Here is a 53,271-nt window from a genome sequence, read left to right on the forward strand (position 1 = left end):
AGAGCCGGCCGCTGGCCGGCTGCGCAGGATCGCGATGGATTGATCGGGGTGCCGGCCAGCGGCCGGCACTACCGAAGGGGCGGCGGCACCGTTGCGGCGCCGCCGCGATACCTCACTTGCGTGCGAATGCCAGCAGATCGGCGTTGAACTGGTCGGCGTGGGTGATGGTCAGGCCATGCGGCGCACCGGGGTACACGTTCAGTTCGGCATCCTTGATGATCTGCGAGGACAGCTTGGCCGAGGCATCGAACGGCACGATCTGGTCGTCATCGCCGTGCACGACCAGCGCCGGCACGTCGATCTTCTTCAGGTCCTCGGTGTAGTCCACTTCCGAGAATTCGTGCACGCAGTCGTACTGGCCCTTGACGCCACCGAGCATGCCCTGCAGCCAGAACGCATCGCGCATGCCCTGGGTAACGTTGTTGCCATCCCGGTTGGCGCCGAAGAACGGGGTGGTCAGGTCCTTGAAGAACTGCGAACGGTCGCCGCCGGTACCCTTGCGGATACCGTCGAAGACCTCCAGCGGGGTGCCGGCGGGGTTGCCAGCGGTCTTCAGCATCAGCGGCGGCACGGCGCCGACCAGCACCACCTTGGCCACGCGCGCGCTGCCGTGGCGGCCGATGTAATGGGCCACTTCACCGCCGCCGGTGGAATGGCCGACCAGGATCGCGTCCTTCAGGTCCAGCGCTTCGATCACCGCGGCCAGGTCATCGGCATAGGTGTCCATGTTGTTGCCATCCCAGGTCTGGCTGGAGCGTCCGTGGCTGCGGCGATCGTGGGCGACCACGCGGAAGCCGTTCTGGCCCATGAACAGCATCTGCGGATCCCAGGCATCGGAAGACAGCGGCCAACCGTGGGCGAACACGATCGGCTGGCCGGTGCCCCAATCCTTGTAGAAGATGCGGGCGCCATCGGCGACGGTGACGAAGTTGCTCATTGCAGGTTCCTTGGCGGAAGGGAGGGAAGGCTTCGGCAGGATGCCGGTGCCTTCGGCAGTACAGCGCAGGCGCAGGCGACCGACTTGCACGGCTGTGCTGGATTGCATCGGATGTGACGCGTATCGCTCTGGCAGGACGGGAGCCGTGTGCCGAGGATGAGCGCAGCCCGCCACAGGAACGCACGGATGCCCGCCATGCGATGGTCGCTGATGCTGTGCCTGCTGCTGCCCATGGCAGCGCCGGCACAGACCCATGTCTACAAGTGCGTGGATGGACCGCACCCGGTCTACCAGCAGACACCCTGCCAGGGGCGTGCCGCATGGCGCTGGGACGTGCCCGCGGAGCAGTCATTGTCCCGCGGCGCTGTGGCGCCAGCGGCCTCGACACCGAAGCCATCGCCCCGGCCACGGCGTGCGGCGCGGGCGCACGGTGCGCTGATCACGATCAGCACGGATGCGGCGGCCTGCGAGCGTGCCCGGCGTGATCGCGAGCAGGCGTTGCTCAAGCGTCGGCGCCTGGACTTCGTGCAGCGCCGGCAGCTGGATGACGCGATCTACGGCGCCTGCCAGTGACGCGGGGGCGCTGAAGTGCCGAAAACGACAACGGCGCCATAGGGCCGCCGTCGCGTGGAGTACCGTGAGTGCAGCTCTCAGCGACCGTCGCTGGCGGCGGCCGGTGCGGGCACGCTGTCCGGCTTGGGCAGGCTCAACTCCGGGTTGCCCTGTTCGGCCTGCAGGATCTGGATGCGGCGCTGCAGGGCGTCCAGCTGGCTGTTGGTGCTCTGCACGTCGGTGCTGAGGCTCACGGCCTGCTGCTGGGCCTGCTGCAGGGCGGCGCTGACCTGGGCCGACTGCGCCTGCTGTTGTTCCATTTCCTGCTGCAGGGTACGCAGGCGTTCCTCGTTGTAGGCCACCAGGCGCTCGGTGTAGCGCTTGCCGGCTTCAAGGCGGGTGGTGTCGATGTAGACCTGGGCCAGCTGCTCGGACTGCTGCGCGAAGGTGCGGTAGACGCGCTCGGCGTTGTCCACCGCATCGGTCTTGATCACCCGCCAGAAGTTCTTCTCCTGGAACAGGGCGACGTAGTAGGTCAGGGTGTTGGCATTGAACAGCAGGCTGGCGCCGTAGTTGCCGTTGTAGGTGGTGCGCAGCTCGGTCAGCTGGCGCGAGTCCATCAACTGCTTGAGTTCGTCCACGGTATTGCGCACCACCGGCGCGCTGCGCGCCGGTTCGGCTGCCGCCTCACGGTCGCCACGTGCAGCCATCGCTGCCGGTGCCACCAGCATCATGACCACGGCCAGCACTGCCGCGCTGCGCGCGTGCCGGGCAAAGACCGCGCCCCCTGAAGTTTCTCGCATGTCTAGACCATCCACGGATGAGTGTGGGTTGATATGAAGGTGGTTCCCCGCCGGGAGTCTAGCATGGGTGTGGGCGCCGCCAAGGGCGCCCGTCACGGGTCAGTAGACCAGCTGTGCGGCGCTGCACTGGATCGACTGCACGTTGACGTCGGTCCGGCCCAGTTCAAGGCCCAGCACGCTGGCCAGCAGGTTGGTCAGCAGGGTGCCGACACTGTTGAGCACCGGCCGCAGTGCGGCCAGGATCGGCTTCAGCACGGTGCACAGCAGGCCGCTGCAGCTGACGCTGCCATCGGGGTTGGTGACACCCGTTCCCCCGGCACCATCGAGAAAGCCGGCCGGTGCGGTCTGGATGTACGACGCCAGATTGTTGCGCACGCAGCCGTTGTAATCGATCAGGTTGCCGAGCAGGCTGTCGCAGCGGTTGATCAGCAGGCCGCCGACCAGCGAGCCAAGCAGGCCATCGAGCAGGCCCAGGCCCTGGCCGGTGACGGTCGTCCTGTAACCGGTCCACACCGAACCGTCTTCCCAGCAGGTGGTCAGGCCCAGCAGGCAAGGCTTGGGGACGCCATTCTTCACCGTCCAGTTGCCCAGCGGGGCGAGATTGCGTGCCGGATCGCCATCGCGCAGCAGCGGGATGACCTGGTCGACGTTGTAGCGTCCGCCAGTCGGAAAGGCCGCCTGCAGGTAGCGATCGGCCAGCGCCTTGGCGGTGTCGTTGGCGTTCATGCCCTGCTTGGGCGAATTGAGCATGCCCGACAGCACCCGTAGCAGTTCGTTCACCAGGCTCGACACTGCGTCACCGATCGCGAGCGGGTTGAACCGGGTCGAGCCGGTCTCACCGGCGGCCAGGGTCAGGGTCTGCGTGCTGGTCAGGGCAGGCAGGGTAATCCTGTCGTTGATCAATGGTTGGCCCAGCAGCTTCAGCAGCTGTTCGTCCTGCAGCGTGGCGTCGCAGACATTGGCCTTGGAGAAGCGCTGTGCAGGGTCGACATTGCCGACGCAGGCGCGCAGCACCGACGAGTCCACCTGGATCGTGGCCTTGGGTGGATTGCCGCCGCACTGGATGCCGGTCAGCGTGCCCATGCCGTTGGCCACGTCGACGTGCAGCGGCAGGTGCAGGCGCGTGCCAAGCAGGTTCAGCAGCGGCCCCAGCGCGAACAGGTTGTTGCTGTCCACGTCCGCCATCAGCCGCACCTGCGCGTTGTAGGCACGGCTGCCGACACCGCCGATGGCGATCGATGGCGGCTCGACCACGCCTGCCTGGATGCTGATGCCCAGCAGGTCCAGTCCCTTGACCGCCACACCGTTGCCATTGTTGGCGATGGAGATCGCGGTGCTGATCAGGTTGAGCACGTTGATCTGTGACTCCAGTGCGCTGCCGACCGTGCCGTCGGGCGAGACAACTTCGGCAAACAGGCCACCGCCGCCGGACTGGCTGCCAAGCACGATGTTGAGCTTGTTGATGTCCAGCTGGGTGGCAACCAGATCGGACAGGGCGCGCAGCTGCACCCCCGCTGCGGAGTCACGGCCGACCACGGTGGCGGTAGCATCGACCAGCTGTGCCAGCGAAATCTTGTTGACCGACAGCAGGCGATTGAAGTCGGCCACGCTGAGGTTGGCGCTTACCGGTATGTTGAGCGCTTTCAGCAGGCCGGACGGAGTCACGTTGGCCTGCGCCAGGCCGTCATAGGACAGCACCGTGGCATTGGTGACGTCCAGGCCAACCAGGCGCAGGGTGGACAGCAGCACTGAATCGCCATTGGTCCTTAGCAGCTGCGAGCCGACCGCAAACACCGCGGTGGGTTCGGCACGGCGCGCCACGGCCTGCACGCTCACGGTGGGCAGGCTGGAAGTCTGCCCGAAGAAGGGCAGCACGCTGCGCTCGGCGATTACCTGAACGGCATTGCGGGGATTGCTGGCATCGACGCTGGTGACGAAGCGGGTGCCGGTGCCACGGCTGGCGCTCCAGTTGCCGCAGCGGATCTGCAGGGTGCCTGCGAACCCGTTCTGGGCCACCGCATTCTGCCGGGCAGCGCTGTTGTCGCTGTTGTCCGGGCTGCACAGCTCCAGCCGCTGTGCGCCGGCCAGTGCGGCAAGGTCGGCCACCTTCTGCGCATCACGCTTGGCCCAGAACAGATAGCCGATCTCGATCAGGCCCAGCATGGCCAACAGCGCCAGCATGACCAGCATCATCGTGACCGACATGCCGCCGCGTGCGCGGCTGAAACTGAACTGGCGTGGGCGTTTCATGGCCGACCTCAGCGTCCGGAGGAGGAGGCGTCCTTGGACCGGGAGACATCGGTCTCAAAGAAGTCCGGGATCTCGTGTTCAAAGCTCTTCAGGTAACGCGCATAGCTCAGCGTGGCCTGGTCACCCAGGATCGGCAGCCGCTGGCCGGCCTGCTGCCCGGAGGCCTGCAGGCGGAACAGATTGCGGGTCGCCTCGCCGCTGGGCAGGCGTGCACGCGGTGCGGCGGGCGGTGCTGAAAGAGGTGCGACGTCGGTTGCGATGGTCGACGCTTGCGCCCCAGTCACCTCGGCGGATGCGGCCGGTGCGGCCAACTCCACGGTGGGAAGCGGCTCGGCCTGCATCGGCGCCGTGCCCGCTGGCGACGGCGAGGGGCCACCGAGCATCTGTCCGGTCAATGGCTGTTGCTGCGCCTGCACGGCACCGGCAACAAGCAGGCAGCACAGCACGGGCAACAGGCGTCGGATCTGGCGCATCGTGGTCATGGTGTGCTTCCGGTCGGGTGATCGGTGGCGCTGAAGCGTTCCAGCATCGAGGGTGGCAGGCGCTGCGGATCGCGTTGGTCGCGCGGGTCGCGGTGGGGTTCGCCCGCCAGCCGTGCGCCGCCCGATGCACGAGCGCCACTCTCGACGCTGGCCGTATGTGCAGGTGTGGCTGCGTTGGCGGCAGCAGCGGCCTGTCGTTGCTGCAGGCGCGTCCGGATCTGCTGGGCCTGCTGCTGGATGCTTCGGCGCGTCTCCTCGTTGAGGCTGGCCTGTGCCGATAGCCGCTCCGCCGTGGCCTGGTCGCCGCGCAGTACCGCCCAGAGTGCAAGGTTGGCCGTTGCCTTGGCGTTGCCCGGTGAAAGTTCCAGGGCCTTGGCCAGCGGCTCGCGGGCCTGATCGAACTGGCCGGCACGCAGCCGTGCATAGCCCAGGTCGCCCAGGTAGTCGATGTTCAAGGGCTGCAGCTGCGTGGCGCGCGCCAGCGCCTGTTCGCTGCCGGCGTCGTCGTCGCGGCGTGCAGCGATCAGGCCCAGGCCATGGGCGGCCGCCGCGGCCTGCGGCCCGCTGGACAGCGCGCGATACAGCGCGACCGCCGCGTCGGTCTGGCCGGTCTCACGCAGTGCGTCGGCCTGCAGCAGGCGCAGGGCAGGACGATCACCATAGCGCTGGCGGAAGGCCTCCACATGGGCCAGCGAGGCATACCAGGCGCCCTGCTGCTGCATGCGTTCGATCAGCTCCAGATAGGCGTTGCGGCTGTCCTGCGGATCGGGTTCCGGCGGCGCAAGGCTGGGCGCCCGCACATACTTCGGCGTGGTCGAGGCGCAGCCACTGGCCAGGGCGGCGAGGGTGACGGCAAGCAGCAGGCAGGAGGTGTGCAGGGGAGGCATCAGGGAGATCCCATCTTGGACAGGGTGGTGGCCAGCGCGACCAGCGCCGGGCCGGCAAGCACCAGCATCAGTGCCGGCAACAGGGTCAGCATCATCACCACGGTCATCTTCACCGAGAGCTTGCCGACCTTTTCCTTCAACGCGTTGCGGCGCTGTTCGCGCAGGCGGAGGCTGAACTGGCGCAACGGCTCCTGCACTGCGCCGCCGTGCGCATGCACCTGCAGGATCAACTGCATCAGGCTGGCCAGGTCATCATCGGCGTAGACCTCGCTCAGCCGCCGCAATGACTGCGCGCGCGTGCGGCCATGGGTATAGGCCACATTGGCTTCCTGCAGTTCGCCGCCGAGTACCGGCAATGCATCGCGCAGCTTGTCGCCCAGCGTCTGCAGGCTCTGGTCCATGCTGAAGCCCACGCCCTGCAGCAGGCGCAGCAGGTCGATCAGCAGGGGCAGCTCGTTCTCGACCGCACGGCGGCGGCGCTTGACCCACGACGACAGCACGAACTTCGGCAGCAGCAGCCCGGCCGCCAGCGCACCGATCACCACCATCACCTTGGCAAGCCCGTGCGCGCTGCTGAACGCCAGCGCCAGCGCCAGCACCAACAGGGCAAGCAGCAGGCGCAGGCCGAGATAGATCGCGGTGCCGCGGCGCGTGTTCCAGCCAGCCAGGTCCAACAGCAGCTTGTCTTCGCTGGCAAGCAGCGCGGCCTCCAGGCGGCCGCCACTGAGCGAGCGCCCGAAGCGCTCGATCCAGCCCAGCGAGTCGCGGCGCGTGGCCTCGGTGTCGCGGCCTTCTTCACGCGGCTGCAGGGCGGTTTTCAGTGTGGCTGAGGTGCGGTGCTCGCGATGGCTGCGTACCCAGCCGGCGATACCGAGCAGGGCGACGCCGGCTGCCAGCACCAGCAGCGAAAGGGCGAACCAGGCGCTGGCGCTCATCGGGCACCTCCGGGGCGGCTGCGGGCGGTCATAGCGATTTGGCCAGGCGGTACAGCAGGAACGCCCCGAGCAGTTCCAGGCCCAGTGCGATCAGCAGGATCCTGTGACCGAGCGGGTCGTGCAGCACCGGCTGGAAGAACGCCGGGCTGGAGATCGCCATCAGCACCGCACTGGCGGGTGGCAGCAGCCCCAGCACCCAGGCCGACATCCGTGTTTCCGAGGTGGTGGCCGCCAGTTCCTGCTGGGCCTGTTCCAGGTCGCGCATGAAATCGCCCATGCGTTGCAGGATCTGGTCGGCGCGCCCACCAATGCGCACGCTCACTCCGATCACCACTGCCAGCACCTTCAGTACGTCCATCCGGTACGGCTGCGCGGCCAGGCTCAATGCACGATCCAGGTCCATGCCGCTGCGTGCATAGCGCACCGTGGTGTCGAGCAGGCCGCGCAGTGGCGCGCTGGTCTGCATCGAAGACACCTGGAACGCGGCCTGCAGGCTGTTGCCCAGCGCGGTGAGGCGGACCAGGTTGTCGAGAAAGTCCGGCATCTGGTGCAGCAGCTGCGCGCGCAGCTTCGTGATCCGGCGCGTCACCCACAGCCAGCAGCCCAGCAGGTACAGCAGCAGGGTCAGCGGAAACATCCAGGCCGTGCCCAGCCGCATCGCCGCCACGACCGCAAGCACCAGTCCCGGCACCAGCAGCATCAGTGGCAGCTTCCAGCCCGGCTGAAGGCCGGCGCGCTGCAGGACACCGTCCCACGGCAGTACGCGGGTCCCAGTGCTGGCCGGGCGGGTCGAATCGTTGGCCGCCGCAACGGCAGGCCCGGCCGGTACTGCGCCGGCCGCGCTGCCGCGCGCCAGTTGTTGCTCGGCATGCTGCAGCGAGGCCTGGCGCTGCTCACGGCTGGCGGCGGTGCCCCACAGCCAGACGGCCAGCGCCAGCAGCACCGAGATGATGCTCAACACGCCCAGCAGCAGGCCGGTGCCCATGCTCAGAAGTCCCCGTAGAGCGATTCACGCAGTTGCTGGCGGAACGGCTCCAGCTTGTGCGAGTGCGGATGGAAGCCCAGGCCGATCCAGCGGTCGGTCTCGCGGCCGGCGGCGTCGATCTGCACCTCGTGGCGGAACATTTCCTGGGTGGTGATCAGGTTGTCACTGACCCCGGTGATCTCGGTGATCGAGACCAGCACCCGGCGCCCGCTGCCCAGCCGCGAGATCTGCACGATGAAGTCGATGGCGCTGGCAATCTGCCGGCGCAGGCTGTCCTCGCTGCCCTGGAAGCCGGCAAAGCCTGCCAGCATCTCGATGCGGTACAGGCAGTCGCGCGGCGTGTTGGCGTGGATGGTGGCCATCGATCCGTCATGGCCGGTGTTCATCGCCTGCAGCATTTCCAGCACTTCCGCGCCACGCACCTCGCCGACCACGATGCGGTCCGGGCGCATGCGCAGACTGTTGCGCACCAGGTCGCGGATGCTGACCGCGCCCTGGCCCTCGGCGCCACCGATGCGGCTTTCCAGGCGCACCACGTGCGGATGGTTCAGCGAAAGCTCGGCGGTGTCCTCCACGGTGATGACGCGCTCGCTGGGTGGCACGTAGCTGGCCAGTGCGTTCAGCAGCGAGGTCTTGCCGGAGCTGGTGCCGCCGGAGACCAGGATGTTGCATCGGCCCAGCACCATTGCCTTCAGCAGGGCCTGCATCGGTGCGTCGAAGGTGCCCTTGGCGAGCAGTTCGTCGGGGGTGAACGGGTCCTTGCGGAACTTGCGGATGGACACCATCGGCCCGTCCACCGCCAGTGGCGAGATGATCGCGTTGAGGCGGCCGCCGTTGGGCAGGCGCGCATCGACCATCGGATTGGAATCATCCAGCCGGCGGCCCAGCGGCGCGAGGATGCGGCGCAGGATGCGCAGCAGGTGGGTGTCATCGGTGAAGCGCTGGGTGGCACGCCGGAGCTGGCCACCCTGCGAAACGTGCACGTCCTTGAAACCGTTGATCAGGATGTCTTCGATGGAGGGGTCGTGGAGCAGGTCGTCCAGCGGGCCGAAACCGGTCAGCTCCTTGACCAGGCCCTCGGCAACCACCTGCATCTCTTCTTCGTTGATCGGGATGCGCCATTCCTGGATGAAGCCCACGGTCTGTACCTGCACCCAGCGGGCGATGGTATCCGGGGCCCAGGAATCGATGTCGATGCGCTCGTCCTCGATGCTGTTGAGCAGGTGCTCATGCGCGGCCGACAGCACCTTCTGGTACTGCTCGGTCTGTGCGAACGGCAGGTGGCCCGGGCTTTCGTGCAGCAGCGGGCGGGCAACGGCATGCGGGAACGGGGTTACCTTGTCTTCCATTGCGATCCACCCAGGGCAAGGGAGAGTCTTTCCCGCAGGCCATGCGGCTGGACCGGGCAGGCAGCCGGGTCCAGCCGTGACACGAGCGGGGCGAGGGCACGCAGGTAGGGATCGCGCGGCGCATCCTGCAGCAGCAGGCGGCCCTGGCTGGCGGCAAGGCGCACGCGCGGTCGTTCAGGCAATGTCGCCAGCAACGGCACTTCGAAGCGGCGTGCGATCTGTTCCGGGCTCATGCCGCTGCTGTCGTCGTGGCGGTTGATCACCAGCTGCAGGCGCTTCTCGCGCTCGCGCTGGCCTGCAAGATGCTTCAGCGCCTGGTCCAGCGAGACCAGCGTGGCGATCGACGCATCGGTGACCAGCCAGATTTCGTCTGCCTGGTCCAGCAACAGAGGCGGCAGCTGCCGCAGCGGGCAGCCGCCGGCATCACACAGCACGCTGGCGAACACCCCGCGCAGGCGCTGCAGCAGCGCGCCAGGGTCGGACGGGGGCACGGCATCACTGCCGCCGGCACGGTCCAGCAGCACCAGCCCGGAGTCATGGCGCGCCATCGCGGTGCGTGCGAGGGTGGCGTCGATGCGGCTGGCGTTGCGCAGCGCATCCTCGTAGTGGAAGCGGCTGTCGAGATTGAGGTACAGCGCAAGGTCACCGGACGGCTGTGCCAGTTCCATCAGCAGGCCGTCCTGCTGCACTGCATCGCCCTGGGCAAGGGCCCGCGTCTGTTGCGCCAGCACCGAAAGATGTGCGGCCAGGGTACTGGTGCCGACGCCTGCGCGCACGCCCAGCAGCACGATCAGGCGCGCCTTGTGCGCGTGCTGCGCCACCGCGGCCGGGCGCGGTGACAGCGCACGCCGCAGGGCCGCCTCGATGCCGGCGTTGTCGCTGTCCAGGTCCAGCACATCGCGCAGGCCGGCACGCAGCGCGATCACCACGCCTTCGACCTGGCCGGCGCTGGTGGCGCCGACCGCGACCAGCGCCAAGTCCGGTTGGGTCTGCTGCAGCTGCTGTGCCAGCACGCTCGAGGCAGCCGCGTGCTCGGGCCGGAAGTCAAGCAGCACCAGGCTCTGCGGGCCGCGTTGCAGGTCCTGCGCAGACGTCGGCGCACTGCTGTCCTGCCAGTGCAGGGTGGTGGTCGGCGGCAGCTTGGCGGCCAGCCGGGGCAGCAGTTCGCGGTCAATGCCGTACAGGACCAGGTTCATCGGCGGTCCTTGCGGATGCAGCGGCTGGGCGGTGGCGTAGGGCATGGGCGTGGTTCCGCAGGCGTCATGGAAGTCAGCGCGAGAAGCCGGGCACCGGGTCCTGGCTGACCGGCCCCAGCAACCACGACCCCCATTCGGGAAGATGCGGCTTGGCTTCGCGCTCGCCAGGCAGCGGCAGTTCGGCGTTGCGTGCCAGCGGCTGCACCAGACGCGGGGTGACGATGATCACCAGCTCCTTGTCCTGGCGCTTGTAGTCGAAGTTGCGGAAGAATGATCCAATGATCGGCAGGTCGCCCAACAGTGGAATCTTGTTGACGTTGGAGACGATGTTGGAGCTGACCAGGCCACCAATGACGAAGCTCTCGCCATCACCCAGCTCGACCGTGGTATCGGCGCGACGGGTGGTGATCGAGGGAATCTGCACGTTGTTGAGCACGATCGCGTTGCTGTAGTCCAGGTCGCTCGCCTCCGGCGCCACCTTCAGCGCAATCCGGTTCGGCGCCAGTACCGTTGGGGTCACGGTCAGGCCGATGCCGAAGGGCTTGTAGGTGATGGTGGTGGTGCCAAGCCCCTGCGGCTCCAGGATCGGCAGCTCGCCGCCGGCCAGGAAGCTGGCGCTCTGGCCGGACAGTGCCACCAGCGTCGGCTCGGCCAGCACGCGCGCCATGCCATTGCTCTGCAGCAGTTCGACATCGGCGTTCCACAGTCCCTTGGTCGAGCCGAACACCAGCCGGAACGCCGAGGAAATCGGCGACACGGCCTCGTTGCTGCTGTTGCCCTCCTTCATGCCGGGCAGCAGGCCGGTATTGCCGGGCAGGCCAGTGCCGGGCCGCGCGAAGCCATAGGCGAAGCCGCCGTTGCGGTTCTGGAAGTTGATGCCGATCTGCTTCATCGCGGTCTTGTTGAACTCGACCACCTTGACCTCGACCTGGACCACGCCCCCACTGTTGATGGTGGACGCATCGGCAAGCATGCCGTCCTTGCCCAGCGCCATGGCCGCAGTGCGCTGTTCCTGCATGTGCGTGAGCATGCTGTCGGTGCTTCCCTGCAGGAGGCCCTGCTGGTCCTGCTGGGTGAACACCAGCCCGGTACCGCCGGTGCTGGCGGCGCCCTGTACGGCGCTCTGCACCCGTACCGTCAACCGCTGTGGCTCGGCCTGTCTGCGGTGCCACAGCAGCAGGGTGGTGGTGCCAGGCGTCTTGCCGACCAGCAGCGCCTGGCGCTGCCCGCGCAGCATCACGATGTCGGCTACACCCGGGTCGGCAATGGCCACCCGCTCCAGGTCGGCCGGCAGGTTCCAGGGACGCTGCTCGCGCGCCTGCAGCACCAGGTCATCGGCGGCCACGCTCGTTGCCGGCGCCAGCAGCACCAGCAGCAGGGCCAGCCAGCGCTGGCGGAGGGAGAGGCGTGGACGGCGGCGACGTTCGGTCATGGATGCACTCGATGCAGGTCAAAGGGAGGCACGGGATGCGGAACTGTCGCCGCGGATGATCTCGATCCCCGACGCGCGCGGTGCACTGCGACGTGACGCCGGCGCGCGCGCCGGTGCATCCGGGGTGCTGCGTGGCGGTGCACTGCCACGTCCGGCCAGCGCGTCGCTGTCGATACCCGCAAAGGCGTGGTTCTCCGGCCGCTGCAGGGCGAGCTGCTGTTCGGCGTCGAGCCCACGCAGCGGGTCGATCACTCCGCGCGATTGCGGGAACAACGCCAGGTCGGGCAGGCCGGTATCGGCGGGATTGCGCAGGGCCAGGAAAAGTTTGCCCTGCTGCGCACCCAGCAGCAGCCGGTTGGCGTCGGCCACCGGTACCGCAAGCACCGCGCTGCGTGCGGGTTGCGGCGCTTCATTGCTGCTGCTCTGCGTGCTGCCACTTCCGGTGATGTCGGCAGCGCGCGGGTCGTTGCGGGTGTCGGCCTCGCTGTCGGAAGTAGTCTCTGTGGCCAGCGGCACGATGTCCTGCTGGCCGTAGCTCAGGACGCGCAGGCGCGACAGCAGCAGGCGCGTCTGCGCCGCTTCGCCAGGGCTGTTGATGTTGGGCTGGGCGTTGCGCAGGTTGAGGAAGACGTCGACGAAATCACCGGGAAGGATGCGGTTGCCGGCACCGACCAGTTCGTCCACGGGGACGGCCAGGGCACGCTCGCCCGGCCGCAGCTGCAGCGAGAAGCCCTGAGCCAATGCGCTGCCGTTGATCACACTGCCTTCGGCAATGTCCTGCACCGGCACCTTGCCGGTCACGGCGGCAATGCTGGTAGCGGCGCCGGGGACGGGTGCGGTGCGCTGGGCCAGGCGCAGGCCGTTGGCGCTGATCGGCTCGCCCGCAGGCAGGCGTGCCACGGCTTCGACCACGGTGATCGCCTGGGTCTCGTTGTGAGCGACCGGCGCGACCGTTGCAGGTGCGGCGGGTTTGCGCCCGATCATGAAGGCGATCAGCGCCAGCAGCACGGCCAGGCCGATCAGGGCGACGGCAGCGATGCGGGTCAACTTGAGCATGGAACCATCTCCAAAGTACCGATCATCAATTGCCGCTGCCGAGATCGAGCTGCGCGACCGCGACGCTGCGGATGGGGGCCTGCATCACCCACTTGTAGAGCGTGGCGGTGCCGGGCAGGAAGGGATGGCTGGCGTAGTCGTAGCTGACCGTCACGGTCATGCACTGGGCCGTGGCCAGACCGGCGCAGGGTGCCTGTGCCGACACCACGATGGCGTTGCTGCCCCCCGCGCTGCAGTCCACGTTCTGCTTGGAAAACTGCAGCAACCATTGCATCGAGGTGCGTGCGGCGACGCAGGCGGCGGTGCGTCGTTCGCTGGCGGTGCCGTAGCGCAGCGAGGCACGCGCGCCTTCGGCCGATGCGGTGGCCAGGGTCTGTTGCGCCGCCATGATCATCACTCCGGAGAAGGTGAACAGCAGCAGCGGCAACAGGCCGAGCATCAGCATCAGGGCGAACTCGATGCTGGCGACACCGCGTTGCAGGCGTGGGCTGCGGATGTTCATGGTGCACCTCCGTAGATGCTGGCCAGCACCCAGCCGATGGCGGCCAGTGCCAGGTAGGCTGCATAGGGAATGCCACGTCGTCCCTGGCGGGCGGCCTGCATGTCACGCAGCACCGGATGCGCTTGCCACTGCGTGCTGGTGCGATTGACCTGCATCTGCAGGTGACCGGGCAGCAGCACGCCCAGGCGGCGACCGGCCAGCACCAGTACGGCATGCAACCCAGCCGCGAGGCTTGCCACCAGCCAGACCGGCAGCAGCGCCTGCCAGCCCAGCATCAGGCCCAGCACGGCGAAGAACTTCACGTCCCCGGCGCCCATCCAGCGCAGGGCATGGAACGGCAACAGCGCCAACAGGCCGACCGCCGCGCCGGCAAGGTGGGGCAGCCACGGCTGGCGCGGCGTACTGAACTGGCCGACCACGATTACCGCAGTGGCGATCACGCATGCGGCGACCAGCCAGGTGTTGGGCACCCGACGGGCATACAGATCACTGATCGCGATCCGCAGGCACACGCCGATGGCCAACAATCCCAGCACTGTCATCGCACACTCCATCGTCCGTCACTGGACGGTCTTCGCCTGGTTCCATGCGCCCCGCCGTCGCGGCCCTGCCGGCCGCGCGCGGTCGCCGTTCAGGTCGTCGAGCCCGACGCCTTGGTGGCCAGTGCGGAGAGGTTCTTGAACAGCGTTTCGAAGAACCCCTTGATCTGGTCGTTGCCGACCGCAATCAGGACGCCAGCTATCACGGCAGCCAGCAGCCCGTACTCGAGCGCGGTGACGCCGTCTTCTTCCTTCAGGAATTTGCGGATCGATGCGTTCATGACCAATGTCTCCCTCTACCTGTCTGCGGATGCAGTACACCTGCGTTGGGCGGTGGCCCGGCTCCGCCGGGATCGTCCGTGGGCCTCCGCGCGTCCTGGCGGAGGAGGCACGGCGGGACAGGCCCGCTGTGCTCAAGCAGGGTGATCGTTTCCAGGCGGGACATTGGCCGCACGGTCGCGACCGGACGGCCCGGGGCCGGTGGTCGAGGCATCCAATGATGCGTGCGTGGTCATGCTGTCCCCCTGGGTGCGGCCAGATCAGATGGCTCGATCACCGTAATGTCGACTTTGCCTGAACGGCGGTTGGCTGCAACCGGAACCTATATGCAAATTCGGCAGAAACCCCGGAAGCCTGAAAATTCCAGATGGTTTTTGTGACGAAAATCCGTTCGCAGGCAAAACGATTCATTGTCGTGTAGATAATGTGATTCGCCTTGTGGTTCCATGCGAAAACCGTGCCACCTGCTCAGACATTTTCTTCACTTGTGTATCCCGTTTCATCATTCAGCGCCGCGGGTTTACCTTTGCCGATTATTGGGCATACTCGCATTCAAGCTCTTGCATTGAGATTTGTACGATCGCATCGACGCCGGCGCCGCCGGCGTGGCAACGGAAATGGATTCTGGATCGTTGCGCGCCCTGTCAGGCAGTGGGGGCCGCAGCGGATGGCGGATCAACGGGGGGACAACACTGTCATGGTCGATGGTGGGGTAGAGGACAGCGACGACAGTGGCCTTCGGTCGATAGACCTGGCCACGCTGAGCGGCGTGCTTCGCGTCTGCGATGTCGAACTGCTGCTGCTGGATGGCAACGGGCCACGGGCGGCCTTCGCTTCGCGCGTGCACGAGGAAGCCCTGTTCTGCAGCATCAGCTGCGGCTTCCATTGCCGTGGCCGTTTCATGCTGCCGCCGGACTGGGCGATGCTGGGGTACCTGCACGCAACCGATGAAACGATGAGCTGGTGCCACGGCGTGCCGCTCTCGCCGGGCATGGCGCTGACGATCATGCCGGAGGGCATCAGTGAGTTCACCCTGAGCCCGGGCACGCACATGACCCTGATGCTGGTGCCGGTGGCCCGCGTCCAGCGCAAGCTGACCGAACTGAGCCTGCGCAGCACGCCACCTGCTGGCCAGGCACTTTCGCTGTTCAACCTGGCCAGCGACGCCGCGCCGCTGGCGCGCCATTACCAGCAGCTGCACCTGCAGCTGGGGCAGGGTGCAGGCCTGCAGCCGGATGAGACCGAGAACCTGCTGCATGAGCATGTGCAGGCCCTGCTGGGCGCCGGTGCGGCGGATCGCCCGGGCTGCACCCGTGCGCGGCGCACGCATTATCTGATCGCGCAGCGTGCAGAGAACTTCATGCGGCTCAACCTGCGTCGCAATATCTACATGAACGAGATCTGCGATGCCGCCGGCGTCAGCGAGCGCGGCCTGCGCTATGCGTTCGAGGACCTGTTTGGAACCTCGCCGAACCGCTACCTCTCCATGCTGCGCCTGTGCGCGGCCTGCCGCAGCCTGTCGATGGCAGACTCCAGCCGTCGCTCGGTGAAGGCGATCGCCCTGAGCTGCGGGCTGTGGGACCTGTCGCGCTTCGCCGACAATTACCGCAAGGTATTCGGCGAACTGCCGCGCGACACCCTGATGCGCGCACCCGCGCAGATCGGCCAACCGGCCTGATCCAGGCCCGGCAAGGGTTTTTGCGGTGTTTATGCCGGAATTGCGTATCCGCTTGCCGATCGTGTTGCCGCTTATGCATAGCCGGCTGCCGATTCCGGCCGTGGATTTGCCGGAATGCGCGATTGCCGTGCCGGATTGAAGTGCACCGCCCTTGTTGCAACCGCTGAAATGTCAGTCACCTGCCTAGCGGCAAGTCCACTGACATTCCAGTTGTTCGCCTACGGGGGAAATGCTCATGAACCGCATCTACCGGCGTGTATGGAACCGCCAGCTCAATGCTCTGGTTGTGGCCTCGGAACTGGCCACCGGCGACAGCGGCGGCAGCGCCGCACGCGATCCGCGCGCCTTCCTGCTGATGCCCACGGCCCTGGCCCTGGCACTGCTGTGTGCGCTGGCCAGCGGTCACGCAGGGGCCTCGGAAACCAATCAATCGCTGCGTGACCTGCAAGCACTCGCGGCAAAGTATGCGCAGCCGATGCCGGTCAAGGTTGACGCGGAAGTGGCCCTGGCTGCCGCCGCGCGGCAGGCGCAGAACAGCCCCGCAATCAGTGCGGATGCTCGTCTGGGCCTGCAGTTGAACACCACGTCGCTGCCGGTGGTACGTGACGTGTTGCCGGCCACCGTGCAGGTGAAGCTGGCAGCGAACACCGTGCCGAAACAGGTGGCCGTGCCGGCACTGGCGGCTGATGTCCGCGCCAATGTTGGCGTGGGCAACGCTGCGGCCAGGGCGGCACAGGTGGATGCATCGCTGGCTGCGCACGTTGCGCCCGGCGCGCAGGCGCCGCTGGGCGTTGCTGCCGATGCGCGCGCCAGGGCCAAGGTCGGCATCGCTGGCCGCCAGGTCGCTGCGATCAATACGGGTGCCCAGGCGGCCGCCGGCCTCAGCGGTGCAGCCGCCGGATCACTGCCTGGGCTGAAAGCCACCGTCGACGGCAAGGCCGACACGCATCTGGCGGTCGCTGGCCATCACATCGAGGGGCAGGGCCAGGCCCGGGCGACGGCGGCAGTCACGCTGCCGGCCAAGGAAGAACTGCCGGGTGAAACCCATGATCGTGTCATCAGTGCCGCGTTCGATGCCGGCGTCGCCGGCAAGGTGCGCGTGCAGGCGCCAGACGGCCAGGAGGTAGTGGCCGATCGCAATCTGAAGCTGGCCGGACAGGGGACGGTGGCCGCACAGCACAGCGCGCTGGGCGTCGGCAACCTGGTCGGTGGTGCGGTGGGTGCTGTCGGCGGGACGCTTCACGGTGCCGCGGGCGCAGTTGGTAGCGCGGTGGGTGGCGCGCTGAACGGCACTGTCGGCCAGGTCGGCAGCGCAGTGGGTGGCACACTCAACAACACGGTGGGCGCAGTTGGCGGCGCAGTTGGCGGTGCACTGAACGGCACAGTCGGCACGGTTGGCGGCGCAGTCGGTGGCGCGCTGAACGGTACTGTCGGTACCGTTGGCGGTGCACTGAACGGCACCGTCGGCCAGGTCGGCAGCGCAGTGGGCGGTACGCTCAACAACACGGTAGGCGCAGTCGGTGGCGCAGTTGGCGGTGCTCTGAACGGCACTGTCGGTACCGTTGGAAGTGCAGTGGGCGGCGCACTGAACGGCACCGTCGGCCAGGTCGGCAGCGCAGTGGGCGGCACGCTCAATAACACGGTAGGCGCAGTCGGTGGCGCAGTTGGCGGTGCTCTGAACGGCACCGTCGGCCAGGTCGGCAGCGCAGTGGGCGGTGCTCTGAACGGCACCGTCGGCCAGGTCGGCAGCGCAGTGGGCGGTACGCTCAACAACACGGTGGGCGCAGTCGGTGGCGCAGTTGGCGGTGTTCTGAACGGCACTGTCGGTACCGTTGGAAGTGCAGTGGGCGGCGCACTGAACGGCACTGTCGGCCAGGTCGGCAGCGCAGTGGGCGGCACGCTCAACAACACGGTAGGCGCAGTCGGTGGCGCAGTTGGCGGTGCTCTGAACGGCACTGTCGGTACCGTTGGAAGTGCAGTGGGCGGCGCACTGAACGGCACTGTGGGCCAGGTCGGCAGCGCAGTGGGCGGCTCGCTCAACAACACCGTCGGTGCAGTCGGTGGCGCGCTGAACGGTACTGTCGGTACTGTCGGCAGTGCGGTGGGTGGTGCTCTGAACGGCACTGTCGGTACCGTTGGAAGTGCAGTGGGCGGCGCACTGAACGGCACCGTCGGCCAGATCGGCAGCGCAGTGGGCGGCACGCTCAACAACACGGTCGGCACGGTTGGCGGCGCCGTGGGCGGCATTCTCAACGGCACTACCGGCAGCCCCACCGGCGACCTGGGCGGCGTGCTGGGCAGCACGCTGGGCAGTGTCGGAAGCGCGGTGGGCAACCTGCTCAACGGCAATCTCAATGGCACCGTCGGCAACCTGGGCAGCGCCGTGGGGGGCCTGGTGGGAGGCACGCTGGGCAGCCTCGGCCTGACCCAACCCTCGGCGATTCCACCGACCAGCCCGAAGGCGCCGGCTCCGGCGGATCCGAATGCGGGCCTGATCATCGGCACCGGCGGTCTGGTCGGCAACGTCGGCCAGCTGATCGGGCCGACCACCACCAGCCTGTTCGGCGGCAACGGCTACCTGAGCAACGGCAATCTCAAGCTCAGCAACGCCAACGTCATGCAGACCTATTCGACGGTCAATGTGCTGGGCCTGCCGGTGGTGAACCTGTCGCCGGTCGGCAGCACGCTCAATGGCCTGGGCGGTGCGGTCACCGGCGGCAGCTCGCACCTGACGCTGATCGGTGGCGTCACCTCCGACAGTTACATCTACAACATCAACAACGGCAACCCGGGTGGCCTGCTCGGCCTGCTGCTGCCGAAGGATTCGCCGGCGTGGGCGGCCAAGTGCCTGGACATCGCCCTGGCCGACATTTCCTGCTGGGCGGTCAACGCCGCGCAGGACTACCAGGTGCTGATGGGCGACGGCGCCTTCGCCAACGGTTCGAAGGAAGTGGTGATCGGTGCCAATGCACGCCATGAACTGCCGAAGGTCGATGCCAATGTCGCCTTCCCCGGCGATGGCGTGAACGATCCCAGCAATCCGACCGGCGTGCCGACGGCCGACTATGCCGCCCGCATGGGCCACTCGGTTGTCGTCGGTGACAGTGCCGTGGGCACCGCCAACGGACAGACCCTGCTGGGTGCCGAAGCCACTTCAAACCAGGCCAACTCGGTCGCGCTGGGTTACCGCTCCGCTGCACTGCGCGGCGCGCAGGCCAGCTACAGCGCCTACGGCCTCACCGCACCCCAGGTCTCGGCCGGCGAAGTGTCGGTGGGCACGGCCGGTGGTGGCGAGCGCCAGATCACCAATCTTGCCGCGGGCAGCGCCAATACCGATGCTGTCAACGTGGCCCAGCTGAAGGGCGCCATCAGTCTGATCGACGATGTAGCCTCCGCAGCGGTCACCTATGACCTGGATGGCTCGGGCAACCCGGACTATCGCCGGGTCACGCTCGGCGCAGGCACCGGCACCACCACCATCGGCAATCTTGCCGCTGGCGCGGTCACCGCCGGCAGCCTGGAGGCGGTCAACGGCGGCCAGCTGGCGGCGACCAACAGTGCCATCGCCAGTTTCTTCGGTGGTCGTGCGGCTTTCGATCCGGCCAGCGGCATCTTTACTGCACCGTTGTTCGAGATCAGCACGATCTCCACTGGCGGTGCCATCGCCAAGGGCCTGTATGAGAATGCCACCGATGCCTTCGCCGCAGTCGATGGCTCGCTGGTCAACCTCAACACGCAGATCACCGACATCCGCAACGGTGGCACCAAGTACCTGCGGGTGAACTCGACCGGCACTGAGGCGGTGGCCAGTGGCGCCGATTCGATCGCGGTGGGTACCAATGCCCGCGCCACTGCCGCCAACAGCATCGCGGTGGGTGCCGGCAGCCTGGCCGATCGTGCCAACTCGGTGTCGATCGGCGCTGCCGGTGCCGAGCGCCAGGTCACCAACATGGCCGCCGGCACGGCGGCGACCGATGCGGTCAACGTGGGCCAGCTGCAGGCCTCGGAGCAGGGCGCGCTGCGCTATGACCTCAACGGCGACGGCAGCGTCAACTACGCCAGCGCCACGTTGGGCCAGACCGGCACCGCCACCACGCTGCGCAACCTTGGCCCGGGCCAGGTCAGTGCCACCAGCAGTGAGGCCATCAACGGTGCCCAGCTGTTTGCCGCCAACCAGGCGGTGGCCACCCATCTGGGCGGTGGTGCCACGGTCGATGCCAACGGCGTACTGACCGCACCGACCTACTCGATCAACAACGTCGCCGCCAACGGCACGATCACCAAGGGCAACTACAACGACGTCGGTACCGCCTTCGATGCGGTCAGCAACTCGCTGGCCAACGTCGCGGACCAGACCGGCGAGATCGACAAGCTGGCCGTGAAGTACGACGTCGATGGCAGTGGCAACGTGCTCAACAGCGTGACGCTGACGGGTACCGGCACCGGCGCGGTGAAGATCACCAACGTCGCCGCCGGCAGCATCCTGGCCGGCAGCAGTGATGCCATTACCGGCGACCAGCTGTTCAGCACGAACAGCACCATCGCCACCTACTTCGGTGGCACCACCGACTACAACGGCACCACCAACGTGTGGACCGCGCCGACGTTCAGCATCTCCAGCATCGCCACCGATGGCACCTTCACCAGCGGCGATTACAACAACGTCACCGCTGCCTTCACCGCTGTCGACGGCTCGCTGAAGGTCCTCAACCAGCGCATCACCAATGGCGGTGGTGGCAGCGCATACCTGGCGGTCAACTCAACGGCGGCCGCAGCCACTGCAGCCGGTGCGGAAGCCGTGGCGGTCGGTCCGCAGGCCAGTGCAGCCGGTGCCAACAGCGTGGCGGTCGGCAACGGTGCCAGCAGCAGTGCCGGCAACAGCGTGGCGCTGGGCGCCGGTTCGGTCGCCAGCGTCGGTGCACAGAGCGGCTACACCGGCGCCTACGGGCAGACCGGTGCCAGCAACTCGGCCGGTGAAGTCTCGGTCGGCAGCACCGGCAGCGAACGCAAGATCACCCACGTAGCCGATGGCTCGGACACCTACGACGCGACCAATGTCGGCCAACTGAAGAACGGCGTGAACTACGCCATCGACGAGTCGAAGAAGTACACCGACCAGAAGATCCAGAACATCACCAACGTGGCGGGCAGCTTCCGCGCCAACAACACCAACAACCTGGCCGATCCGTCCGCCAGCGGCGCCAACTCGGCCGCCGGTGGTGCAGGCTCCACTGCCGCCGGTGCCAACTCGACCGCGCTGGGCAATGGTTCGCAGGCGCAGGCCGACAACTCGGTGGCGCTGGGTGCGGGTTCGGTGGCGAACCGGGCCAACACGGTCTCTGTCGGTGCCGCCGGTGCCGAACGCCAGGTGGTCAACGTGGCAGACGGCTCGCAGGCCACCGATGCGGTCAACGTGCGCCAGCTGCAGGCCTCGCAGCAGGGCACGATCCGCTACGACACCACGGTGAACGGCGCGACCAACTACAACAGTGTCACCCTGGGCAGCACCAGCAGCGGCCCGACCACGGTGCGCAACGTCGCCGCCGGTACTGCTGGCACCGATGCCGTCAACGTCGACCAGCTGAAGTCGGGCATGGCGCAGACCCTGGACTGGTCCAAGGCCTACACCGACGAGCGCATGGGCGGCTTCGAGCGCGACCTGCGCAAGACCGACAATCGTGCTTCGGCCGGTATCGCGTCGGCGATGGCCACCGCAGCGCTGCCGCAGCCGAGCGAGGCGGGCCGCAGCATGGCCTCGATCGCCGCAGGCAGCTACAACGGCGAATCGGGCGTGGCGGTCGGTATCTCCGGTGTCTCCGAAGGCGGCCGCTGGATCTACAAGTTCAGCGGTTCGACCAACAGCCGTGGCGAGGCCGGCGTGGCCGTCGGTGCCGGCATCCAGTGGTAATCCCCGCCGCCGGGCCGCACCCGCGGCCCGGCATCGCGGAAACGTCTACAGGGGGAACGACATGAAACAGCATCGCATCGCCCGCGCCGGCCAATGTGCCGCCACGCTGGGCCTGATCCTGGGGATGGGCCTGCTGGCCGCCTGCCGCAGCCATGCGCCGGCCGCCGACGGTCCTGCCGACGCCACCGCCGTGCACTTCCCGGAGGCCTCCAAGGCCTCGCTGAAGGAAGGCATCTATCCCGACGTCGCCGACCTGCGCCGCTTCGCGCCGGGCATGAGCAAGCGGCAGCTGTACACGCTGCTGGGCACGCCGCACTTCAATGAAGGCATGTGGGGCGTGCGCGAGTGGAACTACCTGTTCAATTTCCGCACCGCGCAGGGCGCGGAATACTTCACCTGCCAGTTCCAGGTGCGCTTCGACAGCAAGGGCGTCGCGCAGGGCGGGTATTGGAAGCCGGAGTCGTGCGCGGCCGTGCTCGAACCACCGCGGCCACCGGCGCCGCTGGCACCGGCACCGCTGCCGGAGCAGCCCCTGCGGCTGTCGGCCGACGCGCTGTTCGGATTCGACAGCGCGGTACTCAGCGCCGAAGGCCAGCAGGCGGTGCAGGGCATCCTGGCGCAGGTACGCGAGGCCGCGCAGGTGCAGTCGATCAAGGTAACCGGCTACACCGACCGCATTGGCAGCGCCAGCTACAACCAGGCGCTGTCGCAGCGCCGCGCCGACGCCGTGCGCAACGCGCTGGTGCAGGGGGGCGTGCCTGCAGCCAGCATCAGTGCCGAGGGACGCGGCGCGGCCGAGCCGATCGTGCAGTGCGAGCAGCGCAACCGGCGCGAGCTGATTGCCTGCCTGGCACCGAACCGGCGCGTGCAGATCGCCGGGATGGCACAGCCACATTGACCTTCCTGCGCCGGGGCGGTGCCCCGGCATTCCGAGTCCCCCCTGACCGCCGGCAGGCGTGGCAACGTCTCCCCCGTCGTCCACGCCTGCCTGCGGCTCAGGTTTTCAAACGGTGCACGCGATGAATGCCCAATTCCTGCCACTCTCCATGAAGACGGAAGCTACGCTCAGCGTGTACGGCCAGCTCGGCAATCATGCCGTGGTGCGCATCCCCGGGCGGCGCCTGCCGGGCCTGATCCTGCAGGCCGACACCGTGGCCGGATTCCTGGCCCAGTTGCAGGAAGCCCAGGCCTGCCTGCGCAGCGGTCGCGCACAGCGCGCCGACGCCGAGCTGGACATGCTGATCGACGTGCTGCAGCAGTGGTACGCCCTGATCGAATCGCGCCTGGCCGACGCCGGCGAGGCCCTCTAGCAAAAAAGGGACGGAGGGGATTAAGTCGTTTCCGGCACAACCGGGGCATATGCGACTTGATCCCCTCCGTCCCCTTTTCTCAAGCGCGGGCGCGGATCAGCCAACAGGCGGCATCCACACGAACGCGGTCACCTTCGATGAACGGCGCGAATGCGGCCAGTGCTTTTTCGCGAAGCACTGCCGCGCGGGCTTCCGGCATCGATCGCAGGGCCAGTCCCAACGGTCCCAGGTGGCCGACATAGGTCGGCAGGTCTTCGCGGGCGAGCGAACAGGGCAGGTCCACCGCAACCACTTCCACGTCATTCCAGCCGGCGGCCTGCAACAGGCGCTGCACGCGCTCGCCATCGGCAAAAGCGAACTGTCCCGGTGCGCCGGGTACGCGGGGTGGGAGATCCAGTGCATCGCCGATCGCGCGCTCGGCCGTGGTCATGAATGGATTTTCGTCGGCACTGCGCCAGGCGATGAAGCGCAGCCCAGCGCTGGGTGTCGTGGCACGATGCAGGTTGGCGAACGCGGCCTGGCTGTCCTCGAAGAACATGACGCCCAGCCGCGACTGGATCCAGTCGAAGCGCGCGGGCAGCAGCGGATGGCGCTGCGCGTCTGCCACGATGAAGTCCGCGACCAGTCCCGCAGCCTCGGCGCGCTGGCGGGCCAGCGCCAGCATCGGCGCGGAGATGTCCAGGCCGGTGCAATGTGCCCCGGGGCGCGCTGCGGCCGCGGCCAGCAGGCTGGCGCCGGTGCCGCAGCCGATGTCGAGCAGTTCGGTAACGGTCTCAGGAAGTTCGGTGACCAGCAGGTCAGCCATCGGCTGGAACAGGCCGTCAAGAACAGCCTGTTGCGCAACCCACGCCTGGCCGCCAGGGCCGTTCCACAGGGCGTTCTGATCAATGGAAGATGTGCTGGCCATGGCCTTGCCTCGCGGGGTAGTTGCCCATAGCTTGGTGCTTGAAGGTCACTTGAGGTCAAGCCTGTGCGTGAACTGGATATCGGCGAGGTGGTCAAGCGCAGTGGCGTGCCGGCCTCGACCCTGCGCTACTACGAACAGCTGGGGTTGTTGCATGCGCTGGGGCGCCGCGGCCTGCGCCGGCAGTACGACGAGCAGGTGCTGGAACGGCTGGCCTTGATCGGCCTTGGCCAGGTGGCCGGCCTTTCGCTGCAGCAGATTGGTGCATCACTGCCGTCGCAGCATGGACGCATCTCACTGGACCGCGAGGCACTGCTGGCGCAGGCCGACGTGCTGCAGCGGCAGATCACCCGGTTGCAGCGGGTGCGCCGTCAGCTGCAACGCGCGGCGGCATGCCCGCTGGCGGAGGATGCCCGGTCGTGCAGTTCGTTCCGGAAACTGTTGCGCGCGCAGCAGCGGATGAGGGCATGAGAGAAGAGCCTCCACGCCCCGCGTGGATCATCAATCGCGGGTGCTGACTTCCCAGGTGGCATGCAGCACGCCCGGCACCTGCTCCATCCGTGCCAGCACCACGTCCAGTTCATCGGCACTCACCGCCGTACTGACCAGCACCGCGATCACATCGGTAGGCGCGTCGGCGTGCTCGACCACCTGCACATCGCCCACCGGATACTGCGCCGCTTCCAGCGCATCGACCAGGCGCTCGCGCACCCGCGGCACGGCGTCGGCATCCACGCTCAGGCGCACCTCGTAGGTGGCTTCGGTCGCTGCCTCGTCGATCGGAATGCGGTTGATGGCATTCACCAACGGCCGCAGCAGGGTGTTGCCGGCGATGATCAGCACGGTCAGCAGCACGCCCTCGGCCAGCATGTCCGCGCCGGTGCAGCTGCCGACCGCTGCAGAGCACCACAGGGTGGCGGCGGTGTTCAGGCCACGCACGTTCATGCCTTCCTTCATGATCACGCCGGCGCCAAGGAAGCCGACGCCGGAGACCACGTAGGAGATCACCCGCACCGCCTCGGCGCTGCCGGCGATGCGCATGCCCAGGTCGACGAAGGCGGCGGCGCCGACTGCCACCAGCACGTTGGTGCGCAGGCCGGCGGTGCGTTGCCGGTACTGGCGCTCGGCACCGATCAACGTACCCAGCACGAAGGCGGCCAGCAGGCTGACCACGGTGTCGGCGAAAGGACCGGCCTGGAAGGTCTCAATGAAGCGCATGGCCGGAGTCTACCCGGTCGAAGTGACAGTAGATCCACGCCATGCGTGGATACCCGGAAGTGCCAGAAACGACTTAATCCCCTTCGTCCCCTTTTTGCCGGGTCAGTCGGTGTCGTCGACGCGCTCGCCCATCAGTTCGCGCTGGCGCTTGTCCAGTTCCTCGGCATAGCGCTTGCGTACGAAGGCTTCGGACACCACGCCCAGCACCTGGCCGTCGGCGCCGACCACGGCCAGTTCATCGGCCTGGGTCTGGTCGAAGCGCTGCATCACGCTGACCACGTCCGCAGACGGCGACAGCGATACGTCCCGGTTCTCGGCCAGCTCGCCGATCACGGTCTCCGGCTTCACGCCGTCGCCGTAGACGCGCGGGATCTGCACGATGCCGGCGTAGTGACCCTCGCTGTCGATCAGGATCACCCGGCTGCCCGAGCCCAGTGGGAAGCGCTGGCGGAACGCGGCGGCATCGATATCACCCGGGGCGGTGGCCACGCCCTTGCGCATCAGCCGGCCGGCGTTGAGGTTCTGTACCCAGCCCACGTCGCGGGCACTCTTGATGGTCTCCCCGCGCAGGTGCATGCGCCAGGTCGAGAACGAGTAGCCGAACCACTGCCGTACCAGCGTGCTGGAGACCAGCACCGCGCTCATCACCACGCTGGTCAGCAGGAAGTCGTGGGTGCCTTCCAGCACCAGCATGGCCATGGTCATCGGCGCGCCAACCACGGCGGCGGCCAGCGCGGCCATGCCGGCCAGCGCGGCCGAGGTGGCGTCGACTACCGGCACGCCGGTGGCCATGGCCAGCAGGCCGGCGAACAGCGCGCCCACCAGCGTGCCCATGAACAGGGAGGCGAAGAACAGGCCGCCGCGGAAGCCGAATCCCAGCGAGATGCCCGAGGCCAGGCACTTCAGGGTCAGCAGGCCGCCGATCCAGATCAGCGGCAGATGCGTGGTCAGGTCCAGGTGCAGGGCGCCATGGCCGGACGACAGTACCTGCGGGCTGGCCAGGGCCAGCGGAATCAGCAGCAGGCCGCCCACCACCGGCCGACCCCAGGCAGGCAGCGGGCTGCGCTTGACCGTGCCCTCGATCGAAGCGATGAGCCGCATGATGACAATACCGACCATCGCGCAGCAGCAGCCGAGCAGGCCGTAGATGGCGTAGTCGGCGGCGCGCACGTCGATGGTCGAAGCGGCAGGCAGCAGGTAGGCCTCGATGCCGGCCTGGTCGGCCACGAAGGCGCCGGCCAGCGCGGCGACCGCCACCGGTGCCAGCGCAGCGGGGGTGTAGGCGCCGATGACGATCTCGAACGCATAGAACGCGCCCGCCAGCGGCGCACCGAAGGCGGCGGCGATGGCACCGGCAGCGCCGGCGCCGACCAGGATGCGCACGTCGTTGCGGCGCAGGCGCATCACCCGGCCCAGCTGCGAACCAGTGCCGGCCCCCATCTGCGTATACGAAGCTTCCAGCCCGACCGAGGCACCGCAACCATTGGACAGCAGGGTCTGGGTCAGCACGATCAGGTTGTCGCGCATCGACATGCGGCCGCCGTGCAGGGCATTGGCTTCCACCGCATCGAGCAGGGGGCGTTTGAGCCGGGTCGCGGCCAGGCTGACCAGGCCGACCAGCAGGCCACCCAGCGGCAGCACCAGCAGCGCGGTCCAGGTCAGCGAGGGCAGGGAGCTCAGGCGCATGCCGTCGTCCAGCCCATACAGCGTGGCCTGCAGCCAGCGTGCGATGCCGGACTGCAGCAGGGTCAGGTAGCCGGCAAGCAGGCCGACCAGCAGGGCAAGTGCGATGAACCACAGGTCGCTGCCGCGCAGCCGCAGGCGCAGGCCCTGGAAGGCCGAATGCAGGCGCGATGGCGAAACAGGCAGTGACATGGTGGCGGCATGATACGCCGCCACCGTGATCGCCACCGTCACTGCATCGGGCGGCTACCGCTTCAGAAGCGGTAGCGGCCCTGCACGTAGAAGGTGCGCGGTGCGGCCACCATGCGGCCGGCGTTGCCATCGACGTTGCGGGTGTACCAGCGCTTGTCGGCCAGGTTGTTCACGCCCAGCGCGATCTCGCTGTCACCCAGGCCCGGCACCTGCCAGGCCACCTGCGCGTTCCACAGGCGCACGCCCGGCACGCGGCCCACGCGCGCGTCAGCGCTCTCGGCCCAGGTGTTGGCGGCGTCGGAGAACTGGCCGCTCTGGTGGGTGCTGGAGACATTGAAGGTCCAGCCGGCCAGCGCGTAGCGGGCGCCGACGCTGTCGGTGTCGCGCGAGTAGAACGGCACGTCCAGGCCACGGTTGTCACCGGACTGCTGGATCGCCTTGGTCCAGGTGTAGTTGGCGTACAGCTCCAACCCGGCCAGCGCACTGTCCTCGGCGAAGTGGTACTCCACCGCGCTCTCCACGCCCTTGTGGTCGGTGGCGCCGATGTTCTGGAAGGTCGGCGGGGTGATCCCCGGCACCTGCAGGATCTGGTTGTCGAAGCGCATCTTGAACACGGTCATTTCCGCGCGCAGTGCACCGTCCTGCCAGCGCGCGCCCAGTTCGGCGGTCTTTGCCACCTCCGGGTTCAGCGGATTGCTGGCGGTCTGCGAATTGAGCTGGATGTTCTGCACCGGCCCGAACGAGGTGGTGTAGTTGCCGAACACGGTCAGCTGCGGGGTCAGCAGGTAGGCGATGTTGAGCGAAGGCAGGGCCTTGTTGTTGCGGCTGCTGAACGTCGCCGCACCACCGGCCTGGCGGCGGTCCATGTCGATCCACTCCATGCGCACGCCAGGGGTGATCCGCCACTGCCCGATCGCAATGCGGTCGTCGATGTAGAAGGAGTGCGCATCGGTGGCGTTGTCGAAGCGGTTGGTGGCGCTGGCCACGCCGGTGCGGCGGGTGACGGTGTAGCTGCGGTCGTTGCCACGCTCGCGCAGGAAACGGTAGCCGGCGGTGATGTCGTGAACGCTTGCACCCCAATGCAGGCGCTGGGTGTAGCGCGGCTCGATGCCGAGCACGCGGTAGTCGCGCGGCTGCACGGTCAACTGGGTGTTGGCGGCGTTGATCAGCGAGCTGGCACGGGTGCTCTCGTTGTAGTAAGCCAGCACCTCGAACTCGCTGTTGGCCGACAGCGTGTTGGTGTAGCCCAGGTCGATGCCGGTGCGGTGGCCCTTCCAGAAATCGGTGGGGCGGGTGTTCTGGAACGGGTCGGCCTCGTACTGCGCACGGGTCAGGCCGCCCGGGGTCAGCGAGCGCACATCGTAGTAGGACAGCTTGGCGCGCAGTTCCTGTTGTTCGTCGATGGCATAGGCGAACTTCAGCGCCAGGTCGTTGAAGCGGTCATCGCTGCCCTGGCGCCAGCCACGCCCGTCCTGGCCGGAGTACAGCAGGGCTGCGCCCAGGCCATTGTTGCCGGTGCCACCGAGGAAGGCGTTGTACTGGGTGCTGTCGCCACCGCCATGGTCGTAGGCGGTGTAGCGCACGCCGGCTTCGCCGTGCAGGCCGGCGCTGGTGGGAATGGCACGAGTGCTGAAGTTGATGATGCCGCCCACGTTCTGCGGGCCGTAGCGCACTGCACCGCCGCCGCGCACCACGTCGATCGATTCGATGTTGGACAGGCTGGTCGGCGCGAACGACAGCTGCGGCTGCCCATACGGCGCTACCGCCAGCGGCACGCCGTCCAGCAGTACCGTCGAACGCGGCGAGTAGCGCCCGGTCAGGCCACGAACGCCGATGTTCAGCGACACGGAACTGCCGGCGGTGCCGGAGTTTTCGGTGACCTGTACGCCGGGGATGCGGCGCATGGCATCGCCGATGCTGGCCGCGCCGCTTGCCTCGATGCGCTGGCGGTCGACCACCGTGCGTGCGCCGGCAAAGCGCTTGACGCTGTCATGCAGGCCGGTGCCGAGCCAGCTGCCCGAGACCTGGATGCTGTCCAGCGTAGTGGCGCTGTCCTGGGCAAAGGCGCGGGTGGCCGGAAGCAGGCACAGGGTGAGGGCAGCGGCCAGGGGCAGGCGGGCCGGTTGCAGGGCGTGGATGGGCATCGGTGCGGGTTGTGGGAGGTCGTAAATGAGAATTATTGCTGATTCCATTCGCTATTGGAATGCGCCCCCGGTTCATGCCTGTGCCCCCGGTGATAGAGTGGGCGATTGCTTCCTGACTCGCCGAGATCCGCCATGTCCCAAGCCACCTTCTACCCCGTCGGAACCCCTGGCCAGCCGTGGGGAGCGGCGGAACGGGAGCTGTGGCGTGGCCGCCAGCAGCGCCTGCGTCGCTATGACGAGGAGGTGCTGCCGCGGATCGAGTCGCTGGGCTCGCGCTTCGACAAGGTGGCCTATGGCCAGCTCGACTACGCTGGCGAGACCTACACCCTGTTCGCCCTGCGCAGCCGCGACTGGAACCCGGCGCTGCCCGCCGCGCTGGTTACCGGTGGCGTGCACGGCTACGAAACCAGCGGCGTGATGGGCGCGCTGGAATTCCTTGAGAAGCACGCCGCCGACTACGCCGGCAAGGCCAACCTGCTGGTGGCGCCATGCGTGAACCCGTGGGGTTTCGAGCGCATCAACCGCTGGAACTTCGATGCGATCGACCCGAACCGCAACTTCCGCGCCGATGGCCCGGCGCGTGAATCAACGGCGGTGATCGAGCTGATCGCGCCGTACAAGGGCCAGTTCGTGCTGCACATCGACCTGCACGAGACCACCGACAGCGACGAGAGCGAGTTCCGCCCAGCGCTGGCCGCACGTGACGGCAAGCCGTTCGAGCCGGGCCTGATCCCCGATGGCTTCTACCTGGTGGATGACAGCGAGAACCCGCAGCCGGCCTTCCAGCAGGCGGTGATCGCTGCGGTGGAAAAGGTGACCCACATCGCCCCGGCCGACGACAAGGGCGAGATCATCGGCTCGCCGGTGGTGGCCCACGGCGTGATCGAGTATCCGCTGGTGAAGCTCGGACTGTGCGCGGGCATCACCGGTGCGAAGTTCACTACCACCACCGAGGTCTACCCGGACAGCCCCCGGGCGACCCCGCAGCAGTGCAACGACGCGCAGGTGGCCGCGGTGTGCGCGGCGCTGGATTACGCGCTCGCCCATCGTTGACCGGTAGTGCCGGCCGCTGGCCGGCAACTGAAAAAGGGGACGGAGGGGATCAAGTCGTTTGTGCCACAAACGACTTGATCCCCTCCGTCCCCTTTTTTTGTGTCATCCCAACGCGTCGGCCCACCACAGTGCGGCCGGTCCCGGCGGCGCGTCGCGGCGCCAGAGCAGGTCGCTGTGGATGCGCCGCGGCCAGCCGGGCAGCGTCAGTTCCACCAGTCGCCCGCAGTCGTAACGCTGCACCAGTGCCCGCGGCAGCTCGGCCCAGCCGATGCCGTCCTCGGCCATCTCCATCACCATCAGATAGTCGGTGGCGGTCCAGGCCAGGCCGGTGACGATGTGGGACTGATCGACCTCCGCACTCAATCGCACCTGCCGGTGCCGCGCCAGCTGTGCGGCGCTGCGGCGGCCGGCGCTGGCCAGTGGGTGCTCGCGCGCCACGTACACCGACAGTTCGCTGTGATGGGCCAACGGCCGGGCCATCAGGCCATCCGGATAGCTTTCCTGTTGCGGCAGCAGGCCCAGCGCGGCGCGGCCGCTGCCGACCAGCTCCAGCACGTCATCGCCTTCGGCATCCAGCCATTCCAGTTCGATCTCCGGGAATGCTTCGGCGAAGCGCTGCAGCACGTGCTGCTCCGGATCGAGCTGGTACACGTCGGAGAACACCACGGTCAGCCGCGCTTCGACCGGCGCGGCCAGGCGCACACTCAACTGCTGCAGTCGGGCATCGGCGGCGAGGATTTCCTGGGCATGGCCAAGCACCTGGTGCCCGGCCTCGGTCAACCGGGGGTAGCGCCCGCTGCGGTCGAACAGGCTCACGCCCAGGTCGGCCTCCAGATGGGCAATGGCGGTACTGACCGTTGACTGCGTCTTGCGCAGGCGGCGCGCCGCCGCCGAGAACGAGCCCAGCGCGGCGGCTTCCACGAAGGCCTGCAGGGATTCGGGGGAATAGGGCATTGAACCATCGCTCCTGTCGATGGAATCCATTTTGATACCACCGTAAAAGGCGATGATACTGGCCGCCGTCGCCCCTGTCTGCGGGGCGTTCCGGACCCTCCACGCATGCCGTGGACCCATTGAAGAGGCGGCGCGGTCCCCGCCCTGCAAGGAGCTTCACATGTCCCGTACTGTTCCTGCCCGTGGCGCGCTGGCCGCCTGGGTCTGCCTGACCGTGGCGATCATCGCCGAGGTGGTCGGCACCTCGTTCATGGCCCATGCCGCCCGCGATGGCGGCTGGAGCGGCTACCTGATCATGGCCGGCGCGCTGGCGCTGTCCTACTTCTTCCTGGCGCAGTCGGTGCGCCGCATCGCCGTGGGCGTGGCCTACGCGGTGTGGGAAGGCCTTGGCCTGACCCTGCTGACCGTGGTCGGCCTCACCGTGTTCGGTGAAAGCCTGTCGCTGCAGCAGCTGGCCGGTCTGGTGTTGGCGGTGGTCGGCATCGTCTGCGTCACCCTCGGGGAGGTGCACTGATGAATACCCTGGCCCTGTTTTTCGTGATCTGTTCCGCGCTGATCGACGTGGCCGCCAACATGATGGTGGCCAAGTCGCAGGGTTTCCGTCGTTGGCGCTGGGGCGTCAGTGCGATCGTCCTGGTCTGGATCGCCTTCGCCCTGCTGGGCCAGGCCGTGCGCTACATGGATCTGGCCACGGCCTATGCGATGTGGGGGGCGATCGGCGTGATCGGCACCGCCAGCTGCGGCCGCCTGTTGTTCGGCAACCGCCTGCGGCCGATCGGCTGGGTTGGCATCGCCCTGGTCACGGCGGCGGTACTGCTGCTCAGCACCGCCAAGTAGCAGCACGCCTTGTCGCGAGCAGGGCGTCGATTGTGCAGCGATTTGCGAAGTCGCCCTTGCTCATCGACACTGCGGTTTTCCACATGGAGTGCCCGCATGTTCAGCCACATCACCGTAGGAACGAACGACATGGATGCCGCACGTCGCTTCTACGACGCGCTGTTCGCCGCGATGGACGCGCGTGCGGGCGTATTCGACGAGAAGGGACGGCTGCTGTACTTCAAGGATGGGCGGATGTTCGGTGTAACCGCGCCGATCGATGGGCAACCAGCGTGCCATGCCAACGGCGGCACCATCGGTTTCAGTCTGGGCAGCGCAGAGGCCGTGCGTGCCTGGCAGGAGGCTGGCGTGGCTCACGGTGGTACCGCCATCGAAGATCCGCCCGGCATCCGCAACATGTCCGGTCGCCAGGTGTTCCTGGCCTATCTGCGTGACCCGGATGGCAACAAGCTGTGTGCGGTGCACGTAATGTCGTGATCGGACAGGATGCGCGTGGCCGCGCCGCAGCCCGCGCGGGCAAGGTGGCACTCCGGCGCGCGCGTGATACCACGGAATGAGCGGACGGGCCTGCGACCGCAGGCCGCAACTTCATGCTCTGTCCACTGCGGTTCAGCCAGAATCGGTCGGCTAACCCTTTGATCTACCGGAGAACGCCGCCCCATGGAAGTACTGGAGCCGCAACAATCCCCGGTGCGTACCCTTCGGCCTGTGTTCGCCTTCGCGGCGATCGTTGTCGTGGCGTTCGCGCTGTTCGTCAGCCTGTTCCCGCTCGGCGCGGGCCGCCTTCTGCTCAAGGCACAGGACTGGGCCGCCCTCAACGTCGGCTGGTACTACCTGCTGGCCATGACCCTGTACCTGGTGTTCGTGGTGGGCGTGGCGCTGTCCAAGTACGGTGGCATCAAGCTGGGTGCCGACCATGACGAGCCGGAGTTCAGCTACCTCTCCTGGGCCGGCATGCTGTTCGCCGCCGGCATCAGCATCACCCTGTTCTTCTTCTGCGTGTCCGAACCGCTGACCCACTACCTGCAGCCGCCGCAGGGCGATCCGGCCGCAGGCGAGGCTGGCGCGCGCCAGGCCATGCAGCTGCTGTTCCTGCACTGGGGCCTGCACGGCTGGGGCGTGTTCGCGCTGGCGGCGATGGCGATGGCCTACTTCGCCTATCGCCACAACCTGCCACTGGCCCTGCGCTCGGCGCTGTACCCGCTGATCGGCAAGCGCATCAACGGCCCGATCGGCTACACCGTGGATGCGCTGGGCATCGTCGCCACCGTATTCGGCATCGGTGCCGACATGGGCTTCGGCGTGCTGCACCTCAATGCCGGTCTGTCGCACCTGTTCAACATTCCGCACTCCAACCTGGTGCAGATCATGCTGGTGGTCAGCATGATGGGCGCGGCGGTGGCCGTGGCCGTGTCCGGCGTCGAGAAGGGCGTGCGCTGGATGGCCAACATCAACATGCTGCTGGCGATCGCGCTGGTGCTGTTCATGCTGTTTGCCGGGCCGACGCAGTACCTGTTCAGTACCTTGATGCAGAACCTGGGCGATTACCTGGGCAGCGTGGTCGGCAAGAGTTTCGACGTATACGCCTATGGCGGCCGACCGGAATGGCTGGGCGGCTGGACAGTGTTCTACTGGGCCTGGTGGATCGGCTGGGCGCCGTTCGTCGGCCTGTTCATCGCGCGCATCTCACGTGGCCGCACCATCCGCGAATTCGTATTCGGGGTGCTCCTGATCCCGCTCGGCTTCACCCTGGCCTGGCTGTCGATCTTCGGCAACAGCGCGCTGGACCAGGTGCTCCACCACGGCCAGCAGCAACTGGCACAGCTGGCGGTGGATGACCCACCGACCGTGTTGTATGCACTGCTGGATGGCTACCCGTGGAGCCGCACGGTGATCGCGGTAACGGTGCTGGTGAGCTTCATCTTCTTCGTGACCTCCGCTGATTCGGGGGCGGTGGTGTTGTCCACGCTGTCGTCGCATGGTGGATCACCCGAAGACGATGGTCCGCGCTGGCTGCGCGTGTTCTGGGGCACGGTGATCGCGGTGCTGACCGCCGGGTTGTTGCTGGCCGGCAGCATCGATGCATTGAAATCGGCGGTGGTGCTGGCATCGCTGCCGTTCTCGGCGATCCTGTTGCTGATGATGTGGGGCCTGACCCGCGCGTTCAGCGACGAGTCGCACCGCAAGCGCGCGCTGCAATACCGGCCGTCGCCCTTGATCGGAGACGATCGCCATCATCAGGGCTGGCGCCAGCGCCTGAGCCAGGCCATGCACTTCCCGGTGCGCGACCAGGTCTACCGCTTCATGGATGACACGGTGAAGCCGGCGATGGAGGCGGTGGCCGAGCAGCTGCGCGGGCAGGGCTGGGACGTGGCGACGCGCTTCGAGGCCGGCGACATGGAGTTGACGGTGAACCACGGCGAGCAGCAGGATTTCCTGTACCGGGTGATCCTGAGTGGCTACCTGACCCCGTCGTTCGCCGCCCAGCAGCTGCGCAACCAACGCTACTACCGCGCCGAGGTGCATCTGTTCGAAGGCAGCCAGGATTACGATCTGGTGGGCTACAGCCGCAAGCAGATCATCAACGACATCATCAGCCAGTACGAACGGCACCTGCAGTTCCTGCACCTGAGCCGGTGATGCGGTGGGTGCGGACCGTTGGTCCGCACACCCCTGTAGAGCCGAGCCCATGCTCGGCTTCCTGTTGCCGAAGAGCAGCCGAGCATGGGCTCGGCTCTACAGGTGGCCTGTCAGAACCGGTAGCGTGCCCCCAGCGAGACGAACTGCCCGCGCAGGTTGTACTGGCTGATGTCGAAACCGTTGGAACCACCAGCCGGGTCGAACGGCGGGTCCTTGTCGGTCAGGTTCAGCACCGACAGCGACAGCGTGGTGTTGGCAATGCCTTCGTACGCCACATACAGGTCCAGCTGGTGATAGGGCTTGACGCGGTCACGCAGCCCCGGGTTGCTGGTCGTCGTCGCCACGCGCTGGTCGTAACCGCTCACGTACTGCAGGCTCAGCGTGCTGCTCCAGTCGCCCACCGCCCAGTTCAATGAGGTGGTGCCGCGGGTGCGAGGCAGCGCGCCGTGGCGGTTGTTGCCGGCGCCTTCGTACGGTGCCTGGCCGGCTACCAGCGGCTGCTTGAAGCTGAGCAGGTGGGTCCAGCTGCCGGCCACGGTGAAGTTGCCCCAGCCGTCGGTGCGGAAGGTGCGATTGGCTTCCAGGTCCAGCCCTGAAGTGGTCAGTTCGCCCTGGTTGGCGTACTGGTTGGTGATGAACTGGATGCGTCCCTGCGCATCACGTTGCACGCGACCGGGGAACAGTGTCGGGTTGTCGACGATGAACTGCGCGCTGTCCGGCTTGACCAGGTTGTCCTGCTCGATGCGGTACCAGTCCAGGCCGATGCTGGTATCGCCATCCGGCGACCACACCGCACCCAGGTTGAAGTTGCGCGAGCGTTCGGCCTTCAGGTCCGGATTGCCGGTGCGGATGTTGGTGACGCCACGGCTGCCGCCGGGCTGCAGCGGATCCAGCGGATCGATCACCGAGCCGTAGCTGACGGTCTGGCCCGGCGCGATCTCCGGCAGCGAGGGTGCACGGAAGCCGCGCGAGAACGAGCCGCGCAGCAGCAGGCTGTCCAGCGGCTGCCAGCGAAGCGCCACCTTCGGCGAGAACGCCTCGCCGAAGTCGTCGTAGTGGTCGCCACGGCCGGCCACCTGCAGTTCCAGCGTGCGATGCAGCGGCACGCTCAGTTCGGCGTAGGCGGCGCTGACCTGGCGCTCGCCGTTCACCACGTTGATGGCCGGGCGCAGTTCGGTGCCCGACAGCACCTGCGCGCTGGTGCGCGCATCCAGTGATTCCTTGCGGAACTCTGCACCCCAGGCGAAGCCCACCGCACCGGCCGGCATCTCCCACAGCGAGGTCGAGGCCTTCAGGTTCAACGAATGCAGCTTATACCAGCCCGGACGCTTGGTCTGCAGGCGCAGGGCATCCAGCGCGCCCGGCGAGCTGGACGGATCGAGGAAGTTGTAGCTGCCATCGCGCAGGATCTGCTCGAACGCGTAGCGGTTGACGAAGTTGTCGACGTATTCGCGCTGAGCGCTTTGCGAGGTCAGTGCCGCCACTTCCCAGTCCCAGCGCTCGCCACTGCCGCGCACGCCGGCCAATGCACGGTAGAACACCTGCGTGTTGTCCTTCAGGCGCGGGCCGAGATCGAAGAAGGTGTACTCGAACGGCAGCGGCGTGCTGCCCGGGTTGTTCGGGTGGCCGACCGGCAGCACCGCCGGCACGTCGATCAGCGTGCCGGTGGCCGGGTTGTACGCGCGCAGGCCGGGGCCGACGGTCAGCGGCGCGCTGAAGATCTGGTCGGCCTTGTTGTGGCTGTACAGCACATCGGCGAACGCTTCGACGCTGTCATTGAAGCGGTAGGTTGCACTCAACGAGGCCTGCAGGCGCTCGGCGCCGGGCTGCAGGGTCTTGAACGGCTGCGCATTGAAGGCGCAGGCCTGGCCGGGCAGGGTACTGCCGAAGTCGCTGTACGGGCGCAGCTGGCTGCCGTCGGGGCAGTTGGCGAACGGCTGAGGTGCGCGTGGGTTGGACAGCCAGTTGCCACCGGCGGTGGACCAGCCGGCCAGGCGTCCGCCGGGCTTGTCGCGGAAATCGCCGCTGCGGGTATAGGCGCGCTGGTCGGCGTCGAGGCGATCACGCTTGAGCAGGTCCAAGCCGAACAGCACGTTCCAGCCCTGCTGCTCCAGGTCGCCGAAGCCGGCCAACAGGTTGGCCTTGCGTTCGTCCAGGCCGCCCTGGGTGGCGGTACCGAAGCCGCCACCCACTTCCACGCCCTGGAAGTTCTTGCGCAGGATGATGTTGATGACACCTGCGATGGCATCGGAGCCATACACCGCCGAGGCGCCGTCCTTCAGCACTTCGATGCGTTCCACCGCGCTGATCGGCAGCGCGTTGAGGTCGACGAACGTGTCCTGGGTATTGAGCGCGAAGCCGAAGTTGGACACGCGGTAGCCGTTGACCAGCACCAGCGTGTTCTTCGGCGACAGGCCACGCAGGCCGATCGAGGCCGAGCCAGCGGCGAAGCTGCCGGTGTACTGCTCATCGAAACTGTTGCCGGCATTGGCCGACAGGTTGCGCAGCACGTCGGTAAGGGTGGAGTGGCCGGTCTGCTCGATCTGTTCGCGGCTGACGATCTGCACCGGGTTCGGCCCCGCGGTATCACTGCGCTTGATGTTGGAGCCGGTCACCAGCACGGTGCCGAGAGTGGTGCTGTCCTTGCCGGTATCGGCCGATTCAGCGGCGCCGGCAGCGCCGGCGGTGAGGCTCAGCGCAATGGCGCCGGCTAGCAGGTTCAGGGTGGTGCGGTACATGGAAGCGACAACGCCGAACGGGGGAGGAGCCGTCAGTACCGCATGCAGGTACATGCACCTTCCAATGACGAAAGCGCATTCAGTTATACATCACAGGTTCTTAACGAACCGGCTCGGTGGGCGCGGACCGTTGGTCCGCACGCCCCTGTAGAGCCGAGCCTACGCTCGGCTGCACACACTGGCCGGAAAGCAGCCGAGCATGGCTCGGCTCTACAGAAGGCAATGTCAGACGATCACGGCCGCAGCAGCACCTTGCCGTTACGACCCGAACCCGCACCGGCCTTCGCCGCCTGGGCGATATCGTCCAGCGCGAAGATCTGCTCCACCGGCAGCGTCAGCTCGCCGCCAGCAGCACGCTTCAGCAGTTCGCTCACCAGCCGGCGCTTGTCCTCCACCGCCATCGCCTGGCTGACCTTGCTGCCCCAGAAGCCCTTCACCGTGGCCTCCTTGTAGATCAGGCCGCCGGCAGGAATGTGCATCGGCTCGCCACTCATCACACCGAACGACACCAGCGTGCCGTGGTGGCCGAGCAGGTCGACCAGATCGCCACTGGCGTCGCCGCCGATGGAATCCACCGCGGCCGCGGCCTGTGCTTCGCCGGTCGCTTCACGCACGCGATCCTTCCAGCCGTCCACCGAGGTGTCGAACACATGATCGATGCCCAGCGCCTGCAACTGCGCCACGGCAGCGGCGTTGCGCACCAGGTTGGCCACATGCACGCCACGCGCCTTTGCCAACATCGCCAGCGACTTGCCGACCGCGCCGTTGGCGGTGTTCTGCACGATCCACTGGCCTGCTTCGACGTGCAGGAACTCCAGCAGCATCAGCGCGCTCAGCGGCATGGCGATCAGCTGTGCGGCCATCTCGTCCGGGATCGCCTCCGGCATCGGAATCACCATGCGTGCCGGTGCAATGAACGCTTCGGCCCAGGTACCGTGCACCGAGGCGGCGGCAACCCGCTGGCCGATCTGCAGGCCATCCACGCCATCGCCGAGTGCATCGACCACGCCCAGTGCTTCACTGCCACCGATCGCCGGCAATGTCGGCTTGTACCCGTAGAGGCCACGCACGGTCAGCAGGTCGTGGTTGTGGATCGAGGCCAGCACGGTGCGGATGCGCACCTCGCCGGGGCCGGGCTCGGGCAGGGGGGCATCGGCAATGGCGAGGACGTCGGCCGGGTTGCCGAAGGAGGAGTACTGGGCAGCGCGCATGGGCGGTGTTCCGGGGAAAGTGGATGTTGTACCGAACTGGGGACGCAGGGCATGTCGACAAGGCGTCGCCGCTGCAACACGGCATCCTGCGACTGATCGTCGCAGCATGTCGTGATTACCGCATCTTGTGTTGACGGTGCGCGTCATCCCCACTATGTTGTGGCCGTCACTCCCGGTCAGCCGCCGCCGCCGGACATGCAGCAAACGTCCCACGGCCCGCCCCTGAAGGCTTGCCGTGTCGACGCGGCCGCCACCGTGCGGACGCAGGTCGCCCCCACGGCCCGGATACCGGCCGCAGGCGCAGGCAGATGCCGACGACCTCCGTTCCCGCACCCTGGCAATCCACCCGTTTGCCCCGTGCGCCGGTATCGCGTTCAGGGCCGCCATGGCATCGACCGCCAAAGCGCGTGCGAGCCTGGAGTTTCACCACCATGACCGACAGTACCTTCCGCGCGGCCGATCTGGCCGGCGCTGGCGACGCCTTGCGCGCCGGTGGCGAGCGCGTGCCGACCTGGATCACCAAGGAGGCCGGCAACCGCCGCCTGCCGTTCGAGGCCGAGCGCCTGCAGCGCAGCATCGACGCCGTGGATGCCGAGTTCCCGCAGCTGGACGTGAGCGACTATCGCCGCGTGGTGCAGGCAATGGTCGAGCGCAAGCCCAGCATCAGCGCCGATGACCTGGTCGATCTGCTGATCCGCGAGGCCGAATCGCGGGTGGACCTGGTCGCGCCCGAGTGGGAACAGTTCGCCGCGCGCATCTACCTGCGTCGCCTGTACAAGCGTGCCAGCCGCAACCGCTTCTACGATGTCAGCCTGAAGTACGGCTCCTATGTGGGCCTGCAGGAAAGCCTCGCCGATCGTGGCATCTACAGCAACGACATCCTGCGCTGCTATTCCAAGGAAGAGCTGCAGCAGGCCGGTGAGATGATCGATCCGGAACGCGACCGCCTGTTCGCCTACAACGGCCTGTACCTGCTGGCCACGCGCTATCTGGCCAGCGACCGCAGCCGCGAGGTCTATGAGCTGCCGCAGGAGCGCTGGCTGACCATTGCGCTGTACCTGATGCAGGAGGAAAAGCCGCGCGAACGCCGCATGCAGCTGGTCGGCGAGGCGTACTGGGCGCTGTCCAACCTGTACATGACGGTGGCTACGCCGACCCTGGCCAACGCCGGCAAGGTGGGCGGCCAGCTGTCCAGCTGCTTCATCGACACGGTGGACGACAGCCTGCAGGGCATCTATGACTCCAACACCGATATCGCGCGCGTGTCCAAGCACGGCGGCGGTGTTGGCGCCTACCTGGGCTACGTGCGCAGCAGCGGCGCGCCGATCCGCGGCGTGGCCAATTCCTCCGGTGGCGTGGTGCCGTGGATCAAGCAGCTCAACAACACGGCGGTGTCGGTTGATCAGCTTGGCCAGCGCAAGGGCGCAGTGGCGGTATACCTGGACATCTGGCACCGCGACATCGAAGCCTTCATGGACCTGCGCCTCAACAACGGTGACCAGCGCCTGCGCGCGCACGATGTGTTCACCTCGGTGTGCGTGCCCGACCTGTTCATGGAAGCGGTCGAACGCCGCGCCGACTGGTACCTGTTCGACCCGCACGAGGTGAAGCAGGCCAAGGGCTGGTACCTGCAGGACTTCTACGATGAGAAGCGCGGTTCGGGCAGCTTCCGCGACCGCTATGCCGAGCTGGTGGCCGATGAGCGCATCAGCCGCCGAACGGTGAAGGCCATCGATCTGTTCAAGCGGATCATGCTCAGCCAGCTGGAGACCGGCAACCCGTTCCTGTTCTACCGCGACGAGGTCAATCGCAGGAACCCGAACAAGCACGCGGGCATGATCTATTCCAGCAACCTGTGCACCGAGATCCTGCAGAACATGAGCCCGACGCGGATGATCCAGGAGATCGTCAGCGGCGACCAGATCGTCACCACGCGCCGTGCCGGTGACTTCGTGGTCTGCAACCTGTCCTCGATCAACCTCGGCCGGGCGATCAGTGCACCTGATGACCTGCTGGCCACCGATGTGCTGGAGCGCCTGATCCCGATCCAGGTGCGCATGCTCGACAACGTGATCGACCTCAACGCGTTGCCGGTGCCGCAGGCCACGATCACCAACCACAAGTACCGTGCCATCGGCCTGGGCACGTTCGGTTGGCACCACCTGCTGGCGCAGCAGGCGATCCAGTGGGAATCTCCGGATGCCGAAGCATTGGCCGACCGTCTCTACGAACGCATCAACTTCCTGACCATCCAGGCCAGCGCGCAACTGGCGCGGGAGAAGGGCAGCTACCCCATGTTCGCCGGCAGCGATTGGCACAACGGACGCTACTTCCGTGACCGGGGCTACAGCGGCGCGGCCTGGGACAGCCTGGCCCGCGAAGTCGCCACGCATGGCCTGCGCAACGGTTGGCTGCTTGCAGTTGCGCCGAACATGAGCACCGCGCAGATTGCAGGCTCCACGGCCTCCATCGACCCGATCTACAGCGCGTTCTACTACGAGGAAAAGAAGGACTTCCGGCGGCCGGTGGCGGCGCCGGGTCTGTCGCTGGAGACCTGGCCGTACTACGAGAAGGGCGCCTACAAGGTCGATCAGTTCGCCAGCGTGCGCCAGAACGCGCGCCGCCAGCGCCATGTCGACCAGTCGATCAGTTTCAACCTGTACGTGCCCAGCACCATCCGCGCCAGCACGCTGCTGGAGCTGCATCTGACGGCCTGGCGCGAAGGGCTGAAGACCACCTACTACGTGCGCTCCAACGACATCGACATCAGCGAATGCGAGTGGTGTTCAAGCTGACCGCCGCGACCGCTGTAGAGCCGAGCCCGCGCTCGGCTCAGACGCGAAGAGCAGCCGAGCGCGGGCTCGGCTCTACATCCGCAACGCACGTAACACGAAGGCAGACGACCATGGCAACCCCCCTCGATCGCATCAAGATCCTCGAACCACGCCATCCCAACCGCAGCACCGGCATCATCAACGGCCAGACCAGCGGCATCCTCAACTGGAACGATATCCCGTACCCGTCGTTCTATCGGGCCTACAAGGAGCTGTCGACCAACTTCTGGATTCCCGACGAAGTGGACATGAAGCTGGATGCGCGCCAGTACGGAGAGCTGTCCGGGCGCGAGAAGAACGCTTACGACTCGATCATCGGCCTGCTGGCCACGCTGGATTCACCGCAGACGCGCTTCATCTACAACGTGGCCGAGTACATCACTGATCCGGCCGCGCATGCCAACGCGGCGATCATCGGCCAGCAGGAAGTGATCCATAACGAGAGCTACAGCTACGTACTGGCCTCGATCACCGACCTGCCGAACCAGAACCGGATCTTCGAGATCGCCCGTACCCACCCGACCATCATCAAGCGCAATGCCCCGATCATGGGCGCGTATGACGACTTCATGCGCGAGAAGACCGCCGAGACCCTGCTCAAGTCGCTGATCCAGTCCTCGATCCTGGAAGGCATCAACTTCTATTCCGGTTTCGCCTACTTCTACAACATGGTGCGGCAGAACCGCATGAACGGCACCGGCAAGATCATCAGCTTCATCAATCGCGACGAGCTGGCGCATACCAAGTTCATCAGCGAGCTGATCCGCGCCATCATCGGTGAAAACCCCGAGCTGCAGACCAATGAGTTGACCGCCTATGTACACCAGTCATTCGAACATGCCATCGAGCTTGAGACGCAGTGGTCGTCGGAGGTTCTGGATGGCATCGATGGCATCGACGTGGACGAGATGGTGCGCTACGTGAAGTACCGCGCCAACAAGATGGCCGGCATGCTCGGCATCGAGCGCCTGTACAGCGACACCACCGACAACGTGATGCCGTGGATCAAGGCCTACGCCGACAACTTCACCGAGACCAAGACCGACTTCTTCGAGATGCGCAATGCAAGTTACAAGAAGACCAACGTCGACAACGGCTTCGACGATCTCTGAGCCTGGCGCCGTGCTGAGCATCCTGATGGTGGTCGCCTCCTTGAGCGGCAACACCCGCGAACTCGGCCGGCAGATTGCCGAACGCTGCCGCGTTGCCGGTCATGCGGTGTACTGGCAGGAGGCCGACGACCTGCGCCAGGCACCGCCGCTGGCGGCCGATGAGGCCGACCTGGTGCTGCTGGGCTGCTGGACCGACAATGCCGGGCGCACGCCAGCGGAGATGAAGGCGTGGGTGGCCGGCATTGCCGAGCGCGGTCAGCAGCCACGCCAGCTGGCGGTGTTCGGTACCGGCGAAACGCAGTGGGGGCAGGCGTACTACTGCGGCGCCGTGCACCGGCTGATCCGCTATTTCCGCAGCGACTATCCGCCGCTGGAGATCGAACAGATGCCGCATGGCGAGCGTCATGCCGAAGCCATCGACGCCTGGACCGATGCGGTCCTGGCCCACTACTGGAGAAACAGCGATGCAGATCATCGACGCCACCACGCCTGAGCAGTTCCAGCAGCTGCTGGCCGAGCACCCGCGGGTGCTGGTGGATTTCCACAAGGACCAATGCCCGGGATGCCGGATGCTGGAGATGTCGCTGCATCGGGTGGCCAACAGCGTAGCGGGGCAGGGCACGACCCTGCTGCGCGTGCAGTTGGAAGTGCTGGGTGAGGCGTTCTTCAGGGAGCTGGGGCTGCGGCAGACGCCGACGCTGTCTCTGTTCCGTGACGGCGACGAACGCACGCGCCTGGCCGGGTTCCAGTCGCCGCAGCAGATCGAGGCCGCGATCGCGTTGCATCTGTAGAGCCGAGCCCATGCTCGGCTGCCGTTCGCGCGGTGAGCGATGAGTCGAGCATGGCTCGACTCTACAAGGGCATCCACGCATGGCGTGGATCTACCGGGGCAGGGTCCGTGGTTTGGCGTCAGGCTCCGCTGAAGGTATCCACCAGCAGCTTCACATTCAGCACCACGATCACCAGCGCGATCACCCAGGCGATTGCGCCGAGCCAGCGCGGTGCGACCAGCGCGCCCATCGTCACCTTGTCGGTCACGATCCGTACCAGCGGGATGATCGCGAATGGCAGCTGCATCGACAGCACCACCTGGCTCAGTACCAGCAGCTTCACTGCGCCCTGGTCGCCGAACAGCAGGATCACCACCACCACCGGAATGATCGCCAGCGCACGTGTGATCAGCCGTCGCAGCCACGGCGGCATTCGCAGGTGCAGGAAGCCTTCCATCACGATCTGGCCGGCCAGCGTCGCAGTGACTGTCGAATTCAGGCCCGACGCCAGCAGCGCCACCGCGAACAGGGTCGCCGCCGCGCCCACGCCGAGCATTGGCGCCAGCAGCTGGTGGGCCTGCTCGATGTCTTCCACGTCGAATCGGCCATTGGCATGGAACACGGCCGCCGCCAGGATCAGGATGCTGGCGTTGATGAACAATGCGAGCGTCAACGCAAGGGTGCTGTCGGTGACCGCCCAGCGCAGCGCGCTGCGGCGGCCTTCATCCGTGCGCGGGTAGGCGCGGGTCTGCACGATCGACGAATGCAGGTACAGGTTGTGCGGCATCACCGTGGCACCGATGATGCCGATCGCAATGTACAGCGCGTTCGGATCGGTCACCACCTGTGCGCGCGGAATGAATCCGCCCAGCACCGCCATCACTGGCGGGGCAGCCATCGCGATCTGCACCACGAAGCAGGCGAAGATCACCATCAGCAGCGCGATCACGAAGGCTTCCAGTGCACGGAAGCCGCGATTCATCAGCAGCAGAACCAGCAGCGTATCCAGCGCAGTGATCACCGCGCCCCAGAGCAGTGGCAGGTCGAACAGCAGCTTCAGCGCGATCGCGGTGCCAATCACCTCGGCCAGGTCGCAGGCGATGATCGCCGCCTCGCACAGCGCCCAAAGTGCCAGGTTCACCGGCTTCGGGTAGCGGGCGCGGCAGGCCTGCGCGAGGTCCATGCCGGTGGCGATGCCGAGCCGTGCCGACAGCGCCTGCAGGATCACCGCCATCAGGTTGGAAATGAGGATGACCGACAGCAGCAGGTAGCCGAAGCGCGAACCACCGGCGAGGTCGGTGGCCCAGTTGCCCGGGTCCATGTAGCCGACCGAGATCATGTAGCCCGGGCCGAGGAAGGCCAGCAGGCGGAACCACCAGTGACCCTTGTCGGGTACCGCCACCGAGGCGTTGAGCGCACCCAGGCTGGCCGGAGTGGAGGCCGAAGGATCGCGGGGCGCCAGGGTGTTCATGGGTCCGAATATAGCTCCTGCTATAGTCATTAGCAATGTGAAACAATCGTCTTTATCGCGTTACTGGTCCAGAATTCAGGTTCAACACCGGATTACACCGGAAGGACAGGCGCAGGCGTGGGCAAGACCGACGATTCGACATCGCTGAAAAGCACCCCCTTGATCGAGGCCGAGCGCCAGGTCGAGAGCTTCCGGCAAGTGCGCGAGGCGCACCGTATGGAGCTGGTGGAGGACTATGTCGAACTGATTTCGGACCTGCTGGCCGACGGCGGCGAGGCTCGCCAGGTCGACATCGCCACCCGCCTGGGTGTGGCCCAGCCCACGGTGGCGAAGATGCTGCGGCGCCTGGCCCGCGATGGCTGGGTGGTGCAGCGGCCGTACCGCGGCGTGTTCCTGACCCCGGAAGGCGAGGCGCTGGCCCATGCGAGCCGCCAGCGCCACCAGACCGTGGAGCGATTCCTGCTGGCGCTCGGCGTGGACGCGGATACCGCGCGGCGCGATGCGGAGGGCATCGAGCACCATGTCAGCGAACAGACACTGGCTCTGTTCGAGGCGTTCGTGCGCAAGGCCGAGGGCGAGGCGCCGTAACGGTAGCGCCGGGCCATGCCCGGCGGCCGTTCGCGCGATCCCGGTTTTTGTAGAGCCGAGCCATGCTCGGCTGCCGTTTGCACGGTGATGGAATGCGTCGAGCATGGCTCGACGCTACAGGTCAGGCGGGCAGCGCGCCTGCTGCTGCGCGCACGCGCGTTTCGTCCATTCCTTCAACACCGGCTGCAGGCCTTCATAGCGCCGGCCCTGCCATCCGTTGGCCAGCACCTTCCCATCCGTATCGATCAGCACCAGGTTCGGTGGTGCCAATCCGGCCAATGCCTGCAGTGCCGGCATGCGGGCGGCGCGGCGCGGGTCCAGTACCGGCCACGGCATGTCCTGCGCGTGCATGTAGCGGCGAAGCGCGCTCTCGCTCTCATCCTGACTGACGTACACCACTTCGGTATCGGCGCCGGCTTGGCGCAGGGCATCACGCACGCTGCGCAGCGTGGGTACGAAGGCATGGCACGGTGCACACCAGTCGGCGCCGAAGTACAGCGCCACCAGTTTCGGCGGCGACGACCACTGCATCGGCCGTAGCGATCGCTGCTCCGGCCGCATCAGCGAGGCCGAAACCTGCGCGTGCAGGTCCCCAGCCATCGCCGGTGCGGCCAGCAGCATGGCACAGGCCAGCAACAACGCTCGCAGAGCTTCAGAACGCATAGCGCAGGTTGACGTACCACGAGCGCGCGAAGCGCGGCCCGTAGACATAGTCGCTGTCACGCAGCGCGCCCACTTCCAGATCCTTCTGGCGCTGATCGAACACGTTCTTGACGCCAGCGGCTACCGACACTTCCTGCTGCGCCTGCGTGCCCAGATGGCGGTGCCAGCGCGCACCAAGATCGGTGACCAGGAAAGAACGTGTGCGGTGCAGCTCGCCCAGCCGGTTGTTCAGCACCGACATCGGCCCGGTATGGCGCAGCGCGACGAAGGTTTCCCACGGTTCGGCAGGCATCCAGCTGAGCTGCGCCAGGCCGGTCCAGCGCGGTGTCTTCAGGTAGTCGCGGCTTTCGATGATGGTATCGCCACCGTCGCCAGTGTCGTCGAAGATGCGCTGCGGTTCGCGGAAGCGCGAGCGGTACCACGAGGCACCGGCGGTCAGGCGCCATTGCGGCGACGGTTGCCAGCCGAGGTTGGTTTCCGCACCCAATACGTTGGAGCCGGAGGCGTTGTAGCGCAGCTGGCTCAGTTGTCCGTCATCGCCGCGCTGGATCTCGCCCAGCGCGAAGGTGTCGCGGATGCGTGCATAGGAGGCGGTGGCATCCCAACTCCACACCGGATTGGCCGGGTCCGAGCGCCAGTCAAAACCGAACAGGGTGGTCAACGCGCGCTCTTCTTTCAGACCGTCCGTGTTGCGCACTCGCACCTGTTCGCCGCCCAGCGTATCGACGTGCACATCCTCGACGAAGATCTCCGGCGCAGGGAAGCCGGTGGCGATGCCGGCGCGCCATTTCAGGTTCGGAGTAGCCTGCCAGGCCAGCGCGATGCGCGGCGAGAACACCGCGTTGTCCAGCTCCGAGCTCTTGTCCACGCGTGCGCCCAGCACCAGGTCGACGTTGTCGCGCAGGCTCCACTCGTCCTGGATGAAGGCGCCCAGGTTGTGGAAGGTCGCATCCTCCAGCAGCGCGAGACGTTGCCCGTCACCGGTGCGGTTGTCGTCGCGCAGCGCCTCGTGCTTGTACTGCACACCGAAGGCCAGCGCATGCGCGCCGCGGCGCCAGTTCAACTGGCTGTCGATGTAGTGCAGCGGGTTGTGGGTGCGGCCGTACTGGCGCCACGAACGCGAGGCCGCGCTGCCGGCCACGTTGCGGTCCAGCTGCAACGGGTCATAGCCGGGCGCCGAGGGATCGGTGACCACATCGCCCAGGCCGCCATAGAAACTGTCGCGGTCGATGTCGGCGAAGGCATAGGCCAGGCGGAAATCGACGTCGGCGGTGATCTCCTGGTCCCACGACACGCTGCCGCGCCGGTATTTCGTATCCAGCGATTCGGCGATGTTGGCCAGGTATTCGGGCTGATCCAGGCGATTGCCGCCGCGGCGGGTTTCATCGGTCACCTGCAGGTCCAGGCGCAGCCGCGTGCCCGCCGTGGGCGCGTACCAGGCCTGCAGCCCGCCGACCTTGAGGTTCTTGCGGGTGATCTCGGTGTAGCCGTCACCGTTGTAGTCGATGCCGCTGTTCCAGTTGCGCTGGGCAATCACCGAAAGCCCGGCGTCTGCGTCCTTGGCAACCAGGTCCAGTCGAACATCGGCGTTCTTCTGCGGCGTACCCTTCAGCACATCCACGCCGGCCTGCACATGGCCACCGCTGCGCGCCGGCAGCGGCGGAATCAGGTTGATCACACCGGCAACCGCGCCCGGTCCGTACAGCGCCGAGCCGCCGCCCTTGACCACTTCGATGCGGTCGACGAACCCGGCCGGGATCTGCTCCAGACCGTACACGCTGCCCAGCGTGGACAGCAGTGGAATGCCATCGAAGAGGAGCTGGTTGTAGGCGCCGGGCAGGCCCAGCAGCTGTACTTCGCTGGTGTTGCAGTTCTGGCAGTTGCTTTCCACGCGCAGGCCGTTGATCAACTCGGCGGCGCGCGAGAAGTCGGTGGCCGCGCGCAGCGCGATGTCTTCCTTGCGCAGCACTTCGGTGCGGATCGGCACGTCCGACAGCAGGCGTTCGCTGCGCGTGGCGGTGCTGACCTTGACCTGCACACGGTCCAGTTCGGTCGGTTTCGGAGTGTCGGCCACTGCAGGCAGCGGCAGGGTCAGGACAATGGCGGCGGCCAGCGGCAACCGTCGGAAGCGGTGGGGGATAGAGTGCATGAGGGCGTCGTCCTTGTAGGAAGAAAGGCGGCGAGGGCGACCTGGCTGACGCATATGAAAGCAATGACTTATGAATATAGCAAGTGCTATATAACGAAGCCGCAGCAATTTCGGGCGGAGCGCCGGCCGAGTCAGATCATGCAAGTGTTATAACATCACATCTGGTAACGACCACCCTGCCGGTGGTCATAGGCGGAGGATGGAATAGTCGTGGGGGCAGTGGGGACGGGGCCAGAGCCCTTTCCTTTGGAAAGGGATCCGCCCCGGGAGCGGATCGTCAGCCGCGGCGGAAGGCGGCAGGGGTACGTGCGCCGACGATGATCATGCGGATCATCGTGGAGATCTGATCGACCAGTTCCGGATCCTTCTCCGGCGGCAGGTCCATGGCGGTGGCACCCATCGCGAACACCAGCCGGGTGATGGCCTTGGCCACCAGTTCGGGGGCATGCAGTACGGCGCCATCCAGTGCGGCCAGGCGCACCAGGTCGTGCTGCAGCTCTTCCTCGAAATAATGCAGCTCGCGTTCGACCGCGTGCTTGAAGTCGTCCGAGCCGACCGCGCCTTCGCGCAGCAGTACGTGCAGCAGCTTGTCGTCGGCGCGCAGCTGCTCCATGAAGGTCTCCACCGAGACCCGCACCACGCTGGTGGCGGTGGAGGTGGCGCGTTGGCGGGCCTCGCCGATGATGGTGCGCAGCGAGCGGCCGGCCGCGTCGATCAGCGCTACGGCCAGTTCGTCCATGTCGCGGAACTGCCGGTAGAAGCTGTTCGGCGCGATGCCGGCCTCGCGTGCCACTTCGCGCAGGCTGAGCGTGGACAGGCTGCGGTGCGGCCCGATCAGTTTCAGGGCGGCGGCCAGCAGATCCTCGCGGCTCACCGTACGGCGGGCCGGGCTGTTGGCATCTTCAGGCGTCGACAAGACGGTGGCGGCGGCCATGGCGGTTCCGGTGGGGCGAGGCTGAATCATACCCAATCCGGTTCAATATACACATGTATACACAGGTGTATGTGCGCCCGTATAGTGCGCCTATGAGCGCTGTCGTCCGTCCATCCCTGTTCTCTCCGTACCGCTGGGTCTCGCCGTCGCTGTTCGATTTCTGGGCGGGCCAGATCAATCCCCTGTGGACCCTGCGTGAACCGGTGGCCCGCCTGGTCCGGCGCGAGCCGGCCGGCGAGGGCGCGGCGACCCTGGTCCTGCGCACCAACCAGCACTGGGCCGGCATGCGCGCGGGCCAGCACGTCACCCTGGGCGTGGAGATTGAAGGACGCCTGTGGCAGCGCAGCTACAGCCCCACTGCGCTGGGACCGCGCGAACTGGCGATCACCGTCAAGGCGGTCGAGGGCGGCCGAGTCAGCCAGCATCTGGTCAACCATGCGCAGCCGGGCGAGCTGTTCCGCCTGGAGGCTGCGTTCGGAGAATTCCAGCTGCCGGCCGCGGCTCCGGTATTGCTGCTGGCGGCCGGTAGTGGCATCACGCCGATGCGCAGCCTGCTGCGCGAAGCCTGCCAGCGCCCGCTGGCCGCGCCGGTGGACCTGTTCTACTGGGAGCGCAGTGCCGCCCAGCTGCAGTTCCGCGATGAGCTGCAGGCACTGGCCGCGCGCCAGCCGAACCTGCGTGTGCACCTGCTGACCACCCGCGAAGGCGATGTGCCTGCCGCACGCATCGATACCCACGATCTGCAGGTGGCCGGCGATGACACCCCGTTGGCGCAGCGCCACGTGCTGGCCTGTGGCCCGGATGGATTCGTTGCCGCTGCGCGCGAACGCCTGGCGCACCAGGTCGCGGGTTTCCAGGCGGAAGCATTCACTCCGCCGGCGCCGTTGCGTGATGCCAGCAGCGAAGGCGAAGTGTCGCTGACCCTTGCCCGCAGTGGCCGCCAGCTGAGCGTGCCGCGCGGCCGCTCGTTGCTGGAAAGCCTCGAAGCCCATGGCATCAAGCCCAAGCATGGCTGCCGCATGGGCATCTGCAACACCTGCAGCTGTGACCGCGTCAGTGGCGCCACCCGCCACCTGCGCACCGGCGACCTGCAGTCCGAGTCGGCACAGCCGGTACGGATCTGCGTGAGCGCACCGACCACCGACCTGACCCTGGATCTCTGAGGACGCCTGCCATGACCCGCGCCACCGACCGTGCCCTGAGTACTGCCGAGATGCATGCCTTCGGCGAGGAACTCGACGCGATCCGCGACCGTGTGATCGGCAGCCTCGGCGCCTCCGATACCCGCTACATCCGCCGCGTGGCCGCCGCCGTGCGCTGGTTCGGCGTGGGTGGCCGTGGCCTGCTGTTCCTGGCGGCGTTTTCGCCGCTGTTCTGGATGCCGCTGCTGTGGCCGGCCGCGATCACCGGCACGCTGCTGCTGGCGCTGTCGAAGATCCTGGAGAACATGGAGCTGGGCCACAACGTGATGCACGGCCAGTTCGACTGGACCGGTGATCCCAAGCTCAATGGCAACACCTACGAGTGGGACATCGTTGCCACCGCCGACAACTGGCGCAAGACCCACAATTTCCGCCACCACACCTACACCAATGTGCGTGGCATGGACGATGACATCGGCTACGGCCTGCTGCGCATCTTCCCGGAACAGCGCTGGAAGCCGTTCTACCTGCTGCAGCCGATCATCGCGCCGATCTTCGCACTGCTGTTCCAGTGGGGTGTGGCCGCGCAGGACCTTCGCCTTGGCCGCTGGCTGAAGGGCCGCATGAGTGCCCGTGCGATGTGGCTGCAGACCCGCCCGGTGGCGCGCAAGATGCTGCGCCAGGTGCTGAAGGACTACGTGTTCTTCCCGCTGCTGGCGGGTCCGTTCTTCCTCACCGTGATGCTGGGCAACCTGGTCGCCAACGGCCTGCGCAACATCTGGACCTACGTGATCATCTTCTGCGGGCACTTCACCGCCGAATCGGAAACCTTCCCCAAGGAGTGCCTGCGCAATGAGTCGCGCGGCCACTGGTACCTGCGCCAGCTGCGCGGTTCGTCCAACATCAGCGGTGGCTTCCTGATCAACGTGCTGTCGGGCAACCTCAGCCACCAGATCGAGCACCATTTCTACCCGGATCTGCCGGCCAACCGCTATGCGGCCATCGCCACGGAAGTGAAGGACATCTGCCGCCGCTACGGCCAGCACTACAACAACGGCTCGCTGCCGCGCCAGTTCGGCCAGGTGGTCTGGCGCATCCTGCGCCACGCATTCCCGAGCAAGCCGCGCCGCCTGCCGATGCCGGACATCATGTCCGCACCGGCATCGGCCAACGCGGGCTGATCGACTCAGCCCGCCTTCGCCGGGGCGGCCTGCTCGCGGTCGAGGCGTCGCAGGAACACCTGCATTTCCTTGCATGCCTGCTGGTCGCCCTTGCTGCCGGCCACGCTCAAGCCGCGCTGCCATGCCTCACGCGCCGCCTGTGGCTGGCCACTGGCCAGCCAGGCTTTGCCCAGCAGCTTCCAGGCTGCCGAGTACTGCGGATCAAGCACCACGCAGCGGCCCAGGTGGGTTGCCGCGCGTACCGGGTTGCCGGCATCCAGCCAGCCCTTGCCCAGGCCGAAGCGCAGCAGCGCGCCGTCCTTGCCTGCGGCAAGCATGCATTCCAGAGCTTCGATGTTCATCCGCGCACCTCCACCAGCAGTTCGGCCGGGCCGGGCTGGAAGCGGCCGCGATGGAACAGCAGCGGCGCGCCGCCGTTCTCGTGCACTTCGATGATGCGGCCGGCCAGCAGCAGGTGATCGCCTACCGGCCACTGCGCGTGGCGGGTACAGGTGAGATGGGCGACCGCACCGGCGATGCGCGGCGGGGCGTCCTCGTCGTCATCCAGCAATGCCAGGCCGTCGAAGCGGTTGCGCACCTGCGGATCGGCGAAGCGCCGGGCCAGTGCTTCCTGGTCGGCCGCCAGCACGCTGAGCGCAAAGCGCGTGGCGCGCTGGAAGGTGGACAGGCTCTGTGCGTGCAGCGCCAGGTTCCACAGCACCAAGGGGGGCTGCAGTGAGACCGGTACGAACGAGTTGATGGTCAGGCCGACCGGCTTGCCCTGTGCATCGCGCGCGCAGACGATGGCCACGCCGGTCGGGAAATGGCCGAGCAGCCGCCGCAGGGCACGCGGCGGCATCTCGACCGATGGCACCGGGGCCGGGGCGGGGAACACCCCTGCCCACGGCCCGGCGTACGGCAGTGTCTCGCCGCTCATGAGGCCCGGGCCTGGCGGTAGCGCCGGCCGACCTCGGCCCAGTTGATGATGTTGAAGAAGGCGCCGATGTAGTCCGGGCGGCGGTTCTGGTAGTGCAGGTAGTAGGCGTGTTCCCAGACGTCAAGCGCCAGGATCGGGGTATTGCCGGACAAGCCGACCGTTGCGCCCATCAGCGGGCTGTCCTGGTTGGCGCTGCTTTCCACCTGCAGACGACCATCGCGATCGATGGTCAGCCAGGCCCAGCCACTGCCGAAGCGGGTCTGCGCGGCCTTGCTGAACGCATCCTTGAAGGCATCGAAGCCGCCAAGGTCACGGTCGATGGCGGCGGCCAGTTCATCATCGGGTGCACCACCGTTGGGGCAGAGCACGGTCCAGAACAGGCTGTGGTTGGCGTGGCCACCGCCGTTGTTGCGCACCGCGCCACGCTGCGCCTCGGGCACGGCATCGAGGTTGGCGATCAGCGCCTCGACCGGTTGCTCGGCGATGCCGGCCTGCTCGATGGCGGCATTGAGGTTGTTGACGTAGGTCTGGTGGTGCTTGCTGTGGTGGATCTCCATCGTGCGCGCATCGAAGTGCGGCTCGAGGGCGTCATAGGCGTAGGGGAGCGGGGGAAGCGAGTACGACATCGAAGCAATCTCCGTGGGGAAGGCCAGAGGGCTGGCCGTGGGGAGATCGTTATCGCACCTCAACATTGGTTGAGGTCAAGGGGCGGGGGGGTGAAATGCGTGAAAGGGAGCAAGAGCGGCATGGTAGTGCCGGCCGCTGGCCGGCAATCAGCGAAGGTCGGGTTGCCGGCCCGCGGCCGGCACTACCAGACCCCGCTTTTCGAACCTCACCGGCGCGCTGATGTGCTGCCC

The 53,271-nt window shown here is 67.0% G+C and carries 46 protein-coding genes; 18 read left to right on the forward strand and 28 right to left on the reverse strand.

Annotated features, from left to right (window positions below; genetic code table 11):
- Positions 1 to 112 precede the first annotated feature (112 nt).
- Positions 113 to 937, reverse strand: coding sequence for an alpha/beta hydrolase (locus tag AB839_RS13985; RefSeq protein ID WP_061479823.1), 825 nt, complete (start codon positions 935 to 937; stop codon positions 113 to 115).
- A gap of 186 nt (positions 938 to 1,123) precedes the next feature.
- Between AB839_RS13985 and AB839_RS13990 the strand changes: the two genes are divergently transcribed.
- On the forward strand, positions 1,124 to 1,510 hold the full coding sequence (locus AB839_RS13990; RefSeq protein WP_061479824.1) for a hypothetical protein: 387 nt from the start codon (positions 1,124 to 1,126) through the stop codon (positions 1,508 to 1,510).
- Positions 1,511 to 1,587: 77 nt separating this feature from the next.
- Here the strand turns inward: AB839_RS13990 and AB839_RS13995 are convergent, their stop codons facing one another.
- The 13 genes from AB839_RS13995 to AB839_RS14055 form a co-directional block, all read right to left on the reverse strand.
- Positions 1,588 to 2,292 (reverse strand): DUF2968 domain-containing protein, encoded by a 705-nt coding sequence (locus AB839_RS13995; protein ID WP_032954256.1) that lies wholly within the window; start codon positions 2,290 to 2,292, stop codon positions 1,588 to 1,590.
- A 99-nt stretch (positions 2,293 to 2,391) separates the two neighbouring features.
- Positions 2,392 to 4,542 (reverse strand): TadG family pilus assembly protein, encoded by a 2,151-nt coding sequence (locus AB839_RS14000; RefSeq protein WP_061479825.1) that lies wholly within the window; start codon positions 4,540 to 4,542, stop codon positions 2,392 to 2,394.
- Between the two features lie 8 nt (positions 4,543 to 4,550).
- Entirely contained in the window at positions 4,551 to 5,024 is a 474-nt protein-coding gene (locus AB839_RS14005) for a DUF3613 domain-containing protein (protein WP_061479826.1), read from the reverse strand.
- A complete protein-coding gene (locus AB839_RS14010; RefSeq protein ID WP_061479827.1) occupies positions 5,021 to 5,911 on the reverse strand; it encodes a Flp pilus assembly protein TadD in 891 nt (296 codons plus the stop codon). The genes AB839_RS14005 and AB839_RS14010 overlap by 4 nt, the downstream gene beginning before the upstream one ends.
- Positions 5,911 to 6,846: a type II secretion system F family protein gene (locus tag AB839_RS14015; RefSeq protein WP_061479828.1), complete on the reverse strand. Its 936-nt coding sequence runs from the start codon at positions 6,844 to 6,846 to the stop codon at positions 5,911 to 5,913. The genes AB839_RS14010 and AB839_RS14015 overlap by 1 nt, the downstream gene beginning before the upstream one ends.
- 28 nt (positions 6,847 to 6,874) lie before the next feature.
- Positions 6,875 to 7,831 (reverse strand): type II secretion system F family protein, encoded by a 957-nt coding sequence (locus tag AB839_RS14020; protein WP_061479829.1) that lies wholly within the window; start codon positions 7,829 to 7,831, stop codon positions 6,875 to 6,877.
- Between the two features lie 2 nt (positions 7,832 to 7,833).
- Positions 7,834 to 9,180, reverse strand: a complete 1,347-nt coding sequence (locus AB839_RS14025) for a CpaF family protein (protein ID WP_061479830.1) — start codon at positions 9,178 to 9,180, stop codon at positions 7,834 to 7,836.
- Positions 9,165 to 10,421, reverse strand: a complete 1,257-nt coding sequence (locus AB839_RS14030) for a fimbrial protein (RefSeq protein ID WP_061479831.1) — start codon at positions 10,419 to 10,421, stop codon at positions 9,165 to 9,167. The genes AB839_RS14025 and AB839_RS14030 overlap by 16 nt, the downstream gene beginning before the upstream one ends.
- Before the next feature lie 28 nt (positions 10,422 to 10,449).
- Positions 10,450 to 11,808 carry a type II and III secretion system protein family protein gene (locus tag AB839_RS14035; protein WP_061479832.1) on the reverse strand — a complete coding sequence of 453 codons (1,359 nt, stop codon included), beginning with the start codon at positions 11,806 to 11,808 and terminating at the stop codon, positions 10,450 to 10,452.
- Between the two features lie 18 nt (positions 11,809 to 11,826).
- Positions 11,827 to 12,864 carry a Flp pilus assembly protein CpaB gene (gene cpaB, locus AB839_RS14040; RefSeq protein ID WP_061479833.1) on the reverse strand — a complete coding sequence of 346 codons (1,038 nt, stop codon included), beginning with the start codon at positions 12,862 to 12,864 and terminating at the stop codon, positions 11,827 to 11,829.
- Positions 12,865 to 12,889: 25 nt separating this feature from the next.
- Positions 12,890 to 13,366, reverse strand: a complete 477-nt coding sequence (locus AB839_RS14045) for a TadE/TadG family type IV pilus assembly protein (protein ID WP_061479834.1) — start codon at positions 13,364 to 13,366, stop codon at positions 12,890 to 12,892.
- Complete coding sequence (locus tag AB839_RS14050) at positions 13,363 to 13,908, reverse strand: prepilin peptidase (RefSeq protein WP_061479835.1); 546 nt, start codon at positions 13,906 to 13,908, stop codon at positions 13,363 to 13,365. Before AB839_RS14050 ends, AB839_RS14045 begins: the two co-directional genes overlap by 4 nt.
- Positions 13,909 to 13,997: 89 nt before the next feature.
- A complete protein-coding gene (locus AB839_RS14055; RefSeq protein WP_005416979.1) occupies positions 13,998 to 14,186 on the reverse strand; it encodes a Flp family type IVb pilin in 189 nt (62 codons plus the stop codon).
- Between the two features lie 695 nt (positions 14,187 to 14,881).
- Here AB839_RS14055 and AB839_RS14060 point away from each other — a divergent pair.
- The 4 genes from AB839_RS14060 (at position 14,882) to AB839_RS14075 (ending at position 23,080) form a co-directional block, all read left to right on the forward strand.
- On the forward strand, positions 14,882 to 15,862 hold the full coding sequence (locus AB839_RS14060) for a helix-turn-helix domain-containing protein (protein ID WP_061479836.1): 981 nt from the start codon (positions 14,882 to 14,884) through the stop codon (positions 15,860 to 15,862).
- A 235-nt stretch (positions 15,863 to 16,097) separates the two neighbouring features.
- On the forward strand, positions 16,098 to 21,770 hold the full coding sequence (locus AB839_RS14065) for an ESPR-type extended signal peptide-containing protein (RefSeq protein WP_061479837.1): 5,673 nt from the start codon (positions 16,098 to 16,100) through the stop codon (positions 21,768 to 21,770).
- 61 nt (positions 21,771 to 21,831) lie between these two features.
- On the forward strand, positions 21,832 to 22,668 hold the full coding sequence (locus tag AB839_RS14070) for an OmpA family protein (protein WP_061479838.1): 837 nt from the start codon (positions 21,832 to 21,834) through the stop codon (positions 22,666 to 22,668).
- Positions 22,669 to 22,789: 121 nt separating this feature from the next.
- Positions 22,790 to 23,080 carry a hypothetical protein gene (locus AB839_RS14075; RefSeq protein ID WP_061479839.1) on the forward strand — a complete coding sequence of 97 codons (291 nt, stop codon included), beginning with the start codon at positions 22,790 to 22,792 and terminating at the stop codon, positions 23,078 to 23,080.
- Between the two features lie 79 nt (positions 23,081 to 23,159).
- Here AB839_RS14075 and AB839_RS14080 read toward each other — a convergent pair whose 3' ends face one another.
- Positions 23,160 to 23,987, reverse strand: a complete 828-nt coding sequence (locus AB839_RS14080; RefSeq protein ID WP_061479840.1) for a class I SAM-dependent methyltransferase — start codon at positions 23,985 to 23,987, stop codon at positions 23,160 to 23,162.
- Between the two features lie 63 nt (positions 23,988 to 24,050).
- On the opposite strand from AB839_RS14080, the gene AB839_RS14085 reads away from it, so the two are divergent.
- Positions 24,051 to 24,455: a MerR family transcriptional regulator gene (locus AB839_RS14085; RefSeq protein WP_061479841.1), complete on the forward strand. Its 405-nt coding sequence runs from the start codon at positions 24,051 to 24,053 to the stop codon at positions 24,453 to 24,455.
- Between the two features lie 30 nt (positions 24,456 to 24,485).
- Here AB839_RS14085 and AB839_RS14090 read toward each other — a convergent pair whose 3' ends face one another.
- The 3 genes from AB839_RS14090 to AB839_RS14100 form a co-directional block, all read right to left on the reverse strand.
- The gene (locus AB839_RS14090; protein WP_061479842.1) at positions 24,486 to 25,202 is read right to left on the reverse strand and encodes an MgtC/SapB family protein; all 717 of its coding nucleotides are present in this window, start codon (positions 25,200 to 25,202) and stop codon (positions 24,486 to 24,488) included.
- Positions 25,203 to 25,304: 102 nt separating this feature from the next.
- A complete protein-coding gene (locus AB839_RS14095) occupies positions 25,305 to 27,077 on the reverse strand; it encodes a chloride channel protein (RefSeq protein ID WP_061479863.1) in 1,773 nt (590 codons plus the stop codon).
- Positions 27,078 to 27,139: 62 nt separating this feature from the next.
- Positions 27,140 to 29,221 (reverse strand): TonB-dependent siderophore receptor, encoded by a 2,082-nt coding sequence (locus AB839_RS14100; RefSeq protein ID WP_061479843.1) that lies wholly within the window; start codon positions 29,219 to 29,221, stop codon positions 27,140 to 27,142.
- Positions 29,222 to 29,353: 132 nt separating this feature from the next.
- Here AB839_RS14100 and AB839_RS14105 point away from each other — a divergent pair, with 132 nt between their 5' ends.
- Complete coding sequence (locus tag AB839_RS14105) at positions 29,354 to 30,274, forward strand: M14 family metallocarboxypeptidase (protein ID WP_061479844.1); 921 nt, start codon at positions 29,354 to 29,356, stop codon at positions 30,272 to 30,274.
- A gap of 102 nt (positions 30,275 to 30,376) precedes the next feature.
- Here AB839_RS14105 and AB839_RS14110 read toward each other — a convergent pair whose 3' ends face one another.
- Positions 30,377 to 31,228, reverse strand: a complete 852-nt coding sequence (locus tag AB839_RS14110) for a LysR family transcriptional regulator (protein WP_061479845.1) — start codon at positions 31,226 to 31,228, stop codon at positions 30,377 to 30,379.
- Between the two features lie 160 nt (positions 31,229 to 31,388).
- Between AB839_RS14110 and AB839_RS14115 the strand changes: the two genes are divergently transcribed.
- The 4 genes from AB839_RS14115 to betT all read left to right on the forward strand — a co-directional run bounded on the left by AB839_RS14115 (position 31,389) and on the right by betT (position 34,705).
- Positions 31,389 to 31,742 carry an SMR family transporter gene (locus AB839_RS14115; RefSeq protein ID WP_061479846.1) on the forward strand — a complete coding sequence of 118 codons (354 nt, stop codon included), beginning with the start codon at positions 31,389 to 31,391 and terminating at the stop codon, positions 31,740 to 31,742.
- Positions 31,742 to 32,065 carry an SMR family transporter gene (locus AB839_RS14120; protein WP_061479847.1) on the forward strand — a complete coding sequence of 108 codons (324 nt, stop codon included), beginning with the start codon at positions 31,742 to 31,744 and terminating at the stop codon, positions 32,063 to 32,065. Before AB839_RS14115 ends, AB839_RS14120 begins: the two co-directional genes overlap by 1 nt.
- Positions 32,066 to 32,161: 96 nt before the next feature.
- The gene (locus AB839_RS14125; protein ID WP_061479848.1) at positions 32,162 to 32,542 is read left to right on the forward strand and encodes a VOC family protein; all 381 of its coding nucleotides are present in this window, start codon (positions 32,162 to 32,164) and stop codon (positions 32,540 to 32,542) included.
- 183 nt (positions 32,543 to 32,725) lie between these two features.
- Positions 32,726 to 34,705, forward strand: a complete 1,980-nt coding sequence (betT, locus tag AB839_RS14130) for a choline BCCT transporter BetT (RefSeq protein ID WP_061479849.1) — start codon at positions 32,726 to 32,728, stop codon at positions 34,703 to 34,705.
- A 110-nt stretch (positions 34,706 to 34,815) separates the two neighbouring features.
- On the opposite strand, the gene AB839_RS14135 is transcribed toward betT, so the two are convergent.
- Both AB839_RS14135 and AB839_RS14140 read right to left on the reverse strand, forming a co-directional pair.
- Entirely contained in the window at positions 34,816 to 37,443 is a 2,628-nt protein-coding gene (locus AB839_RS14135) for a TonB-dependent receptor (RefSeq protein WP_061479850.1), read from the reverse strand.
- Between the two features lie 233 nt (positions 37,444 to 37,676).
- Positions 37,677 to 38,654 (reverse strand): zinc-binding dehydrogenase, encoded by a 978-nt coding sequence (locus tag AB839_RS14140; RefSeq protein WP_061479851.1) that lies wholly within the window; start codon positions 38,652 to 38,654, stop codon positions 37,677 to 37,679.
- A 431-nt stretch (positions 38,655 to 39,085) separates the two neighbouring features.
- Between AB839_RS14140 and AB839_RS14145 the strand changes: the two genes are divergently transcribed.
- The 4 genes from AB839_RS14145 (at position 39,086) to AB839_RS14160 (ending at position 43,391) form a co-directional block, all read left to right on the forward strand.
- Complete coding sequence (locus AB839_RS14145; protein WP_061479852.1) at positions 39,086 to 41,449, forward strand: ribonucleoside-diphosphate reductase subunit alpha; 2,364 nt, start codon at positions 39,086 to 39,088, stop codon at positions 41,447 to 41,449.
- Positions 41,450 to 41,559: 110 nt separating this feature from the next.
- Positions 41,560 to 42,600, forward strand: coding sequence for a ribonucleotide-diphosphate reductase subunit beta (locus AB839_RS14150; RefSeq protein WP_061479853.1), 1,041 nt, complete (start codon positions 41,560 to 41,562; stop codon positions 42,598 to 42,600).
- A gap of 25 nt (positions 42,601 to 42,625) precedes the next feature.
- Entirely contained in the window at positions 42,626 to 43,093 is a 468-nt protein-coding gene (locus AB839_RS14155) for a flavodoxin (RefSeq protein ID WP_082783352.1), read from the forward strand.
- On the forward strand, positions 43,065 to 43,391 hold the full coding sequence (locus AB839_RS14160) for a thioredoxin family protein (RefSeq protein WP_005409967.1): 327 nt from the start codon (positions 43,065 to 43,067) through the stop codon (positions 43,389 to 43,391). Before AB839_RS14155 ends, AB839_RS14160 begins: the two co-directional genes overlap by 29 nt.
- A gap of 118 nt (positions 43,392 to 43,509) precedes the next feature.
- Here the strand turns inward: AB839_RS14160 and AB839_RS14165 are convergent, their stop codons facing one another.
- Entirely contained in the window at positions 43,510 to 44,841 is a 1,332-nt protein-coding gene (locus tag AB839_RS14165; RefSeq protein WP_061479854.1) for an Nramp family divalent metal transporter, read from the reverse strand.
- 117 nt (positions 44,842 to 44,958) lie between these two features.
- Here AB839_RS14165 and mntR point away from each other — a divergent pair, with 117 nt between their 5' ends.
- Positions 44,959 to 45,429 carry a manganese-binding transcriptional regulator MntR gene (mntR, locus tag AB839_RS14170; RefSeq protein ID WP_014647435.1) on the forward strand — a complete coding sequence of 157 codons (471 nt, stop codon included), beginning with the start codon at positions 44,959 to 44,961 and terminating at the stop codon, positions 45,427 to 45,429.
- A gap of 114 nt (positions 45,430 to 45,543) precedes the next feature.
- Here the strand turns inward: mntR and AB839_RS14175 are convergent, their stop codons facing one another.
- The 3 genes from AB839_RS14175 to fabR form a co-directional block, all read right to left on the reverse strand.
- Positions 45,544 to 46,092, reverse strand: a complete 549-nt coding sequence (locus AB839_RS14175; protein ID WP_061479855.1) for a thioredoxin-like domain-containing protein — start codon at positions 46,090 to 46,092, stop codon at positions 45,544 to 45,546.
- Positions 46,082 to 48,241 (reverse strand): TonB-dependent receptor, encoded by a 2,160-nt coding sequence (locus AB839_RS14180; protein WP_061479856.1) that lies wholly within the window; start codon positions 48,239 to 48,241, stop codon positions 46,082 to 46,084. The genes AB839_RS14175 and AB839_RS14180 overlap by 11 nt, the downstream gene beginning before the upstream one ends.
- Positions 48,242 to 48,518: 277 nt before the next feature.
- Positions 48,519 to 49,175, reverse strand: a complete 657-nt coding sequence (gene fabR / locus AB839_RS14185; protein ID WP_061479857.1) for an HTH-type transcriptional repressor FabR — start codon at positions 49,173 to 49,175, stop codon at positions 48,519 to 48,521.
- 92 nt (positions 49,176 to 49,267) lie between these two features.
- Between fabR and AB839_RS14190 the strand changes: the two genes are divergently transcribed.
- Both AB839_RS14190 and AB839_RS14195 read left to right on the forward strand, forming a co-directional pair.
- Positions 49,268 to 50,338 (forward strand): ferredoxin reductase, encoded by a 1,071-nt coding sequence (locus AB839_RS14190; protein WP_061479858.1) that lies wholly within the window; start codon positions 49,268 to 49,270, stop codon positions 50,336 to 50,338.
- A gap of 11 nt (positions 50,339 to 50,349) precedes the next feature.
- Positions 50,350 to 51,498, forward strand: coding sequence for an acyl-CoA desaturase (locus AB839_RS14195; RefSeq protein ID WP_061479859.1), 1,149 nt, complete (start codon positions 50,350 to 50,352; stop codon positions 51,496 to 51,498).
- A 5-nt stretch (positions 51,499 to 51,503) separates the two neighbouring features.
- Here AB839_RS14195 and AB839_RS14200 read toward each other — a convergent pair whose 3' ends face one another.
- From AB839_RS14200 to AB839_RS14210, 3 genes are read right to left on the reverse strand one after another with little or no spacing between them, the layout of a single operon-like run.
- Positions 51,504 to 51,839, reverse strand: coding sequence for a tetratricopeptide repeat protein (locus AB839_RS14200; RefSeq protein ID WP_061479860.1), 336 nt, complete (start codon positions 51,837 to 51,839; stop codon positions 51,504 to 51,506).
- On the reverse strand, positions 51,836 to 52,414 hold the full coding sequence (locus tag AB839_RS14205; protein ID WP_061479861.1) for a flavin reductase family protein: 579 nt from the start codon (positions 52,412 to 52,414) through the stop codon (positions 51,836 to 51,838). The genes AB839_RS14200 and AB839_RS14205 overlap by 4 nt, the downstream gene beginning before the upstream one ends.
- A complete protein-coding gene (locus AB839_RS14210) occupies positions 52,411 to 53,040 on the reverse strand; it encodes a superoxide dismutase (protein ID WP_061479862.1) in 630 nt (209 codons plus the stop codon). Before AB839_RS14210 ends, AB839_RS14205 begins: the two co-directional genes overlap by 4 nt.
- Between the last annotated feature and the right edge of the window lie 231 nt (positions 53,041 to 53,271).

It is taken from the genome of Stenotrophomonas sp. DDT-1 (assembly GCF_001580555.1).
In the GTDB taxonomy this organism is placed as follows: Bacteria; Pseudomonadota; Gammaproteobacteria; order Xanthomonadales; family Xanthomonadaceae; genus Stenotrophomonas; species Stenotrophomonas sepilia.

What these genes read in the sequence shown, in the direction of transcription:
- AB839_RS14105 (WP_061479844.1), top strand. Translation starts at nt 29,354, where the DNA reads ATGTCCCAAGCCACCTTCTACCCCGTCGGAACCCCTGGCCAGCCGTGG.
- betT (WP_061479849.1), top strand. Translation starts at nt 32,726, where the DNA reads ATGGAAGTACTGGAGCCGCAACAATCCCCGGTGCGTACCCTTCGGCCT.
- AB839_RS14195 (WP_061479859.1), top strand. Translation starts at nt 50,350, where the DNA reads ATGACCCGCGCCACCGACCGTGCCCTGAGTACTGCCGAGATGCATGCC.
- AB839_RS14095 (WP_061479863.1), bottom strand. Translation starts at nt 27,077, where the DNA reads ATGTCACTGCCTGTTTCGCCATCGCGCCTGCATTCGGCCTTCCAGGGC.
- AB839_RS14190 (WP_061479858.1), top strand. Translation starts at nt 49,268, where the DNA reads ATGAGCGCTGTCGTCCGTCCATCCCTGTTCTCTCCGTACCGCTGGGTC.
- AB839_RS13995 (WP_032954256.1), bottom strand. Translation starts at nt 2,292, where the DNA reads ATGCGAGAAACTTCAGGGGGCGCGGTCTTTGCCCGGCACGCGCGCAGC.
- AB839_RS14015 (WP_061479828.1), bottom strand. Translation starts at nt 6,846, where the DNA reads ATGAGCGCCAGCGCCTGGTTCGCCCTTTCGCTGCTGGTGCTGGCAGCC.
- AB839_RS14135 (WP_061479850.1), bottom strand. Translation starts at nt 37,443, where the DNA reads ATGTACCGCACCACCCTGAACCTGCTAGCCGGCGCCATTGCGCTGAGC.
- AB839_RS14000 (WP_061479825.1), bottom strand. Translation starts at nt 4,542, where the DNA reads ATGAAACGCCCACGCCAGTTCAGTTTCAGCCGCGCACGCGGCGGCATG.
- AB839_RS14045 (WP_061479834.1), bottom strand. Translation starts at nt 13,366, where the DNA reads ATGAACATCCGCAGCCCACGCCTGCAACGCGGTGTCGCCAGCATCGAG.
- AB839_RS14125 (WP_061479848.1), top strand. Translation starts at nt 32,162, where the DNA reads ATGTTCAGCCACATCACCGTAGGAACGAACGACATGGATGCCGCACGT.
- AB839_RS14140 (WP_061479851.1), bottom strand. Translation starts at nt 38,654, where the DNA reads ATGCGCGCTGCCCAGTACTCCTCCTTCGGCAACCCGGCCGACGTCCTC.
- AB839_RS14030 (WP_061479831.1), bottom strand. Translation starts at nt 10,421, where the DNA reads ATGCCCTACGCCACCGCCCAGCCGCTGCATCCGCAAGGACCGCCGATG.
- AB839_RS14210 (WP_061479862.1), bottom strand. Translation starts at nt 53,040, where the DNA reads ATGTCGTACTCGCTTCCCCCGCTCCCCTACGCCTATGACGCCCTCGAG.
- AB839_RS14150 (WP_061479853.1), top strand. Translation starts at nt 41,560, where the DNA reads ATGGCAACCCCCCTCGATCGCATCAAGATCCTCGAACCACGCCATCCC.
- AB839_RS14110 (WP_061479845.1), bottom strand. Translation starts at nt 31,228, where the DNA reads ATGCCCTATTCCCCCGAATCCCTGCAGGCCTTCGTGGAAGCCGCCGCG.
- AB839_RS14010 (WP_061479827.1), bottom strand. Translation starts at nt 5,911, where the DNA reads ATGCCTCCCCTGCACACCTCCTGCCTGCTGCTTGCCGTCACCCTCGCC.
- AB839_RS14100 (WP_061479843.1), bottom strand. Translation starts at nt 29,221, where the DNA reads ATGCCCATCCACGCCCTGCAACCGGCCCGCCTGCCCCTGGCCGCTGCC.
- AB839_RS14175 (WP_061479855.1), bottom strand. Translation starts at nt 46,092, where the DNA reads ATGCGTTCTGAAGCTCTGCGAGCGTTGTTGCTGGCCTGTGCCATGCTG.
- AB839_RS14005 (WP_061479826.1), bottom strand. Translation starts at nt 5,024, where the DNA reads ATGACCACGATGCGCCAGATCCGACGCCTGTTGCCCGTGCTGTGCTGC.
- AB839_RS14155 (WP_082783352.1), top strand. Translation starts at nt 42,626, where the DNA reads ATGGTGGTCGCCTCCTTGAGCGGCAACACCCGCGAACTCGGCCGGCAG.
- AB839_RS14020 (WP_061479829.1), bottom strand. Translation starts at nt 7,831, where the DNA reads ATGGGCACCGGCCTGCTGCTGGGCGTGTTGAGCATCATCTCGGTGCTG.
- AB839_RS14115 (WP_061479846.1), top strand. Translation starts at nt 31,389, where the DNA reads ATGTCCCGTACTGTTCCTGCCCGTGGCGCGCTGGCCGCCTGGGTCTGC.
- AB839_RS14200 (WP_061479860.1), bottom strand. Translation starts at nt 51,839, where the DNA reads ATGAACATCGAAGCTCTGGAATGCATGCTTGCCGCAGGCAAGGACGGC.
- AB839_RS14160 (WP_005409967.1), top strand. Translation starts at nt 43,065, where the DNA reads ATGCAGATCATCGACGCCACCACGCCTGAGCAGTTCCAGCAGCTGCTG.
- AB839_RS14090 (WP_061479842.1), bottom strand. Translation starts at nt 25,202, where the DNA reads ATGCGCTTCATTGAGACCTTCCAGGCCGGTCCTTTCGCCGACACCGTG.
- AB839_RS14145 (WP_061479852.1), top strand. Translation starts at nt 39,086, where the DNA reads ATGACCGACAGTACCTTCCGCGCGGCCGATCTGGCCGGCGCTGGCGAC.
- cpaB (WP_061479833.1), bottom strand. Translation starts at nt 12,864, where the DNA reads ATGCTCAAGTTGACCCGCATCGCTGCCGTCGCCCTGATCGGCCTGGCC.
- AB839_RS14205 (WP_061479861.1), bottom strand. Translation starts at nt 52,414, where the DNA reads ATGAGCGGCGAGACACTGCCGTACGCCGGGCCGTGGGCAGGGGTGTTC.
- AB839_RS13985 (WP_061479823.1), bottom strand. Translation starts at nt 937, where the DNA reads ATGAGCAACTTCGTCACCGTCGCCGATGGCGCCCGCATCTTCTACAAG.
- AB839_RS14055 (WP_005416979.1), bottom strand. Translation starts at nt 14,186, where the DNA reads ATGAACGCATCGATCCGCAAATTCCTGAAGGAAGAAGACGGCGTCACC.
- AB839_RS14070 (WP_061479838.1), top strand. Translation starts at nt 21,832, where the DNA reads ATGAAACAGCATCGCATCGCCCGCGCCGGCCAATGTGCCGCCACGCTG.
- AB839_RS14065 (WP_061479837.1), top strand. Translation starts at nt 16,098, where the DNA reads ATGAACCGCATCTACCGGCGTGTATGGAACCGCCAGCTCAATGCTCTG.
- AB839_RS13990 (WP_061479824.1), top strand. Translation starts at nt 1,124, where the DNA reads ATGCCCGCCATGCGATGGTCGCTGATGCTGTGCCTGCTGCTGCCCATG.
- AB839_RS14060 (WP_061479836.1), top strand. Translation starts at nt 14,882, where the DNA reads ATGGTCGATGGTGGGGTAGAGGACAGCGACGACAGTGGCCTTCGGTCG.
- fabR (WP_061479857.1), bottom strand. Translation starts at nt 49,175, where the DNA reads ATGGCCGCCGCCACCGTCTTGTCGACGCCTGAAGATGCCAACAGCCCG.
- AB839_RS14050 (WP_061479835.1), bottom strand. Translation starts at nt 13,908, where the DNA reads ATGACAGTGCTGGGATTGTTGGCCATCGGCGTGTGCCTGCGGATCGCG.
- AB839_RS14035 (WP_061479832.1), bottom strand. Translation starts at nt 11,808, where the DNA reads ATGACCGAACGTCGCCGCCGTCCACGCCTCTCCCTCCGCCAGCGCTGG.
- AB839_RS14180 (WP_061479856.1), bottom strand. Translation starts at nt 48,241, where the DNA reads ATGCACTCTATCCCCCACCGCTTCCGACGGTTGCCGCTGGCCGCCGCC.
- AB839_RS14025 (WP_061479830.1), bottom strand. Translation starts at nt 9,180, where the DNA reads ATGGAAGACAAGGTAACCCCGTTCCCGCATGCCGTTGCCCGCCCGCTG.
- AB839_RS14075 (WP_061479839.1), top strand. Translation starts at nt 22,790, where the DNA reads ATGAATGCCCAATTCCTGCCACTCTCCATGAAGACGGAAGCTACGCTC.
- AB839_RS14080 (WP_061479840.1), bottom strand. Translation starts at nt 23,987, where the DNA reads ATGGCCAGCACATCTTCCATTGATCAGAACGCCCTGTGGAACGGCCCT.
- AB839_RS14120 (WP_061479847.1), top strand. Translation starts at nt 31,742, where the DNA reads ATGAATACCCTGGCCCTGTTTTTCGTGATCTGTTCCGCGCTGATCGAC.
- AB839_RS14165 (WP_061479854.1), bottom strand. Translation starts at nt 44,841, where the DNA reads ATGAACACCCTGGCGCCCCGCGATCCTTCGGCCTCCACTCCGGCCAGC.